Below are 57,671 nucleotides of genomic sequence, written 5' to 3' on the forward strand. Positions count from 1 at the left end.
CTGGGGACGTTCAAAAAAGCGCACCGTGGAGGAACAAAAAGAAGTACCGTGTGAGAAAATAAAACCATTTTTCGGGCAACTAACAACCGATAACCACCAACCAAATAAATTTTTTTTACCTTTGCTGCGGTTCCGCCAATAGGAGCCGCAGCATATTTTTATTTCTTACTAACTTAATTTGTGATAGCATGCAACTGTATAACACATTAAGCGCAGAAGAAAGGGCCGCTCTTATAGAAGATAGCGGCAAGCAGCGCCTAACGCTGTCTTTCTACGCCTACGCGCACATCGAAGACCCTAAACAATTTCGCGATTCATTATTCATGGCCTGGAACCGGCTTGAGGTACTGGGGCGTATCTACGTGGCTAAAGAAGGTATTAACGCCCAGCTTTCGCTCCCGGCAGATAACTTCTATACCTTTAAAGACCACCTTGATACCATACCGTTTCTTAAAGACATTCGCCTGAATGTGGCAGTAGAGCACGACGACCTTTCGTTTCTGAAACTGACCATTAAAGTGCGCGATAAAATTGTGGCCGATGGTCTTGATGATGCGTCTTTTGACGTGACTAATAAGGGCATACACTTAGGCGCGGCAGATTTTAACCAGATGCTGGAAGACCCTAATACCATAGTAGTCGATTTCCGTAACCATTATGAAAGTGAGATAGGGCATTTCCGCGGGGCATTAACACCTGACGTAGAAACATTCCGTGAGTCATTGCCAATTATCGAAGGACAATTATCAGACCATAAAGAAGACAAAAACCTGCTGATGTACTGCACAGGCGGTATTCGATGCGAGAAGGCTTCGGCATTCTTTAAACACAAAGGTTTTAAAAATGTATACCAGCTTGAAGGCGGTATTATTGAATATACCCGTCAGGTAAAAGAAGAAGGTTTAGAAAGTAAATTTATAGGCAAGAACTTTGTATTCGACGGTCGCCTGGGCGAACGAATTACAGATGATATCCTTTCGCAATGCCACCAGTGCGGCAAACCGTGCGACAACCATACAAACTGTGCTAACGAGGCCTGCCACCTGCTGTTCATCCAGTGTGATGAGTGCCAGTCGAGCATGCACAACACCTGTTCGCCAGAATGTCTGGAGATAATACAACTACCGGAAGAAGAACAAAAAGCGCTGCGCCGTGGTGTAAATAAAGGCAATATGATTTTCCGAAAAGGCAAGAGCGACAAACTGGCCTTTAAACAAAGTGGTGCATTAAGCGACACCCCAATTGCTACCGCCACAAAACCAGTACGCGCACGCATTCGCAAAACACTTATTGGCAAAGGCGAGCACTACTACCCTAAAGCAGGTGTAGGCCAGTTTACCATAGAGCAGGGCGAACTGAAAGCCGGCGATAAAATTATCATTTCGGGTCCTACCACAGGCGAGCAGCAGCTTACTGTTGAAGCGCTTCGTGTAAACGGTGCCGAGGGCGATACTGCAACTGCCGGAGATAAGGTTACGTTTAACCTGCCGTTCAGAATCAGATTGTCAGACAAACTGTATAAGGTGATAGGGTAGTAATATCTTAAAAGAAATAACCGGGAGGCACGAAGATGCACAAAGTAACGTTACATAACGGTATATTTGTGTGGCTTTGTGCCTCCTTTGTGTAACTTTGCGATACAACCTACTGCTATGGATATTTACAAATTACTAAAATTCAACCAGTTTATAAAAAGCCACCGTATTAAGTTCCTTGGGCTTTGGGTGCTTTCTGTGCTTAACAAGCGCTACCTGGCTATACAAATGGATCCGGTGCTGGCCTGTAACCTGCGTTGCAAAATGTGTTATTTTACCGATGCTGAGTTTGTAAAGACCCATATGAAAGGGATGTTTAAAGAAGATGACCTTGAGCCACTGGCTAAAGCCGTTTTTAAAAATGCCCTTAAGTTACAAATAGGCTGTGGTGCAGAACCTACGCTGTTTAAGCACAATACCCGACTTATTCAACTGGCCAAAGAAAATAAAGTACCTTACATTAGTATGGTAACCAATGGCAATTTGCTAAGCGCAGCAGATATTTCGGCATTTGCCGAAGCGGGGCTTAATGAGATCATCATGAGTATGCACGGTGTGCATAAAGAGAGTTACGAAAACCTTATGGATAAAGGTAATTACGAAAAGTTCCGTGATGTTTTAAAGGCCATTACCGACCAAAAAAAGAAGACTCCGGGTTTCCGCCTGCGTATAAACTACACGTTCAATACCGATAATTTTTATGAGCTACAGGATTTCTTTACACTCTTTGGCGAGTATGCGATAGACATTATCCAGTTCAGGCCCATTGACAAGATAGGCGAAACCACCTACAGTAACTTTAGCCTGCGCGATATTGAAACCGATTATAACAAAGTACTGGCACCGCTGAGAACCGAAGCTGCCAAACGGGATATAACTATACTGGCGCCACAATCTGTTGTTCGTAACGAAGCCGAATCGCTGGTGGTAAAAACAAGTAATGACAGCTCTTACATACAGCCCTATACCTACTACTATATTTCGCCTCGTTACTCCTGGAAAGATGGTTATGACTGGCGTACAGAAACCTTTGCTTCATGGCAAAAACGCACCGGATGGAACAATATACTGCTTAGAAATGTGCTACGTTCGCGCAAGGCGCTGGAAAGCCCTAACCGAAATATGCTGAACTATTCTGTAGACATCAATTAGTCTATTTTTCCTGAAGTTAATAAAGCACTTTTTATCACATACTTAAACAAAAAACACCTGTCAGGTACTTCTTAAACCTGACAGGTGTTTTTTGTTTAATGCGTTTGTTATACTACTTAACAAGCCATAGCGAAGGGTTTTGCAACTTGTCGTTTTGCGATACTATAAACTTAAGTATCGGCTGGCCTTCATAATCTTCTCCTACATTGCCTATTTTCTGGTTGATAGATACCTTGTCGCCCGGGCTTACATCTACACTACGCAGGTTAGAGTATATGGTAAGAAAATCTCCGTGCTGCACACAGACGGTTTTATTATTACTGCGCAATACCTGTATACTTAATACCTCGCCGCTAAACACTGCCTTTACAGGGGCACTTGGCTTTGTCCTGAAGTCTATACCGTGGTTGTTGATCTCAACACCGTCTATAACCGGGTGCGCCTGCTTGCCATACCCCAATGCTATATAACCTTCTACAGGCCATGGCAACCTGCCCTTATTAGCTTTAAAGTTATCAGATATTACCTTGCCCTCTTTAGTAAGCATGATCTTGGATGAAGAAGCTTTAGCCTCGGCAGGTTTTGAAGCGGTTGCTTTTCTACTTTCTGATGCCGAAGATGATGCGGCGCTCTTAGCTTCCGCAGCCTTTTTTGCCGCAGCAGCCTTTCTGTTGGCTTCGGCTATCGCGGCACGTATCATTGCATCGATCTTGCGGTCTATTTCACGGCTTTCTTTTTGTTTGCTCTTAACTTCGGCAGTATATTTTTTCTTGTCTTTCTGTATTACTTTAGCCAGTTTCTTCTGCTCTTCCCGGTCTCCTTCCAGCTCCTGCTTATCTTTACGGCTTTCAGCCAGTAACTTTTCCTTGTCCTTTTTTTGTACACCCAGTTTTTCCTGTAGCATTTCAAGCTCTTTCATCTTGTCGCGTATCTCTTCTCCCTGCACCTTTCTAAAGCTGGCATACTGCTTCATGTATTGCACCCTTTTATAAGCCTCCAGGAAATTATCTGACGAAAGTATAAACATTATACGGCTTTGGTCAGATCTGCTCTTATACGCGTTTAAAAGCGTTTTGGCATAGTCTTCTTTTAATACTACAAGCTGCTTATTCAGCTTATTTATCTTAAGCTGGTTAAGGTAAATGTCATCGGTAAGCAAACGGGTTTGCTTTTGGGTGGTATTAATAAGCTTTTCACTAAGCTTTATCTTAGCCTCATTATCGGCAATTTTGCTGAGCACCGATTTTTCTTTAGAGCTTTCACCCTTAATAAGGCTATTAAGTGCCTTTATTTCACGCTGTATTTCTGCCTTGCGTACTTCCAGCTTTTTTTGCTGGTCGCCGCCCTGGGCCATTGCCACAGCGCCATAGCCTAAAAGAAAAAGGGTGAGCAATAATTGTTTCATGCCGATTGTTAAGGTTCTGTTTTTCTGGTTATTCTATAAATATCTGTTCGTATCCCTCTGGTACCTCATAAGGAAACGTCAGTTTCTCGTCAAATTTTACCGACGCATATACAATATCTATATTTACGCGGTCTTTTTGTTCTGCCTCTATTTTAATACCCGATGGCAGTATGGCCTGCGGATATTCATGATGCGACGGGTAAGCAATATCAAGGCTGCGTGGCTGCTGGCCACCCTGTTCTATATGTTGCTTTTTAAGCAGGTAGTTAGCACCCTCAAATAAAAACTCTTTAATAATACCGCCACTTGCCTTGCCTGTAAGCTTGTACTGCCCATTATCTATCGCAGATTTATAAGATCCTTTTGTAAGGTCGTCCAGTGCTTCGCCTATAAGCATATTTTGTACTTTGGTAAAATCAAGATCCGTACCCAGCCAGCGGCTCAGCACGGCATAATTACCTTTAAAGTAGGTGCCGTTTATCTTCTCATAATAGGTTACCTCCTGTGGTGTTATAAGCGCTTTAGCCATAGTAATGCCCAGAAAGCGTACACTTACCAGTATGGTTTCATCTTTTTTGATACGTATCTCTGCCGATACGTTTTGCGATTGCTTATGGTCTTTGTACGCTGCATCTGCCTTTATAAGCAGGGTACTAAAATTGTGTGGGTTTTTATAATGCCCTGCAATAATTTCTTTACTGCCTTTATCTTCGCCGGCAGTACCCTCTGCCACTGTAGCGGCAGACTGCTTGCTTTTGCACGACGAAAAAAGCGTTCCCGCAGCGAATAGTACAATTAAAATCTTTTTCATAACAATTTATTTTTTAGACGGATGGTTTTTAGCTTTTACCCAGGGCTTTCCTGGTAACATCAAGCTGTTGTTTAAATTTGGCTAACAGCGCCGCATCCTCCACTACAAAGTCCATACCGCTTTCTAAATAATCTTTTGCTTTTGCATATTGCTGCTGCCTGTTAGCAGCAAGGCCGGCATAATAGTACAATGATGCCTGCGTAGGGTACAGGTCAATATACTTTGTAGCCGTTTTATACAATTTATCGTTTTGCGCGCCTTCAGCATAGGTAAAGAGTAATAGCTCCACCCCTTCCGGGTCATCCTCTTTTTGGGCTATCCCTTTTTCAAAATAGCGTATCGCCTCGGCATAATTTTTTTTATTGAAGAAAAACTTGCCCACCTCTTTCGGAACATTTATCGTACGATCGTTCTCAAAATGACTCACTGCCTTTTCGAGCTGTGGCAAATAAGCCGGATTGTTATTGGCAAAGATCAGGAACTCATTGAGCACCCTGTGCTTTATCTTGCTGTCTATCTTTCGGCTGCCCAAAACCTGCATCATGCTCTGCACTGCCTTCTCCCCATCGTTATTATTAATGTGAAATTTAAACAGGCTTATTTGTGCCCAGTCGCTTGTAGGTATTTCTTTCTCCAGCCTGCGGGCTACCTCTTCGGCCTTTGCCTCCTGGCTGCTTTCGCTGTACAGGTAGATCAGGTCGATATAGTTAGCCTCGTTCTTAGGGTCTTTTTTAATGGCGGCCTCCAGTGTCTCCTTTTTTGGTGCAGACAGTTTACCATCAGATAGTATTTGCAGGCGGTACATTTCGCGTTTTTCGCTCATGCCCACCGTTTGTTCCATCTCGTTAATCACAGCCAGTGCCTTATCATACTGCTGGGTGTACATATACAGCGACACTAGGTCTTCCTGATAATATGCCTTGCGCCACTCCATCAGCTTTTGCACAATGGTTATGGCACGGGTAAAATCTTTCTGCTCATAATACACATCATAAAGCCCCTGCCAGTACCAGCGGTTTGCCGGATCCAGTTCGGTAGCCTTTTTAAAGGCCCTTTCGGCTTCCAGATAGTTTTTGAGCGAAATGTAATTCCTGCCCAGTTCGCTATACACCACAGCATTGTCTGGCTCTTTGCCAAGGCATTTTTGTAGTGCCGCTATGGCCTTATCATAATTCTCGATCCCTTTTTGTTTTAGCGACTCATAAAAGCTGTCTTCAAATTCGTTGCTCTTCAGCGCAATATCTTCGGGTGCTTCCTGTGCATACAGCATTACAGGCCCCAGTAAGGAGCCCGACAGTAGCATGCCGCTAAATAGGATTTTAAATTTCATATCTGTATTATTCTAAAACCGAGTAATCGCCAATGCTTACTGCGGTAAATTTACCATTAAACACCGCATGGTTGCCTATCATGGCATTATCAAGCTGTGCATTAGTGATAACTGCATTAGTTTGCACAAGGCTGTTTTTTATGGTACTATCGGCCACTTTAGTATTATCGCCAAGCGAAACATTAGGCCCCACTGTACTGTTTTTAAGTACTACACCTTCGCCAATATAGCATGGCGGAATAATGGTACTGTTCTCCAAAGTTACGGTATCTGATACCAGGTTTTTGCCATCATTATGCAAAAAGTTAAGCATACGGCTGTTAGTCTCTACCGTAACATCTTTGTTACCGCAGTCCATCCAGTGGTCTACCTTACCGGGTACAAATTTCATACCTTTCAGTTTCATGTTCTCAAGGCCGTCAGTAAGCTGGTATTCGCCACCCTTCATAATGTCATTATCCAGCAAGTACTGCAATTCAGCTCGAAGCGTTTCACCACTTTTAAAGTAATAAATACCTATAATGGCAAGGTCGCTTACAAATTCTTTTGGCTTCTCAACAAAATCAGTAATCTCATTCTTATCGTTAAGCTGCACTACCCCAAAGGCACTTGGGTCATCTACACGTTGCACCCATATAACGCTGTCTGCCGTAGTATCTAACGTAAAATCGGCACGGAATAGTGTATCGGCATACGCCACTACAACCGGGCCTGTCATACTCTCCTTAGCGCTCATAATAGCATGGGCAGTACCCAGCGGTTTCTCCTGATAATAGATGCTGCCCTTAGCACCAAGCTTTTCGGCAATGGCTATAAGGTCTTTCTCTACCTGGGTTCCAAAATCTTTGTGTATAATAAATGCTATCTCTTCGATATCGCGGTTAATAACCGATGCTATATCTTCTACAAGGCGGTGCACTATGGGCTTGCCTGCTATAGGAATTAACGGTTTAGGTACGGTAAGCGTATGTGGGCGCAGGCGCGATCCTCTGCCTGCCATGGGAACTATGATCTTCATTTTCTTATTTGTGTTCTATATTATAAATCAGGAATTACTTTACCCCTGTGCTGCCAAAGCCTCCGGCACCACGAACGGTATCGCTTAGCTCTTCGGCTTCCAGCCATTCGGCACGTTCATGTTTTGCAATGATAAGCTGTGCTATGCGCTCGCCATTCTCTACTACAAAGGCCTGATTTGATAAATTTACTAAAATTACACCAACTTCACCACGATAGTCGGCATCAATCGTACCCGGGCTGTTAAGCACTGTTACGCCATTTTTAGCAGCCAGACCACTACGTGGTCTTACCTGCGCTTCAAAACCAATAGGAAGCTCTATAAAAAGGCCTGTTTTTATTATAGCACGTTCAAGCGGGGCAAGCGTTACCGGAGCATCTAAAACAGCACGCAGGTCCATACCGGCAGATGCTATGGTTTCGTAATTAGGAAGGGCGTGGCCCGATTTATTGATAACTTTTATAGTTACTGACATTACTGTTGTATTTTATTTTTTGATGAATTTTAAAAGAGTGTTTTTTTCGTTGCGATAAATGAGCCATATAAAGCCCAGGAATGCTATAATTCCAAAAGCGTATGTATGGCGTAACACCGGAACGTAAAATGAAATGGCGCTTAGTAAAACTGAAAGCCCCAGGTATAGCCCGATGCGCTTTAGATCGTATGGAATAGGGTAATACTTTGCCCCTACAAAATAACTTACCAGCATCATGGTGCTATAAGCCGCAACGGTGGCAATTGCAGAGCCTGTATATCCCCAAACAGGGATAAGCGCAAAGTTGAATGCCAGTGTTACAACCGCACCAATGGCAGAGATGTAAGCACCCATTTTTGTTTTATCTGACAATTTATACCATACAGAAAGGTTGTTGTATATGCCAAGGCAAAAGTTTGCCAGTATAATTAGCGGCACCACCTTCATACCGTCCCAGTAAGCAGGATCGCGAATGATGAGCACTTTAAGAAGGTCCGCAAAAACAATAACTCCCAAGAGAATTACCGACCCAAGTATTACAAAGTATTTAGTTATTACCGCATAGGTTTCCCTTGCATTTTCTTTGCCCGCCTGGCTAAAGAAAAACGGCTCTATACCCAGCCTGAATGCTGTAGTAAACAGGGTCATAAATACAGCCAGCTTGTAGCAGGCAGAATAAATACCTATCTGGCTTTCGGGAACATTAAGATATCCTAAAAGCGGACGGTCAAAGGTTTCATTTATGGCAAAAGCAATACCCGCAAGCATTACCGGTAATGAATAGCGCATCATCTTTTTCCAGAGCGGGAAATTAAAGTGCCATGAAAGCCTTAAGTAGTGCGGCGCAAGCATTACCAGTGCCGACAGGCTTGAGATAACCCCGGCAAGAAACACATAACCCACCTGAAAATCCCGGATATAAATACTGGCCCAGATACTGTCAGGGTAAGCATTTGCAAGGTCGCGTAGCCAAACAAGGAAAAAGAAATTAAGTAAAAGGTAAAAAACAACGCTGCCCACTTTTACAACCGCATAAAAAATAGGCCGCCCATCTGCCCGAAGTTTAGAGAAAGGCGCTATAGTTAACGCATCTAGAACCAAAACCCAGATTATATAGCTGATGTACTCCCTGTCAATTTTAAGCACATCTGCAAGGTTATTCCGAAATACTAATGCTATGCCTAAAAATGCAAGCGATGACCAGAATAATGAAATGGTAGACGTACTTACTACGTCTTTCTTATTTTCTGTATTATAAAACCTGAAAAAAGATGTTTCCATGCCATAAGCCAGCAATACATTTAAAAATACCAGCCATGAAAAATTGATCGATACCTGCGCATACTTAACCGGATCCATTACCCCGGGAGTGGTATGCAGTGGCGTAATTATAAAGCTGAACATACGGGGCACTACCGTGGCAATACCGTAAATGGCTGTTTGCTGAAACAACTTTTTATAGAGGCTCAAATTGTGCGCGTTTTTTAATGATTAGCAAAAATAGGTATAATTTATTCTATTATAAAAAATGCAACGCCAAACAATAGCGGTATATTTTAATAGTGCGGTATTTATTTAAAGCAAAATGCCCCCACGCTTGTGGCGTGGGGGCATTATTATTTGGAATTACTGTGACGCGGTAAATTACTGCTTCACGATAAGGAATTCACTCCTCCTGTTTTGTGCGTGCTCTTCCTGAGTACACTCTGTGCACTTCACTTTAGGCTCGCTCTCGCCATAGCCTTTGCCTGAGATACGCTCTTTAGCAATGCCTTTTGAGATGATGTACTGTACCGTACTCTTTGCCCTGCGGTTAGACAGGCTCATGTTGTACTGGTCACTGCCACGGCTGTCGGTGTGAGACTTAACCAATACCACAAGGGCCGGGTTGTTTTTCATCGCGGCTACCGCCTTGTCAAGCTCAAAGGCTGCTTCTTTGGTGATGTTACTCTTGTCGTATTCAAAGAATATTTCATTAAGCACGATCTCTGTTGGTTTTACGATCGTTTCGATCGGGTCAAGGTTAGCATTTACCGTTACCTCTCCGCCTGCGGTCTTGGCTACCGGGAAGGTGTTGTTTACATAACCTTCTGCACTGGCCTGTACCGTGTACGGCCTGTCACAGTCGATGTTGTAGTTTACCTGCCCTTTATTGTCTGCCGTGCGGGTTTCGATAACATTGCCTTTTTCATCTACTATAGCCACTTTGGCTGCTGCTATGGCTTTGCCTGTTTTCGAGTCCCTGACCATTACAATCGCTTCTACACCACATACCGGGGTGGCAAGGTAGATCTTGTCAAAACCGTCACGGTTACTTGAGAAGAAACCAATTTTCTTTGTGTCATTAAACGTAAAGGCGAAGTCGTCCTTGCCGGTGTTAATCGGCTGGCCTACGTTCTGTGCCTCGGTGCCTTTTTTAAGGTCGATCACATAAACGTCTAATGCGCCAAAGCCTTTCCTGCCATCGGTCGAGAAGTATAGCTTGTCACTATCGGTGATGTAAGGGAAGCTTTCCCTGCCTTCGGTGTTTACCTTCGGGCCTAGGTTCTGTGGCTCGCCATAACTGTTATTGCCCTTGATCTCTACTTTCCAGATGTCGTTGCTGCCACCCATCGAGCCTTCACGGTCCGAGGCGAAGTACAGCCATTTGCCGTCTTTGCTTACTGATGGGTTGCCTGTACTCCAGGTCTTGCCGTTAAATGGCAGTTCCTCGATGTTGCCCCACTTGCCGTTGACTTTTGTGGCTTTGTACAGGTATACCTGACCTTGCTTGCTGTTGCTTTCCTTGTCTTTTACATATTGTTTCTTTTCTTTAAAGCTCTCGCTTGAAAAGTACAGGGTATTGCCGTCAGGGCTTACCGAAGCAGGGCCGTCATGCCATTTACTGTTCACATCGCTTACCGGGGTGGGTTCGCTGATCGTACCGTTGGCATTATAGGTGGCCTGGTACAAATCAAGGAACGGCTCATCGTTGGCTCCATAGGTTTTCCTTGCCGTGTTCCTTGCGCTGGTAAAGTACAAGGTGTTGTCATTGGTCAGTACCGCACCAAAGCTGCCGTATTTCTTGTCGTTGATGTCCAGTACCTTTTCATCAAAAAGTTTGGCCTGGTTACGGAGCTTAGGCAGGTAGTTTGGGTCTTGTTTAAAGGTTACCGCCCTTTGGTCGTTGGGTGCCAGTTGTGCAAACTTCTGCATCTGCACGTTGCTCTCCTCATACTTGCCTTCTGCTTTAAGCATCTGCGCATATTTGTAGTACGTCTCGGCATCCTGTGGCGTTTTAGTGGCTTCTGCAAACCATTTTACCGCTTCCTTGCTGTTGAACATATTGTAGTAGCTCTCGGCAAGTTGCTTTGCTACGTAGTTGTCTTTCTTTTTTACTTTTAGGTAGGCTTGCGCCGCGTCTACATACTCAAGCCTCGCAAATAGTTTGTCGGCAGCCTTCGTTTCTTCGCTCTGCGCCATCGCCGAACCGGCTACAAGCAGAAAGCCAAGGGTAAGATATAAATTTTTCATGGTCCTGTCTTTTGCTTTTGGTTAGAAATAACGTGGTGAACGTGATACTTTTTTCGGGAAGTTGACATCAAAGAGCAGCATGATCTCGTGTGAGGCAGGTGTGGTTACCTTCAGGTCGGATACGATGTGGTCGTATGCATAGCCAATCCTCAGATTCGGTGTGATGGCATAGTTTACCATACCACCCCATGAATCGTCTAACCTGTAAGTGGCTCCGATCTCAAATTTCTCAAAGAACAGCGCGTTTAGTGAACCGTCGATAGACGGGTCTACACCAAAGGCTGATTTTACCATGAACGAGGGCTTCAGCTTGAAGTTGTCGGTTACCTGGAATACGTAACCTCCTGTTAAAAAGTAGTGCGATACTTCTGAACCAAAACGGTAGTCGGTACCGCTTTGGGTAAGGTCAAGGTGTTTGCTCTTTAGCATGTTGGGTACCGAAAACGCTAAGTAGTAGTTATCGGTGTAGTAGAACACTCCTGTTCCTATGTTAAAGTAGGTGTTGTTTACGTTTTCTGCAAATGCAGGGTCATTAGGGTCCGGTACAAAGCCGTTGCCAATATCGCTGAACAATCCTACTTTATGGAAGGTAGCGCCCGCCTTTAAGCCAAGGGCAAGCCTGTGCGCGCCACCAAGTTTCAGCGTGTAGCTGAAATCGGCATATACATTGGTTTCATTCACCGGACCGATCTTATCGGTGATCGCCGATAAGCCCAATCCTACATTTTTGCCCACAGGGCTGTGGCCTGAAAACGTGCCCGTGCTCGGGGCTCCGTCTACATCTACCCACTGCTTGCGGTATAAAAGCCCAAAGGCTAAGTTCTCCTTGCTGCCAGCGTATGCAGGGTTGATTACGTTCATGTTGTACATGTACTGTGTGTAGTGCGGGTCCTGCTGTGCTACAGCATCCGTAAACCCTACAAAGGCCAGTAATGCCGCCAGGTATAGTTTTTTCATTATTTTTTGGTTTTCTTTTTATTAGTTTATATGGCCGAGATAATTCCCTATTAAAACTATTACGCTGTAAATATCAGCAAAATTGTAATAATATTTAAACAATTAGAAAATTTTAATAATTATTTTCCTAAAAGTTACATTTTGATAAAATTAGGGTAAAAAACCTCTAAAGTAACACACCCTCCCCATATACCGGGGAGGAGCATGTTAATCCATAATTATTATTCAGGTCTGTTGATGTATACCCATCCGGTTTTACTCTCACCTGTACTACGTACAATCATGTAGAAGTAAGCACCCGTAGGAAGTTCATCTCCATTTTTAGCATTTCCGCTAAACTGGTTTGTATAGGCACCTTTGTGGCTAAATACTTCCTGACCATAACGGTTAAAGATTGATATTTTAGTTACACCATATCCGGTAAGGTCAAACGTATCATTCAGTCCGTCATTGTTAGGAGAAATACCCCTTGGTATTTCACAAATAGTATCATCAACAAGGACATCCTCTATTGCAGGACAAATTGCGCCAGCTTTAGGAGTTACCTTTATTTTATATGTTCCTGAACCAACAATTACCTGTGACTCACCACTACCAAGTACTGCACCTGTAGGCGAAGTCCATTCGATAGTTACATCATCGGCATTATAAGAAGGATCACCATCTAATGAAAGGGTAAGTTTATATTCTATACCATCACATCCTTGTGTTACCGCAACAACCGGAAGCGACGCTATGATAACCTCAGTAGAAGCTGACACAGAAGGACACTCAGGCGAACCAGTAATAGTATTTAGTACCTGGTAAGTACCCGGCTGGCTTCTGTCAAGATCAATGATACCTGTAGCAGCATCAATTACAAGACCTGCCGGAGTGCTGGTAAATGTACCAGACGCATCATCAAGTATTGGTGTAGGTATTGCAGTACCCTCTACACAGTATGCCTGGTCAGCATAATCAAATGTAGCTATAGGCGCAGGATCTACAGTAATAGTTTGTGTTACAGGAACCGGAGTACATCCGTTTGCAGCAACAAGTGTATTCGTTACTATATAAGTACCCGGTGTACTTGTTGAAGGCGTTATAACTCCTGTAGCACTGTCTATAGTAAGGCCAGGCTGGTTTACAGTAAATGCTCCGGCAACACCGCCACCTACAAATACAGGGCTAAGTGATGCAGCATTAGTACAGAAAGTACTGTACTGGTACTGGAAGTCTGCCACAGGAAGTTTAGTAACTTCAACCCTGAATGTAGCAGGTACAGCAGGACAACCCGCTGCAGCAGCCACTGTATACACAACATCATAAGCACCCGGTGTGCTTGTAGCAAGGGTTATGTCTCCTGTTAAAGGATCTATAGTAAGTCCTGCTGGTGTTGCAGTAAACGCACCACCTGTAGTTCCGGTAACAATTGCTGTAGCAATACCACCATCTGTACAATATGGGCTGTTAGCATAACTAATGCCAGCCACAGGAAGCTCTGTAATGGTTATTGTGGCAGGGCCAAACTGCTGTCCGGCACATATTGTAGTAGCAGCCACAGTATAATAAACATCATAAGTTCCCGGTGTACTTGCCGCAAGGTCTACATCTCCACCACTTACAAATACAAGTCCCGGTGTTGAGCTATACACTCCACCTGTTGTACCTGTAAAGGTTACTGTAGCTACACCACCATTTGAACAATAAGGTGTATTGTCATAAGCAATTGTAGCCTCTGGCGCAGCCTCAATAGTTATTTGCGCAGTTGTTACAAACTCCTGGCATGATCCGCTTGCTGCTATAGTATAAGTAACCGTATAAGTACCCGCCTCTGATCCGGCAAGTGTAATCTCGCCTGTTGCAGGGTCTATAGTAAGAGAAGGATCTGTAGTGTAAACACCACCCGCATCGCCGGTTCTTATTACGGTTGCAACACCACCACTTGTACAGAATGGTGCAGTACCATAATCTATAGTAGCGGTAAATGCAGCACTAATTACAATAGTAGCAGTAAATGGCACAGCAGCACAAGGGCCGTTAGCCGGAGTAGTATAAGTAACAGTATGTGTACCTATTGTACTTGATGCAAGGGTAACTTCTCCCGTTACAGGATCTATTGTAAGGCCTGCATCTGATGTAAATGTACCACCTGTAGCACCTGTTAAGGTTACTGTAGCTACACCCGAATTATTACAATATGTATTAGGACCGTAAGAAATAGTTGCAACAGCCGGTGCAACAATCTCTACACTTGCCGTTGCAACAAATGCAGGACAAGTAGCTGTAGCTGCTGTAGTATAAGTAACAGTATATGTACCCGCTGTACTAGTAGACGGCGTAATAGTACCTGTTACAGCATCTATAGTAAGGCCTGCAGGCGCAGTATATGCTCCTCCGTTAGTACCTGTTTGTGTAACCGGTGCCGTAGCAGTAGTTGTACAAAGTGGTGTAGGATAGCTAATAGTAGCCGTAGCAGAGTTATTTACAACAATAGATAGTGGTACTGTTTTAGTACATGTTAATGAATTTGCATCTGCAATTACAACATATAGCGTTTGTGTAGTTACGCTAAATGGCACAGATGTATCAATAGCTCCCGTATTACTGTTAGCATTTGCCTGGCTTGTGTAAATGCCTACAAGAACATAATCTGCAGGATCCAGGGTACCAAGAAAATTGATGCCCGCAAGGTTAGCCAACGCTGTACCATTGTCTCCACAAAGTATAAGCGGTGCAGGTACTGGTGGCGTAAACGGATTACTTATAGATATTGTAGCCTGATCTGTAACAGGATCGCTGTTTACAGGAACCGGCATTGTAACAACAACACTGTAAACGTGTGTTCCTTCTGTTGTAACTGTTACTGTTTGAGTTGTACTTGTAGTACTTACAACAGTAGGTGTAATTGGGTTTGCATCTTCAAACCACTGGTATGTATATACCTGAGCAACCCCAGGGTTATTAACAGTAGCAGTAATGTTATGGCTTGTAGTATTACAAAGCACACGATCAGGGCCAACGTTTACTGTAGGAATACAGCTAATGCTTGGGCCTGAAACCTGGCTGATAGTAGTATTACCCGGCTGACCATTAAAGTTAGTTATCAATAGTGCGAATACCTGACCCGGAGCACCGGTAACACGTATCGTTTCTGTAGCTGAAGCAGAATATGAACAGTCTACAATTAAAGATGTATTTAATGGGTTACCTATTCGGCTACATGCCTCTCTAAGCGACGTAAATGGCCCAAATGCGGCAAAGTCAACGTCAATAGGTTGTCCGGCAAGTGTTACCTGCCTAAGGTTAAGTACTACCTGTCCGGTTCCATCAAGGGTAATATAATACCATGTAGGGTTTGGTGTTGTACTAAGACAGCCTACTGTACCATAAACCGACTGAGGGGTATTAGAGCTACTTGGCTGAGGCTGTGCAAGAAGACCCGCACAAAGTGCCTGTGCAGCCGCAGGAGACTGAGCAGAAGGAGCAAAAGCAAACGGAGTCCATGGGCTATAACCCACAGCATTTTGACATACTGCCCTTACATAGAATGTATAGTTACCAGGTGTAAGCCCCTGTACATAATAAGATGGCTCTGTTACTACTGTACCAGATGTAGGCTCCGGTCCTGTAGCAGGCCCTACGGCAACCTCCCATGAAAGTTCGTTTGAACCTGCAACCCATGTAAAAGTACCACTGCTTGCATCAAGACAGTTTACCTGAACGTTTATTGGCCTGTCGCAAATATCAAGTGTCCTGAAGTTTGTAGGACCTGTCCATAAGCTTATATCAGTTGTACTACATACAGACCTTACATATACAGAGTAGTTTCTTGACTCTACTAATCCTGTAATTACATGCGGATTATCTGTAACAACAATTCCTGTAGACGTTGCTGTAGGCGCAGGGCTTCCGGCAGGTATCACAAATATTTCCCATGTTGTAGCAGGAGGGTTACTTGTCCAAGATACTGTAGTACCTGAACTTGTTGTACCGCCAACGGTTACAAGTGATGGTTGCGGACATGTAATTGTAGTAAGACTTAAGTTATCAATAGCACCTGCAGGATCTGTTCCTCCGGCATTATTGTTTCTCCATTCAAACACCAGCCTTACTGTAGTACCAGAGTAGGCAGATACATCTACCGGCAAGTTGAATGTAGTCCAGTTAGCACTATCGCTAAAATTAGCCCCTAGCGGTATACGGCCTACTCCAGGAGTAGTTTGTGTACCTGCAACAGGGTAATAAGATATTGGCACTATCCATGCACGAACATAATCAAGGCCTATTTCTCCTCTGTTTCTCCAGTCAAAGCTTACTAACATATCTGTAGTAGTTGCAGGTATTGTTATATCGCGGTAAGCATGTACTGTTGATGTAGCTGTTTTAGTATAAGCATTGCTTACACCATTATCGTTAGTTACATAAAGTGAGTGCGTAGGGCTGTTACTTACAGCTGTACCATAAAACCATTGGTTTGTCTCGGCACCATTTGTAAAAGTAAAACCATTCTCTGTTTCAAAATTCTGAACATAAGGTATGTTAGTTGGTATCTGTTCTGTAGTAAAGTTGGCAGGGCCAGTCCATTTACTCACACCATCTGTACCACCACAAACAGACCTTACATAAAACTGGTAGTTAACACCAGCTACAAGGCCACTTGCTGTATAAGGATTATTTGTTGTAATAATACCTGTAGACGTATCTGTAGGAGCAGGATCTCCTGCAGGCACTATAAATATTTCCCATGTTGTAGCAGTACCCTGCTCTGTCCAGGCAAGTGTTGCACCGGTACGGGTAGGAACAGTTGCAACAGGGTTTAGAGGCTGCCTGCATCGAACAACGCTTACATTTACATTATCTACAGCTCCCGGAGGGTTAGTTCCGCTTGAAGCATTGTTTCTCCACTCAAATACAAGCCTCATTGTCTGGCCTGCAAATGAAGACGCGTTAAATACTGTTGTATAAGTATCCCAGCCTGCATTACCGGTAAGAGTAGGACTCACAGGAAGACGGGTTGCATTTTGTGTAATGCTGTTTCCGGCAGTAAGTGCATACGCTAACGGAACTGCCCATACACGCACATAATCCTGTCCTGCTTCTCCAACGTTTCTCCAGTCAAAAGATATATTAATATCTGAAGCATCTGCAGGAACTATCAGGTCGCGGTAAGCATGTACTACAGAACTTGAAGTAAGGCTGTAATTGTTAGTTGCTCCCTGTGTGTTAGTAACATATAAGGCATGGGTAGGGCTGTTACTTACAGCTGTACCATAAAACCACTGGTTTGCCTGGTTACCACTTGCCTGGCTACCACTTGTAAAGGTAAAGCCATTAGAGTTTTCAAAATCCTGAGATAACGGTAAGGCTGTAGGCACCTGTAATGTACTAATTATTACCGGGCCACTCCACTTACTTACATTACCGGGACCACAAATAGCTCTAACATAAAATTTATAGTTAGTACCATCTACAAGGTTAGTAGGAGTATAAGAGTTAGTGGTAACCACAACACCTGTAGATGTTGCTGTAGGTGCTGCCTCATGGGCAGGAACTACAAACACTTCCCAAGACGTTGCCGTACCCTGGTTTACCCAAGTAAATGTAGCACCTGTTTGTGTAGGCGTAGTAACCGCAAGGGTAATAGGCTGACGACAGGCAACTACCGCAAGGTTTATGTTATCAATAGCTCCGGGAGGGTTAGTTCCTGCAGAGGCATTGTTTCTCCACTCAAATATAAGGCGCATTGTACCACCCGCAAATTGCGTTGCATTAATTACACCCTGAAAGTTAGTCCATGTGCCATTGTCTGCAAATTCGCCTATCCTTATACGGTTAGCCGCAACAGAACTTTGAGTACCCGCTACAGGTATATATGCGCTTGACGCAGCATATACCCTTATATAATCCTGACCTGTTTCACCCACGTTCCTCCAGTCAAAAGATATATCAACATCTGTTGTACCTGCAGGAATTAAAATGTCGCGGTATGCATGAACGGTAGAACCAGATCCTACGGTATAAGCATTACTTACACCATTATCGTTAGTTACATAAAGTGAGTGTGTAGGGCTATTGCTTACAGCAGTACCATAAAACCATTGGTTGGTTTGTGTAGCATTTACAAGGCTAAAACCACTATTGGTTTCAAAATCCTGCACATAAGGTAATATTGCAGGAATTTGTGTTGTACTAAAGTTTACCGGACCACTCCAAAAACTTTTATCGTTAGTACCACATACGGCCCTTACATAATATTTATAGTTAGTAGCATCAACAAGGCCTGTAACTGTGTAAGGATTTGTTGAAACTATTATTCCTGTAGATGTTTCAGTAGGTGCAGCATCTGCTACGGGAACAACAAAAATTTCCCATGAAGTTGCCGTACCACGGTTTGTCCATGCAAGTGTAGCTCCATCCTGTGTAGGGCTCGTAGCAAGAAGCGTTATAGGCTGAGGACATGTTATAAGGCTAATGTTTATGTTATCAACAGCCGCAGCGGGGTTACCACCATCGCTACCGTCATTTCGCCATTCAAAAACAAACCTCCTTGTAGTACCGGCAAATTCAGCCACATTTATAATCTGGCTGTAAGTAATCCATCCACTATTTGTAGAAAAGTTACCACCTATTTGCCTGCGTATGTTATTTGCAGCAGTACTAGCAGTAGTTCTTGTTCCTGCTGCCGGGCTATATGCGGTAGGCGTATTCCATACACGCATTACGTCTGTATCAATTTCACCATTTGCTTTCCAGTCAAAAGCAACATTTATTTCTGTAGCACCCACCGGAATAACAATATCGCGGTAAGCATGCACTACAGATGCAGATGTAGAAAGGTAGGTGTTAGAAGCACCATTATCATTACTAACATACATTGAGTAAGTAGGGCTGCTGCTTGTAGCACTGCCTACTACCCATTTGTTAGCCTGGGTACCATTTACAAAAGTGAAACCGTTAAATCCGTTTTCAAAATTTGCAACAAAATTAAGGTCTGCCGGAAGTGCCGGCGTATTAAATGTAAACGGTCCTGCCCATGGGCTGTAATTTCCTGCAGGCGCACAAACCGAGCGTACATAAAACTGGTAAGTAGTACCTGCCGCCAGGCTTGTAGCCACATAAGGCAATGCACCACTGTAAGGAGTTCCTGTTGCCGCATTTGGAGTACCAAACGGCACTACCTGTACTTCCCATGAGCCAGATCCGGCAGCATCTGTCCAGGTTAAGTTGGCAGAGTTATTAGTAATAGTTGGTGCCGAAAGCCCGGTAGGCGTAAGACACTGTGTTACAACACTTACATCATCTATTAGCCAGCGATCGCCGTTATTACCTCTAACAACAAAGGCTACATAGCGCTGCAAACCGGTATTAGCTGCCGGTATGTTTACTATCTTTTCTTCATACTGTTGTTGGTTGATTGTTTGTAATGTAAGCTCGGTATAATTTACAAGTTCTGTAAATGAATCCCTGTCTGCAGGGTTTGTACCTATCATTATTTTAAATAATGTATTCTGATCATTAGGAAGCGTTAACCTCGACCAAAAATGCAGTTGAGCATTTGTAGGAACGTTAAACGAAGGTGTTATTAACCAGTCTTCGGTTAACTCGCCGGCTGCCATGGTTTCCCTATCAATATAGGCGGCATGAGCACCGGTGTGGGCAGGCTGTGTAGCCCCCCTGAAGCTTGAACCCAAGTCCTTGTGGGACCCGCAACGTTGATTATCGCCCACCCTGCCGGGCCTGAACCGGTAGTCCAGGTTCCTTCGAAGTCCTCATTGAACTGAGCATAGCTCATTAAAGAGGTAAGGAAAACGAAAACCAAAAGAGTAATTTTCTTCATAGTTTAAAGTTTAGGTAAAATTAATTCCCAAATTTAAAAAAATATAACACATGGTTAACCTAATGCTAAATTTTAACAAAAATTTGCACAAAATAGTTATAACCTCACAACGATAAATTAATTACACCCTAATTTTGTACTTTTGCTAAACCAAGAAAAAAATGCTATGCTCGAAAAAGAAACCATTCCTTTTGAAAAAACTGTAATTGCGGGGGTAATCACCCAGCAACAAAGCGAAGAAAAGCTTACCGAATATCTCGATGAGCTTGAATTTCTTACATTTACGGCCGGAGGACAGGTAGTAAAGCGTTTTTCGCAACGCATGGACAAACCTAATCCTAAAACTTTTTTAGGTACCGGTAAAATTGAAGAAATACACAATTACATAGTTGAACATAATGTTAAAACAGTAATTTTTGATGACGAGCTTACGCCTGCGCAGCAAAAAAACCTTAACAAAATATTAGACTGCAAGGTTTTAGACCGTACAAACCTTATTTTAGACATTTTTGCACAGCGTGCAGAAACTTCTTATGCACGCACCCAGGTAGAGCTGGCACAGTGCCAGTATTTACTACCACGCCTAAGTGGTATGTGGACGCACCTTGAACGCCAGCGTGGTGGTATAGGTATGCGTGGCCCCGGTGAAACAGAAATTGAAACTGACCGCCGTATTGTGCGCGACCGCATTGCATTACTTAAAGAAAAAATCAGGACCATAGACCGCCAAATGGGCGTGCAGCGTGGTAATCGCGGCGCCATGGTGCGCGTAGCACTTGTAGGGTATACCAATGTGGGCAAAAGTACCCTGATGAATGTTATAAGCAAAAGTGAGGTTTTTGTAGAAAATAAGCTTTTTGCAACCCTTGATACTACGGTACGAAAAGTGGTAATTAAAAACCTGCCGTTTTTACTTTCTGATACCGTTGGGTTTATACGCAAGCTTCCTACGCAACTTATTGACTCGTTTAAAAGTACGCTGGATGAAGTGCGCGAAGCTGATCTGCTATTACACGTAGTAGATATTTCTCACCCGGAGTTTGAAGACCACATAGCATCTGTAAACCAGATATTACAGGACATAAAAAGTAACGATAAGCCTACCATAATGGTATTTAATAAAATAGATGCCTACAAACCGCTTATCATTGATGAAGATGACCTGGTTACCGAAAAAACCGCACGCCACTTTAGTCTTAATGAATGGAAAGATACCTGGATGAGTAACGTAGGCGAAAAGAACGCCCTGTTTATTTCTGCCACCAATAAAGAAAACTTTGAAGAGTTCCGCGAAAAGGTATACGAGGCTGTAAGGGAAATACATATTACACGTTTTCCGTACAATAAATTCCTATACCCGGATTATAAAGAAAACCACGAAGTAGAAAAGGAAGACTAACTTTAAAAATCGAAAGCCTTAAAGTTGCCAATCCCACCTAACGTACAGTAGAGAAAATAAAAAAGCCGAAAATCAATTTATATGATTTTCGGCTTTTTTATTTGAGTACTCTATCTATCCTTCAGTCACATCACACGATAGATTACTGAAAAATAATCCTTTAAAAAAATATTTTGATCGATTTTTAAAAATGAATGAACATTCACTTATATTTGCGCTTCCAATATAACTGAATGCGCATACGTAATACAAACAAGCAGGACCTGGTAAAAGCTAAGGCTATCGAACTGCTGGTAAAAGAAGGTTTTGAAGGTTTTAGCATGGGCAAGCTTGCAAGGGCATGCAGCATATCTGTAGCTACACTCTACATTTATTACCATGATAAAGACGACCTTATTAAAAAACTGGGCTGCGAACTGGGCGACCGCTTTTTTGAAGCTGCCCTTACCGATTTTCATCCGGATATGCACTTTGCAGATGGCCTTAAAAAACAATGGGATAACCGGATGGCTTATACATTAGCCAACCAACAGGAAACCAAGTGTTATGAGGTAATACGCCATTCGCCGCATGGCGAGTATGTGTTGCAACAAACCGCTAAGGGTTTTGGCAACATCATGGGACAGTTTTGCCACAACGCCGTGCTTAATAATGAATTGGTACCTGTAACCATGGAAGTTTTCTGGAGCCTGGCTTTTGGCCCGTTGTATAATATGCTGCGCTTTCATGCAGAAGGCAAAAGCCTGGGCAAAAGGCCATTTTCTATGACCGAAGCCATGAGAGACGAGGCTTTCAAGCTTGTTATTAAGGCGCTTACACCGTAGTGGAGTTCAATCATCATCATCAAAAATCAAATTACACACACATCAACAAAAAGAATTTTTATGCAACAACCTCAACCGGCAGCCCCTTTTTCGGGCTACCAGAAATTTGTGATATTTATACTGGCCATCACCCAGTTTACCGTGATCCTCGACTTTATGGTTATGTCGCCACTGGGCGATAAACTCATGAAATCTATCGGTATGGCACCAAATGAATTTGGCATTGCCGTATCTGCCTATGCCTTTAGTGCAGGTATATCAGGCTTATTAACAGCCGGCTTTGCCGATAAATTTGACCGTAAAAAGCTGTTATTGTTTTTTTATACCGGCTTTATCATTGGCACACTGTTTTGTGGCCTTGTAAACAGTTATGAAGCCCTGGTGGCTGCCCGTATATTTACCGGGCTATTTGGCGGTGTTATAGGGTCTATATCTATGGCTATCGTGGCAGATATCTTTGGGCTGCAACAGCGTGGCCGTGTAATGGGCTTTCTGCAAATGGGCTTTGGTGCCAGCCAGATACTGGGTATTCCTATTGGGCTGTACATTGCTAACATCTGGGGATGGCACGCGCCATTTTTATGGATCGTAGGCATGGCAGCTATTATTGCACTGCTTATTCTACTTAAACTGAACCCGGTAAATGCACACCTTAAGCTAAAGCAGGACAAATCTCCGCTACTCCATCTGTGGCATACTATTTCGAAAGGCGATTACCGTATAGGTTTTACCGCTACTGCATTACTCTCAATAGGTGGATTCATGATGATGCCTTTTGGCAGTGCCTTTGCCATTAACAACCTTAAGGTTACAGAGATGCAGCTTCCGCAGATATATATTGTAGCGGGTATTTTTACACTGGTTTGTATGCCGCTTATGGGTAAGCTGAGCGATAAGTTTAACAAGTTCAGGATATTTACCATTGCCTGTTTCTGGACAATGGGTGTAATTATAGCCTACACACATTTAGCCGCTACTCCACTATGGATCATTATTTTGCTAAACGTGCTTATGATGGTAGGCATTACAGGCCGAATGGTTCCCAGTACTGCCTTGGTTACAGGCGTACCCGATGCCAAAGACCGTGGTGCTTTTATGAGTATTAACTCCAGTCTGCAACAAATAGCCGGTGGTATAGGCGCATGGATAGGCGGGCTTATAATCGTTCAGAAATCTACCACAAGCCCGTTAGAACATTATGATATTATAGGGTACATAGTAGCCGCAATAACGCTGTTGAGCATCTTCCTTATGTATCGTGTATACAAGATGGTACAACGCAAGGTAGCAAACCAGAATCCTTTAAAAGTGGACATTGCCGAAGAAATTCATCTTACAGAGATGTAAGATCTAAAGCTTTCCGGTTAAAATATCCTTTCGGATAAATATTCAACAAAAAACACCTGACGGATTTAAAACCTGTCAGGTGTTTTTTTATAACTATAAACCACGAACAATAAACTATAAACTCTTTAGAAACCATAATTAGCTGCTACGCCAAATACCTGCCTGATCTGGAAACCACGGTAGGCATTATCGTCATATATGGTCTGGAAGCTAAGGTTTGTAGTAAGGTAACGGTTTATCTTCATTACGATGTTTAGCTGATAGTCGATATCCACATTTTGAGGATCTTCCAGGTAGTTAGAATACAGGTTAACAATGTTCTCAAACGTTACGTTAGCAATTACATCAAGCTTATAATACATACTGGCATTAAAACCCAGTTCGTAACGCATACTCTTACCTTCTTTCACACCAAAGTAATCTTCGTTAGGCAACGTAAAATTCTTATCTACAAAAGTAAATTTAGAAGTAGCCGGAGAAAGGTTTATCTTAAGGTTCTCGTCACGCACATACTGCATACCGGGACCTACAAGTACATAAGCCGGAGAAAAGAAGTTGGTATAATCTTCACGTATTTCGGCACCATTCTCATCCTTGCCATAATTATATCCCTTTGTAAACTGTGTCCTGAGGTTTACAAAAGCAGTATAGTCCCAACGCTCACTGGCCTTCTTACCTACGACCGAATTAAAGTACAGGCGGTCGTCTGTCTTTTTTGCGAAAGAGCTATTGCGGGTTTTTACTATACCATAAGATGCAATAACCTTATTATCCCAGCTCCAATCGCCCTTTTTGTAATTAAAGTCATAATTAAAGCCCAGCGTACCGGATATGTTATTTTCACCACCCGCTACCCAGTTCTCAAACGTACTCTGGTTAAACAATAAAGACGCATTGCCTTTTTTTGTCCATGGCCCTATGGTGTCGTTATCTGCCTGGGCAGGGTTAGCCGGGGCATCCTGGGCTACGGCAGCAAATGCCGTAAACTGAAGTGCAAGGAGTAAAAATATCTTCTTCATACTATCGGGTTTTCCTACAAATATAAATAATGCTGAGGCTTTACGCCCCAAATATTACGTTAAAAACTACTTCTTTTTATACAAAGGCACTGAAGAACAGGCTTCTCCAAACATCAGGCTTTTAGCCACGGGCTGCAATTTTTGGGTTGCAAGTACGTAAGCCTCCTGCGGAACCGGCTTGCGCGAGCAGCCTTTAATAATTACCGGCCTAGCCTCATATGGCGTATAATCAAGACCGTCTAATATTTCCTGATACAGCAGCACATCGAGCTGGGCGGTAGTACCCTGTACCACTTTTTTTGCTACAGGCAGCAAGTAGGTAGTAACCAGCATATAGGCCCATGCCGGCACTATGGCATCGGTACTGCAATACAGGGCTACAAAAGCGCCGCCGTACTGGCTCCAGTCATGATTTTTAAGGCTTTCGCGAAAATCTTTCTCGCGCAGTACAAACCCTTCTAAAAGCCATCCTGATATATCCAGGGCTACACGCTGCCCTTCTTGGTAATAATCTTCAAGGTCAAAAACCTGCAGGGCACTGTTTGCCACACGGTTTACAATTTCAAACTCTTCGGTATCCATAAAATGTCATCTTCAAAATTACATTTACAAAGTTACTAACTATTTTTATGCGTTACCCTAACTTTATGACTTTGCTAATTTTATAACTTTCGCTAATTTTACCCCATGAGAACATTTGTAGCAACCGCTTTATTACTGGCCACCGGCCTTTATGCACAGCAAACCCCAAATAAGGGCTACTGGCAGCAACACGCAGACTATAAGATGGATGTGAGTATAGACGTAAAGTCTTATAAATATACCGGTAAGCAAGAACTGGTATACACTAACAATTCGCCCGATACCATAAGGCGTGTGTTTTACCATTTGTACCCTAATGCTTTTCAGCCCGGCAGTGAGATGGATGCCCGCCTGCAAACCGTGGCCGACCCTGATAAACGCATGGTAAAAACGGTTATAAATGGCGATAAGACCGTAAAAGAAAGCCGCATTGCTACCCTAAAGCCAAACGAGATTGGCTACCTTAACATAGCTAATTTTAAGCAGGATGGTGCCGATGCCAAAACAAAAACCGAAGGTACAATACTGGAGGTTAACCTTAACCAACCCATACTTCCAGGTAAATCGGCTACATTCAGCCTTGATTTTGCAGGACAGGTACCGTTACAAATTCGCCGCAGCGGACGCAATAGCGACGAGAACGTAGCGCTGAGTATGACGCAGTGGTACCCTAAAATGGCTGAGTATGATTTTGAAGGATGGCATGCAGACCCTTACATAGGCCGTGAATTTCATGGTGTGTGGGGCAATTTTGATGTAAACATTACCATTGATAAAAGCTACACCATAGGCGGAAGTGGTTACCTACAAAATAAAAACGAGATAGGTAAAGGTTATGAAGATGCCGGTACGGTAGTAAAATACCCTAAAAAAGCCAAAACGCTTACCTGGCATTTTATAGCACCAAACGTGCATGATTTTGCATGGGGTGCAGACCCGGAATATATTCACGATAAGCTTGTTGCAGCAAATGGTGTAGAGTTGCACTTCTTTTACAAAAACAATCCTGAATTTTTAGAGGGATGGAAAAAGATGCAGCCTAAAGTGGCTGAGTTATTAGAGTTTTATAATAAAAACGTAGGGCCTTATCCCTACAAGCAATATAGCGTGGTTCAGGGTGGTGATGGCGGTATGGAGTATGCCATGTGTACCCTTATTACCGGAAACCGCACTTACGGCAGCCTTGTGGGCGTTACAGCACATGAGTTTGCGCACTCGTGGTTTCAGCACATACTGGCTACTAACGAAAGTAAGTACCCGTGGATGGACGAAGGTTTTACCAGCTACATAAGCGACCTGGCTATGGATACCGTACTGCCTAAAAAAGTAAAAGAAGGAGAAGAGCCACAAAGCCCTTTTAAACCGGCTTATGATAATTACTTTGGTATGGTAAAAACAGGTAAAGAGCAACCCCTTACCACACACGGCGACCGCTACGATACCAACCGCCTGTACAGCATATCGTCTTACAGCAAAGGCGAACTTTTCCTTGCACAACTGGGCTATCTTATAGGCGAAGACAAACTTGCGGAAACCATTAAGCGTTATTTTGCCGATTTTAAGTTTACACATCCTACGCCAAACGATGTGCAACGCAGCGCTGAGCGCGTTACAGGCGCTCACCTGGACTGGTATGTAACAGAATGGTGCAATACACCAAACACAATAGATTATGCCATTAAAGAGCTTAAAGAAGACGGAAACAATACTAAGATAACACTGGAGCGCAAAGGTCGTATGCCGATGCCTATAGACCTTATTGTGGCATATGACGACAACACACAGGAAAGCTTTTATGTGCCGCTGCAAATGATGCACTACGAAAAAGATAACCCCTACCCTAACCTGAAACGCACGGTTTTAAAAGGATGGGACTGGGCACACCAAACCTATGAGTTTACCCTGCCAAGGACAAAAGATGCTATTCGCATACTGGTAATAGACCCAAGTGAAACTATGGCAGACGTTAACAAAGAAGATAACGTGTATTACAGGAAGTAGTAGACCAAGCAGTTAAAGAAAACAGGCAGCTCCATAACTGGCTGCCTGTTTTTTTGTAAGTATGCGCTAAAAGAACCCCGGAGGGGTGCCATAGCTATAGCATAAAATTAAACCACAAAAAAACAGCTCCGGAGGAGCGGCACATTACCATCTTCCGGAGCTGTTTTCATTTTTTTTGCGAACGCTATTTAAGGCAGGAAATTATAACATTCCCAGTTCAAGCTTGGCTTCTTCACTCATAAGGTCGCGGGTCCATGGCGGGTCGAAGGTAATTTCAACCTCAGCAGCAGCAACGCCTTCTATCCTTTTAATTTTCTCTTCTACCTCTGCCGGAAGGCTTTCTGCTACCGGGCAGTTTGGCGATGTAAGGGTCATTAATATTTTAACCTCATGGTCTGTATTAACCATAACGTCATATATCAGGCCAAGTTCATAAATATCTACGGGTATCTCAGGGTCATAAATGCCTTTAAGCACCTTTACGATCTCTTCGCCCAGTTGTGCGGTGTCTATTTCCATATCTTTAGTTTTTAGCACTGTAAGCCAGTGCATACATTTTAATCTGTTTTATCATGCTCACAAGGCCGTTGGCTCGCGTAGCCGAAAGATGTTCTTTAAGGCCTATTTCATCTACAAAATCGGTATTGGCTTCTAAAATAGCCTCCGGTTTCTGGTTGCTGAATACGCGTATCATTATCGCTATAAGCCCTTTGGTAAGTATGGCATCGCTATCGGCAGTAAACACAATGTTGCCATCCTGCTGGCCGGCGTGCAGCCACACTTTACTCTGGCAGCCTTTAATGATGTTATCATCAGTTTTATACTGTTCCTCAATAAGCGGTAACGATTTACCCAGGTCTATAACATACTGGTAGCGCTCATCCCACTCATCAAACATCGAGAATTCATCAATGATCTCGTCCTGTATTTCTTTAATCTTCATAGTTATTCTTTAGTTTCAAACCCCGCCAGCCTTACAATTTCATCTACCAAAACCTTAATTTCCGCCGGAGGGTTACCGTGGTCAAACGTAGGTGTTGAAACTGAGCCATCGGCCGATTTTATAGTAAGCGTTGCCGAAAGGGCACCGTCATACTGGTGTTTTTTGCTGGGCGCTTCAAGCGCTTCAAGGTTAACGCCTTTTTTTACAATGTTCTTTTCGTAGAAAGCAATCATGGCATTCCAGTCTTTTGCATCAACATCAGTTACAACCGGCCTTGCAGAAGGCGCTGTTGCAAGCATTACCTTAGACGAATTTACGATAACCTTCTTGTAATTGCCACGTGTAATAGCGGTATATTCAAACTCAAGCGATTTGTCGGCCTTGGCAGCCACGGTTTCGCTGGTCTTTTTAGACGATGAGCAGCCCACGGCTACCGCAATGGTTAGTATAAGTACTGATAGTATCTTTTTCATAATATTTTTTAGTGTTGTTACACAGAGTTGCACAGAGAAAATTGATTTTTATAACGTTCAAACAAAACGCTATGAATCTCTATGCCTGCTCGATATACCTCTGAGAAATAATCAATGTAAAAATAGCAAAAATTTTGCCATTGCCTATCCCAGCATCATCTGGGCTTTTTTGACTGCTGTTATAAAGCTGTCTATTTCTTCTTTGGTATTATAAAAAGCAAAGGATGCCCTTACTGTACCGGGAATACAAAACGCATTCATAACCGGTTGTGCACAGTGGTGCCCGGTGCGCACGGCAATGCCCATTTTGTCTACAATAGCGCCCACATCATACGGGTGGATGCCCTGCAGGTTGAATGATATTACCGACGCTTTTTCTGCGGCAGTGCCTATAAGCTGCATGCCGTCTATTTCTAAAAGGCGCTGCGTGCCATATTCTAAAAGCGTGTGTTCGTAAGCTCCTATGGCATCAAAGCCAATGCCGTTAAGGTAATCTATGGCTGTACCCAGTACAATACCACCCTCTATGTGCGGCGTACCTGCTTCAAACTTGTGCGGAAGCCCTGCATAGGTAGTTTTTTCAAAGGTAACTTCCTTTATCATTTCGCCACCGCCCTGGTAAGGGGGTAATTTTTCGAGCCACGCCTCTTTTCCGTATAAAATACCACTACCGGTAGGCCCGCAGGTTTTATGCCCGCTAAAGGCGTAAAAATCGGCATCCAGCGCCTGTACATCGGGTTTAAGGTGCGGGGCTGCCTGTGCACCGTCTATAAATACTGCTGCACCTGCCGCATGGGCTTTGTCTATAATGTATTTTATGGGATTTATGGTTCCCAGAGCATTACTGATATGGTTTACCGCAACGATCTTAGTCTTTTCGGTAAGCAGGCGGTCAAAGTCTGCCATGATCAGTTCGCCCTTTTCATTCATAGGGATAACCGTAAGGATAGCGCCTGTGCGTTCGCACAGCATTTGCCATGGCACTATGTTACTGTGGTGCTCCATAGCAGATACCATTACCTCATCACCCGCTTTTACAAACTGGGTAAAACCACTTGCCACCAGGTTAATACCGTGTGTAGTACCACTGGTAAAAAGCACCTCGTGCGCGTGGGCAGCATTAATGTGCTTGCGTATGGTTTCGCGCGAAGCCTCATAGGCATCGGTAGCCAGTTGGCTAAGGGTATGCACCCCGCGGTGAATGTTTGCGTTTATTGTACTGTAGTATTTTGTAATGGCATCTATAACCACCTGCGGCTTTTGAGATGTGGCGCCGTTATCAAAATATACAAGGGGCTTGCCGTTTACTTTTTCGTTAAGTATCGGAAAATCTGCCCTTATGGCATTTATATCTAACATTTGTAGTATTCCTTCTTTAGCTGCATCCATAATGCAAAATTTAAGGCAAAGTTACGTCATGTTTTTTTAAAAAGCGGAAATGGCAATGCTAAAAAGAGATTCCGGATTTTGGCAAGGATGATACTACTGCTTTAAAAGTTTATTTGCTACGACGGGCAGGAAGATTGTATCAGAAGCGGAAGATTTTAGCCTTATCGTAATCACTCTGTCTTTAATTGTTCCGTAATCATACGTCTCAGATTCAAAAAAAATGGTATCGTTCCTTACCTCATAACTACCTGATTTATCACTTATACCAAAACATACTTCCTTCAAAGTATAGGTGTTATTTTTTCTAAGCTTGAGGTTTATGGTACAGTTTGCCACCCCTTCTCTTTGTGCCATTAGTAGTATTTCGCTTTCAAAAAGATCATATCTTATAATTCCTCTTGGGAAGATAGCTACGAGCGCAACAACAACTAACAATGTAGCGAAAACAATATTTCTTGGCCTGTTTTTAAATCTTTCTTTAATAACAAGAACGACCTGGACAACTGCGATAATAACCAAAACCACATAAGTAATGGCTAAAATCAGAAAAACTAAAAGGCTCAGTCCAAATAATTTTCCCTCCCAAAAGTAAGAGGTGTTTACCAGCAAAAAGAAAATAAGGGCAAAAACAAGAAGGCGTTGAAGGGTTTTCATGGCTACTAAAATAAAAAAATCCGGGCTAACCCGGATTGATATCTTAAATTTTAGTGATTACCAGCTCTACACGGCGGTCATACTCCGCACCTTTGCCCAATGGCTTGGTATTGCCGTAGCCCTTATATGTCATTCGGGCAAGCGGTATTTTTCTTGCAATAAAGTATTTATATACACTTTTTGCACGGTTTTCAGAAAGTTCACGTTTGCGTGTACCCATATCTATGGCTTCCTTTTGAAAGGTAGGCGTACAGCAAATGTGACCCTGTATTTCGAATTGCAGGTTCTTGTATTTTTGCAACAGTTTTGTAAGCCTGTCCAGTTCTTTTTTACTGCTCAGGGTTAGCTGGCTGCTTCCTTTTTCAAACAAAATGTTTTCAAGGTAAATACGGTCGCCCACTATAAGGCCATCCTTAAGATTGTTGTACATACCGGGCTCCAGTTTAGGAGGCGGCAGCGGTTTAAAGTTTACCACAACGTCTACACGGCGGTTTTTAGAACGCGCCTCGCTTACATTGTCTATATCTTCTTCGAGCAATATGCGCCCTTTACCCTCTATGGTAATGATGATCTTGTTTTTTACGCCCTGGGTTACCATTTTATCTTTAATGGTATTTGCCCTGTTTGTACTCAGCTTATAGTTATAAGCATCCTTACCCCTGTCGTCTGTATAGCCAAATATCTGTATGGTTTCAATACGCGTGGTATCAATACCCTTAATAAATGCAACAACATTATTACCCTGCTTATCGTCGAGGTTAAACTTGTCAAATTCAAAATATACTGAGTAAACTGTTTCCTCCTGTGCCATCAGCACTTTAGGAAACATAAGCAGTAACAGTAAGGCGAGGGCTCTTAGCATATATTTTAAGCTGTTTCTAATGAATTGTTTTGTCAGTCTTATCGGTTATCCTGCACAGGCTGATATCTTCTGGCGGATGTATAACAATAGGGAATTTTTCAACCTTTACAGAGCTGCTGTCAAGCCCAAAGGCACGCCCTTCTGAAAGGCTGACTTTTTTAAGCACGAAGTAAATATCAAGTATGATACGCTCAAACCACGGCAACTCATTATCGTAGCTAAGGAATTTCTCGATGATTACAAACTTAAAGTCGCCAATAACGTTGTTCCTGTTAAGCGATTCGTATCGGCTGGTAATATCTACCTCGCCTTTTTTAACCAGGTCTTTAACTACCTGCTTAAACATAAGGTTAATGCGCGGCTGTACCCTGAAGCCCAGGTAGAAGTCTACCCTTATAACGTCATCTTTTATAATTTCGCGCACTTTATAATCCATACGGTAAGGCTCATCTACCACATTAACGTGAACAAACCAATAGATATCGGCACGTTTTGGCCTTTTTTGCAGTATCGAGTAAATGATCTTCGACTCTATTTCATCGCCCATACCTGCGTTAGTCATGTACACAAGGTGCGTGGCATATTTAGGTATAGACTCATCATTACTAAGTTCTGCAAGTACATTTTTATAATTGTCTATCTTGGTAAACTCAGTGTACTCGCTGCGGATTTTCTTAGCGGTATACCATACAAACATTACAAAGGCAAGTAAGCCCGCGATACCTAGTGATATATAACCCCCTTCGTGGAATTTGCTGATGTTTGCTGCCAAAAACGAAAACTCTATGCTGAAATATACCAGCATGGTGGCAATGATAAATATTTTATTATAACGCCGCATTACCATAAAGTATCCCAAGAGCGTAGTAGTCATGATCATACAGAGCACAATGGCGAGGCCGTATGCCGCCTCCATAGCGCCCGATTCTTTAAAGTGGAGTACTACAAATACACACCCCCAGAATAATAACCAGTTGATTGACGGAATATAGATTTGCCCTTTAAGCTCTGTAGGGAATTTTACCGAAACCTTTGGCCAGAAGTTAAGGCGCATGGCCTCACTAATTAGTGTAAACGATCCGCTTATCAATGCCTGCGATGCTATAACCGCAGCGGCTGTAGCAATGGCAATACCAAACGGCAGGAACCATTGTGGCATAAGCAGGTAGAACGGGTTACCCGGCACATCGGGGTTTCCGCTAAGGGTTGTAAGGGTTTTACCGCTATGTTCCATAAGGTAAACGCCCTGCCCAAAGTAGTTAAGTACCAGCATGGCTTTTACAAAACCCCAGCTCATGCGTATGTTACCACGCCCGCAGTGACCCATGTCGCTATATAGCGCTTCTGCCCCTGTGGTACATAGAAATACAAAGCCTAGCACATAGAAACCGTCATGGTGAATGCTTAGTAAGTGAATGGCATAGTAAGGGTTTAGCGCCTTAAGCACCTCTATGTTATGAAACATAGGGATGATGCCCAGCACACCCAGCATACCAAACCATATAAGCATCATGGGGCCAAAGAATTTACCCACCAGGCTGGTGCCAAAACGCTGTATGGCAAACAGTACAAACAGGATACCTATAACAATAGGCACCGTGTTAAGCCCCGGTTCGTAAATTTTTAAACCTTCGATTGCGGATGATACCGATACGGGAGGTGTAATAATACCGTCTGCAAGGAGGGCACTACCCCCAATGATGGCCGGTACAATAAGGCCTTTCTTTTTTAAACGTTTTACAAGTGTGTACAATGAAAAGATACCTCCCTCGCCCTTATTGTCTGCCTGTAGTGTAAGGATAACATACTTTAGGGTGGTTTGAAGGGTAAGCGTCCAGAAAATGCACGATAGTGCACCCAGTACCACATCTTTGTCAATAGGGACTTCTCCTATTATGGCTTTCATTGTATATAATGGAGAAGTTCCTATGTCTCCGTAGATGATCCCCAATGTAACCAACAGCCCTCCGACGGTAACCTGGTTAATGTTCTTGTGACTTGAGCTCACGGTAATTGTTTGAGTTAAAGCTACAAATTTACGTGATTTTCTATAACTGCTGTATTTTGAGCACCATTATTTATAATCACAGGCTTCTTATTACATAGAATGCAACGCTACAGCGTATTTGTTTATTAAAAAGTTATAAACAAAAAAAATAAAGCCCAAAAACTAACGGAAATTAGCAAATGGGCTTAATTTTATAAATTATGTAAGAACCTTTAAGAAATAATTTGTAAGTATTTTTCTTACTCCTCTGCTACATAGCGTTTATCAGCGGGTAGTACAGTACCACATTTATCGCAGGTGCGCAGGGCTTCGCTACTGTAAAAATGCCTGTAATGCGGCAAAAAGTCCTTTTCTATATTGTGCAGCTCAAAGAACACTTCATAGAGCTTGTGGTTGCAGTTTTCGCAGTGCCATAGCAAGCCATCTGTAAAGCCACGCCCGGCACGCACACGTTCTATAACCAGGCCTATAGAGCCTTCGCTACGCACAGGGCTATGTGGTACACGCGCAGGATGCAGGTACATATCGCCGGCGTGCAGTTCCATTTCCTTACGTTCGCCCTCATCCTGCACAATAACCTTTATACTGCCTTCCAGCTGGTAAAAAAGCTCTTCGGTTTCGTTATAATGGTAATCTTTACGGGCGTTAGGACCGGCAACAACCATTACAATATAGTCATCTGCAGCGGGGTATATATTTTTATTGCCTACGGGTGGTTTAAGCAAATGGCGGTTTTCGTCTATCCATTTGTTCAGGTTAAAAGGCTTCATTAATGCCATAACAGAGATATTAAATTTATGCACAATAAAAGTAAGGCTTTACTGCCTATGCTTACATAAATTTATCAGTTTTTTAAGGGCCTTATAGGGGGTCGTTATCTATGACGGGGAATAAGCAAATTCCTGATGTATTTAATCATTAATCAACTGTTCTCATTAGCAATGCTATAAGAAAGCACTGCCGAGTTTATTTAAAATAAACTTTGCTGCACAGGCGGGCACTCATGCTCCAGCAGCCATTTTTTGCGCCACAGGCCGCCTGCATAGCCCGTAAGCGAACCATCTGAGCCTATAACGCGGTGGCAGGGCACAACAATCCATAATGGGTTTTTACCATTAGCAGAGGCTACAGCACGTATGGCTTTAACATCGCCCAGCTTTACCGAAAGGGCATGGTAAGAAGTGGTGGTGCCAAACGGAATTTCCAGCAGTGCTGTCCATACCTTTTTCTGAAAATCAGTACCCGCAGGATTAAGCTTAAAGCTGAATGTATTGCGCTGCCCTTCAAAATATTCTGCAAGCTCCTTAGCCGCATGCGCAAGCGTGCCCGGAATATCCTGACTTAAAGCCATATCATTATCTAAAACCGATATTTTTGAAATACCGTTTTCATCGCCTTCTATTAATACTGCTCCCAGCGGAGATTTTATATATGCCTGCTGCATAAAGTAAAAATTTTTATAAAGGTAAAAAAAATAACCCCGGATGTGTAAGCCTGAAACTTAGCAACAACCGGGGTTTTATTATTTAGGATAACTTTCTTTTAATAAGAAAGTACCGTTTGCAGTATATAACTACAGTTTTTCTCCTCTTGAAACTTTATCCGCAAGAATGATAGCGTTGTAAGCATTTACAATTTTACCAGAGCGTGAAAGGTCTGTGAATGGAAGTGTTACAGCTTCTTCGCCAGCTTTAACATCTATAGTAATGGCAACACCAGATTTCATGATGATCTGCTTTACTTCAGATGCACTAAGCTTAGGGTAGTATGCACGTACAAGTGCTGCTACACCCGCCGCGTTAGGCGATGCCATAGATGTACCCTGAAGGAACTCATAGCCATTGTTTGGTACGGTAGCATAAATTCTCATACCCGGAGAGAACACGTCTACTTTAGTTTTACCAAAGTTAGAGAACGGAGCAACAAGCGCATCGCTGTATACTTCGTTAAGTGCACCTATGGTAAGTACATTGTTTGTATATTCTTCAAGAGTATTTTTGTCGTCATTAGGGTAACGCTCACTCTTATCGGCATCAAGGTTTATACCTTCGTTACCTGCAGCAAATACTACAAGAACATCTTTCTCTCCTGCATATTTAAGTGCATCATACACCCACTGGCTGTGCGGAGAGTAGTATTTACCAAAACTGCCGTTAATAACTTTAGCACCGTTATCTACCGCATAGCGAATAGCAAGGGCAACGTCTTTATCGTACTCATCGCCATCCGGCACGGCACGTACCGCCATAATTTCTACTACAGGAGTAGCAACACCGTCGCCACCCACATTGTTATTACGCGCCTGGGCAATAATACCCGCTACGTGGGTACCGTGCTTAGCACCGTCTTTTACCGGGCCTATAACATTGTTATTACCATATGTTTTGCTGTTCCAGTCGTCTGCATTATCGCCAAGAATCTTGCGCGCATCATACTCTTTGTTAAGATTGTATTTTAGCTGGTTGTCGTAGTGCTCTACACCACCGGCTATTCTTTTCATAAAATCTTCGCGAGAGGTTCTTGCAAATATCTGCTCAAAGCGTGCTTTTATCTGGCCAAGCTGTGCGTCGTCAAACGTTACTTTTTTAAGATCATCTGCGGTATAGTTTTGCTTACCTGTTTTATCCTGGAATGCCTTATCTGCTTTCAGGATAAAATCCATCTGCTGCTTACCAGCCTGCGCCTGCTGAATTTCGTTATCATACTCAGCTTTAGCTCTTTTATAAGTTTCGCTGCCGTCATCTCCTTTTTTAAGGATACGCACATACTCAAGGTTTTCGTGCTCTATATCGCCAAGGAAATTCCATCCGTGCACATCATCAATATAGCCGTTCTTATCGTCGTCTATACCGTTTCCGGCAATTTCTTTAGTGTTTGTCCAAACAACGTCTTTAAGCTCAGGGTGCTCAATATCTACACCGCTGTCTACAACAGCAACAATAACTTTAGTGCTTTTGCGGTCTTTAAGCAGGTCATATACGCGGTCTACACTCATGCCCGGCACAGTATCTTTAAAAAGATCCAGGTGGCTCCAGCGTTTTTCGGCAGCGTCAGTAAGGTCAGCTTTCTTTTCAGTAAGCGGGGCAGTAATGGCAAGAGGTGTTGCCGTGATTTTCTTCGCGCCACAGCTCGCAAGGAAAAGCGCCAGGGCCGAAGTAAGTAAAATCGATTTGAATTTCATTTTTCGTAGTTAAGTTACAGTTCTAAAAAATTTGTCGAAGGTATTGCCAGTTTGTTACACAAAGTTAACAATTAACATTACATTAGTATATCGGCAGCCCTAAATACTTCCTTAAGGCGCACACCCTTTTCGGTATGCTGCACGGTAATAATTTCGTTGTGCGCGTCGTGCCCCAGTACCAGATAATAGTTATTATCTGCGGCAGCGTTTAAAAACCTTGCCTTCTCGTCTACCGTAAGCAGCGGGCGGGTATCATAACCCATAACATAGGGTAAAGGCAGGTGCCCCACGGTAGGCAATAGGTCTGCTACAAAAACAAACGTTTTTCCGTTAAGGGTAATGTGCGGCAACATCTGCTTTTCGGTATGGCCATCGGCAAACAGCACTCCAAAACCCGCTTCGGTTTCGGGTGAAAAGTCGCCGTTTTCAGGACGTGTGATAAATTTAAGTTGTCCGCTTTCCTGCATTGGCAAAATATTTTCGGTCAGGAACGATGCCTTTTCACGCACATTAGGCTTGGTTGCCCACTGCCAGTGGTTATCATTTGTCCAGAAATGTGCATTTTTAAAGGCAGGCTCATAACCGGTGCGGTCTTTGTTCCACTGTATGGCTCCGCCCACATGGTCAAAATGCAGGTGGGTTAAAAACACATCGGTAATATCGTCGCGGTTAAAACCGTGCTGCTTTAAGGAAGAATCGATATTAAAATCGCCCCAAAGTGAGTAATATCCAAAGAATTTGTCATTCTGCTTATTGCCCATACCGGTGTCTATAAGGGTAAGGCGGTTGCCGTCTTCTACCAAAAGGCAGCGGGCGGCCATATCAATGAGGTTGTTTTCGTCGGCAGGGTTAGTTTTATTCCAGATGGTTTTTGGTACCACGCCAAACATAGCGCCACCATCTAGCTTAAAGTTGCCGCTTTCTACGGTATAAAGTTTCATTTTGTTTGCAGTTTGTTTTAAAGATGCTGCAAATTAGCATTTTTATTAGGAAGAAAGGGTATAACTATTGCATATAATGCTATTTGTACAAAATAGGTGCGCTACATTGCATTACACAAATTTGGCGTATCTTTGCACTAAATTTATATTAATATTACGTTTTTAGGATATGATAAAAGTTTCTGATTCAGCAAAGAAAAGGGCTATCATGCTTATGGAGGATGACGGCTTTAACGCAACTACAGATTATATAAGAGTAGGCGTAAAGAGTGGAGGATGTTCAGGATTGTCATACGAATTGAAATTTGACAATACACTGAGCGAAACCGACAAAGTGTTTGAAGATAATGGTGTTAAGATAGCTGTAGATAAAAAAAGTGTGCTGTACCTTGCAGGTACCATATTAGAGTTTAGCGGCGGCCTTAACGGCAAAGGCTTTGTTTTTAATAACCCTAATGCCAGCAGGACATGCGGCTGTGGGGAGAGTTTTTCTTTATAAGTTGTAAAGTTGTAATGTTACGGTATGGCGAAACTGCATTCTTTTGAAGAAATTATTGCATGGCAAAAAGCCAGGGAATTGAATGCCGAAATATACCGAATTACTAATAATAACGAGATCTTTACACGGGATTATGGTTTGAGAGATCAGATGAGGAGATCAAGTATCTCAATATCTTCTAACATTGCCGAAGGCTTTGAAAGAGAAACGACCAAGGAATTCATACGTTTCCTTTACATTGCTAAAGCTTCCGCAGGAGAATTCAGGTCCCAGCTTTATTTAGCTTCAGATTTGAAATATATTTCTGATTATGAATTTCAAGGTTTAAGCCTGAAGATAAATGACATATCAAAGTTGTTAAGTGGCTTTATAAAGTACCTCGCAGGAACTTTATAGCATTTAAACTTTAAACATTTAAACAAAAAATGAGTAAGTATACCGAAGAAGAATTAAAGATCGAACTCGAAAATAAAGAATACGAGTACGGTTTTTATACCGATATAGAGAGTGAGACCTTTCCTGTAGGGCTTAACGAGGGCATTGTACGTGCGCTTTCTGCTAAGAAGGAAGAGCCGGAATGGATGACCGAGTGGCGCCTGGAGGCTTTTCGTGCCTGGGAGTTAATGAAAGAGCCTACATGGGCAAACGTGCATTATGAGAAACCTGATTTTCAGGCTATATCATATTACTCTGCGCCGCTTAAAAAAGCCAAGTATGAAAGCCTTGACGAAGTAGATCCTGAATTGCTTGAAACATTCAAGAAACTTGGTATCTCTATCGACGAGCAAAAAATGCTTAGCGGTGTGGCGGTAGACATTGTTATGGACTCTGTATCTGTGGCAACTACGTTTAAAAAAACACTGGCTGAAAAAGGCATTATTTTTTGCTCTATCAGCGAGGCGATAAAAGAACACCCTGAACTGGTTAAAAAATACATAGGCTCTGTGGTACCGCAAAAAGACAACTTTTATGCTGCACTAAACTCGGCTGTATTTAGCGACGGTTCATTTTGTTACATTCCTAAAGGAGTGCGTTGCCCTATGGAACTAAGTACATACTTCCGTATTAACCAGGCCGGTACTGGCCAGTTTGAGCGTACGCTTGTAATTGCCGATGAAGGCAGTTATGTAAGCTACCTTGAAGGCTGTACCGCACCAAGCCGCGACGAGAACCAGCTGCACGCTGCCGTTGTAGAGCTTGTAGCTATGGATAATGCCGAGATAAAATATAGTACGGTACAAAACTGGTTCCCGGGGAATAAAGAGGGTAAAGGTGGTGTGTTTAACTTTGTTACAAAACGCGGCCTTTGCGAAACCAATGCAAAAATTAGCTGGACACAGGTAGAAACCGGCTCTGCCGTTACCTGGAAATACCCAAGCTGTGTGCTTAAGGGAGATAATTCGGTTGGAGAGTTTTACTCTATTGCCGTAACCAATAACTACCAGCAGGCAGATACGGGCACCAAAATGATTCACCTGGGCAAGAACACTAAGAGTACCATTATATCTAAAGGTATATCAGCCGGTAAGTCGCAAAACAGCTACCGTGGCCTTGTACAGATAGGAAGCCGTGCCGAAAACGCACGTAACTTCTCTCAGTGCGACTCGCTGCTTATGGGCAATAATTGCGGTGCACACACGTTCCCTTATATCGAATCTAAAAACACAACGGCCAAGATAGAGCACGAGGCAACCACCAGCAAAATTGGTGAAGATCAGGTGTTTTACTGCAACCAGCGTGGTATTCCTACAGAAAAAGCTATTGCCCTTATTGTAAACGGCTTTAGTAAAGAGGTGCTTAACAAGCTGCCTATGGAGTTTGCCGTAGAGGCTCAGAAGTTGCTGGAAATAAGCTTAGAGGGATCGGTGGGGTAAACTTTAATTAGTGAGATCATGAAAACACAGGAAAAAAAGAAAAGGACAACTGATGAGGTTATAGCCTACCTATTGCAAAGCAAGAGGGAAATGCAGGAAGAGTCGAAAAGGTTTGCAAATACACCAGAGTTTCAGGATGTTTTAGCTAAGCTAAGGGCGCTTAATGCGGGTAAAAAGTAATGCCTTATTATTATATATTTGGTGGCGGGCATAATAACAGCTATTTTTTTGAAACGGTAAATAAAATTGTTTACGAAATCAAGTTTAAGCCGTCTCCTTACTTATTTGCCGAAAATGAATTTTCTGAACTGATTTATGAATTTGTAATTACTGTTATACTAAATAATTCGGGGAAGAATCCTCCTCTGGATAATCAGGTAAGCGATACAATAGCTGAAATATTTAGGGAGTTTTTTATCGCGAACACTAAGAATGTCTGTATCTATATTTGTGACTCGTCAGATAACAGGCAAGACATAAGAAGAAAAAAGTTCGACCAGTGGTTTTATAAATATCAGAATGATTCTTTCATAAAATTAGATGAAATATTGGTAGATACGAACCAAAACCGTTATCCGGTTTCGATGATTGTCCTGAAAAGGAACCCATACATAAAAGAAATAATTGCCGCCTTTATAGAATTATCAGAAGGCGAATCAGATAAATAAAACAAGTATAATGTTAAGTATAAAAAACTTACACGCACGCGTAGAAGACAAAGACATATTAAGAGGTATTAACCTTGAGGTTAAGGCCGGAGAAGTACACGCCATAATGGGGCCTAACGGCTCCGGTAAAAGTACGCTATCGTCGGTTATTGCCGGTAATGAAAACTATGAGGTAACCGATGGCGAGATCATTCTTGAGGGTGAAGACATTGGCGAACTGGCTCCTGAGGAGCGTGCGCACAAAGGTGTGTTCCTTTCGTTCCAGTATCCGGTAGAGATTCCAGGTGTATCGGTAACTAACTTTATGAAGACTGCTATTAACGAGAGCCGCAAAGCTAATGGTAAGGAAGAAATGCCTGCCAATGAAATGCTCAAGCTAATTCGTGAAAAGAGTGAACTCCTGGAAATCGACCGTAAGTTCTTATCACGTTCGTTAAACGAAGGTTTTTCGGGTGGGGAAAAGAAACGTAACGAGATCTTTCAGATGGCCATGCTGGAACCTAAACTGGCAATACTTGATGAAACCGATTCAGGCCTTGATATTGATGCGCTTCGCATTGTGGCAAACGGTGTAAACAAGCTGCGCAGTGAAGATAATGCAGTAATTGTTATTACGCACTACCAGCGCCTGCTGGATTATATCGTGCCAGATTTTGTACACGTATTGTACAACGGTAAGATCGTAAAATCGGGCGGTAAAGAACTGGCCTACGAACTTGAAGAAAAAGGCTACGACTGGATTAAAGCGGAAAACTAATTTTAGTTTAAAGTTTCAGGTTTCAGGTTATTTTTAAAGTTGATTTTAGCATGGCGACAATTAAACGGTTTGAAGACCTTGAAATTTGGAAAGAAGCGAGACGACTTGCAAAAGAAGTGCACTTTATTTCTATTGAGACAGAATTAAGAAATGATTTCAGGCTTAAAAGCCAGATTAAGAGTGCTTCCGGTTCTGTAATGGATAATATTGCTGAAGGTTTTGAAAGAGATGGTAACCTTGAATTCAGGCAATTTCTATCAATTGCCAAAGGTTCTTCCGGAGAAACGCGCTCGCAACTTTACAGACTATATGACTGTAACCATATTTCGTCTGAAAAGTTGGAATTGTTAGTTGCAGATTATGAAAAGCTGAGTGGCAAGATTAGTAACTTTATAAGTTACCTAAATAAAAAAGATTTTGAAGGAATTAAATTCCAATAATGTAGTAAGGTATAACTTTAGGCTAAGAGTGAGCAACTTTAAACCTAAAAACCTGAAACTAAATAATAAGGATGAGTCGGGTTTGAGTAAGCAACTTGAAACCTGAAACCTGAAACAAAAATATGGACCTTAGAGAAAAACTATTATCGTCTTTTATGGCTTTTGAGGAAGGGGTAGATGTTACCGCCGGACTGCACGACATTCGTACAGAAGCTATTAAGAACTTTGAAAATAAAGGATTCCCAACTAAAAAAGAGGAGGCCTGGAAATATACATCGCTAAACGCGGTGCTTAAAAATGACTTTAGCGTATTCCCAAAGCATGAAAATGCCCTGAACTATGCCGATGTTAAAAAATATTTCCTGCACGAAATTGACACATACAAACTGGTGTTTATAGATGGCGTATTCAGCTCATTTTTAAGCAGCACCACGCACGATGGCCTTGATGTGTGTCTTATGAGCAGCGCGCTTACTAAACCTAAGTATAAGGAAGTTATTGATACTTACTTTAACAAAATAGCCAATACCGATGAGAGCCTTACATCTCTTAATACGGCATTTGCCAGTGAGGGTGCTTTTATCAATATTCCAAAAGGCAAAGTGGCCGATAAGCCTATCGAGATCATGTGCCTGTCTACAGGTAACGAAGCTGCCCTTATGGTACAGCCGCGCAACCTCATCATAGTAGGCGAAAATGCCCAGGTACAAATCATAGAGCGCCACCAGAGCCTTAACAGCAACCCGGTGCTTACAAACAGCGTTACCGAGATTTTTGCACAGCCATATTCTAACGTAGATTACTACAAGATCCAGAATGACGTGCAAACTGCCACGCTGGTAGACAACACTTATATAGCCCAAAAACGCAATAGCAACGCTTCTGTGCATACTTTTTCGTTTGGGGGTAACATTACACGCAACAATCTGAATTTTTACCAGCAGGGCGAGCATGTAGAAAGTACGCTTAAGGGTATTACCATTATTGGCGATAAGCAGCTGGTAGACCACTATACACTAGTACGCCACATAGAACCTAACTGCGAGAGCCACCAAAACTATAAAGGTATTTTTGACGGCAACGCTACAGGCGTTTTTAACGGTAAGATATTTGTTGAAAAAGAAGCTCAGAAAACCGATGCCTTTCAGCAGAATAACAACATACTGATAAGCGAAAAAGCAACAATAAATGCCAAACCTCAGCTTGAGATTTTTGCAGACGATGTAAAATGTTCGCATGGCTGTACCATTGGTCAGCTTGACGAAAGCGCTATGTTTTACCTGCAAAGCCGTGGTATCCCGAAAAAAGAAGCCAAGGCGCTGCTTATGTATGCTTTTAGTAATGAGGTTATAGACAGCATTCGCATACCAGAGCTTAAGCAACGCATTACAAAACTCATAGCCAGCAAACTGGGCGTAAACATGGGTTTTGACCTTTAAGAATTATCCGTTTTTTAAATAGTGAAGAACTGCCTTTCGGGGCAGTTTTTTATTTTAATGAAAGTAGTGCATTTATTTTACCACAAGGCTCACAAAGGTTTTCACAGGGAACACAAAGCTGTATAGATATATTTGTTTCCTAAGAGAACACAGAGCTTTACTTCGTCAGTTCGGACTTCGCCCTCGTGTGTGTCCTTCCGCCAGAGGCGGTTTGCTTGCTGACCTTTGTGAAAACCTTTGTGTACCTTGTGGTAAAAATTTAGCCATTGAGTTATATCTCACATAAATTCGGAGAGTTTAGGTATGTAATGTGAAAATTTGCTGATTTGTTTCAAAACAAAAGAACATTACCTTTGCGCCGCATGGAAACCAAACGCTTTACATACCCGAGGGCAGAAAAACTCAAAAGCCGCAATCTTATAGGCGACCTGTTTACGCAGGGCAAGTCGGTATCAAAATACCCGCTACGGCTCGTTTATATGCCGTTAGAGACGCTAGAGAGCGTTCCCCTGCAAATGGGTGTGTCGGTTTCTAAAAAGTACTTTAAACGCGCCCACGACCGCAATTACTTTAAACGCCTGCTGCGCGAAGCTTACCGCCACAATAAGCACCTGCTTTCAGATGCTATTGATAAGCCGTATGCCATCATGTTTTTTTACCAGACAAAAGACCGCCTGCCGCATACTGAGGTAATGGCAAAAACAACCCAATTGTTTGAAAAATTCCTGGTACAGGAAGGTTTTGCAAATCAGGAGTAAACAGTTATACTAACGCCATATACTTTAGCGTTTTACTGCTAAAATACACCAACCAACATGAAAAGAATAGTATGCATGCTGCTTATTGCCTTAGCGGTAATGGGCTGCAAAAAATCTGAAGAAACAGAAAGCGCTGATGTAAGTTATGCGGCGGCATCTGAAACTGCCGAAAGTAAGCCCGCTGTGGCAGATAAGGCTGTAACCGCGACTCCTGCACCGCAGCAGGAGCAGAAAATAATAAAAAACGCCGATCTGCGCTTTGAGACCAAAAGCCTGGACAGCACTGCAATGATAATAAACGCGGCTATAAAAAAGTACAATGCACTGCTTCAAAACGATTCGCAGGCTAAAGAATACAATTCGCTTACCCGCACCATGACCGTGCGCTTGCCATCGGGTAATTTTGAAGGATTTGTGGCCGCAGTAAGCAAAGGCGTATCTTACTTTGAAAAGCGCGACATTAGTGCTGATGATGTTACCGAGGAATACATTGATGTTGAGGCGCGCATGAAAGCCAAGAAAGTGCTGGAAGAGCGTTATTATGATATGCTGAGGAAGGCAAATAAGGTAGATGATATGCTGCAGATTGAAAAGGAAATATCTGCCATACGCCAGGAAATTGATGCCGCCGAGGGAAAGCTAAGGTACATTCGAAGCAGGGTATCTATGAGTACGGTTACCATAGCGTTTTATACCGTTACAGAAACCAATGAAGGTGTAACAGAATCATATTCGGTTAAGATATGGGCGGCTGTAAAATCCGGATTTAACGGATTGTCAAGTTTCTTCCTGGTGCTGCTAAATATATGGCCGATAATCGTTATTTTCGTGATAGCGTATATAATATATCGGAAACGGATAAGAAAAAGGAAACAAAATGTTTAAAACACTTAAAAAGAAATATGTAGTACCGGCATTGGCTGTGGGCATATTATTTACGGGAGCCGGGTTTACCTACAGAGATGATTTCTTTGAAATTGCCAAGCAGATAGAAATTTTTACAACGCTATATAAAACGGTTAATACCAATTATGTAGACGAAACAAATCCGGGTGAGCTGATGGATAAAGCTATCAAGAGCATGCTGGCTGACCTTGACCCGTATACCAACTACTTTAACGAGGCCGATGTGGCGCGTTTCAAGATAAACAACACCGGCGAATATACCGGCATCGGTGCGCTTATAACCCGCAAAGAGGGTAAACTGATTATAAAAGAACCGTATAAAGACTACCCGGCAGATAAGGCAGGCCTTAAAGCCGGCGATGAAATAATACAAATAGGTGATGTATCGCTAGCTGATTTTAAAGAAGATGCCAGCGAATTACTTAAGGGCTCTAAGAACACCAAATTCACCATTAAGTACCTACGTCAGGGCAAAACCCTTACGACAGATCTTATTCTGAGTGAGGTAGATGTTAAGGCTGTACCGTATTACAGCATGGTGGGTAAAGAAACCGGGTACATTGTACTTTCACAGTTTAATGGCAAGGCCAGCAGCGAGACTAAGGCGGCGCTTATCGACCTTAAAGGGCAGGGTGCAAAGAGCATTGTGCTGGATCTTAGGGGCAACCCGGGCGGATTACTAAACGAAGCGGTAAACATCTGCGGGTTGTTTGTAAACCAGGGCGAAATTATCGTTACTACCAAGAGCAAGAACGACAAGTATAATAATACCTATAAAACCCACACTGCACCGGTAGACTTAGACATTCCGTTAGCAATACTGGTAGATGGCAAGAGTGCTTCGGCATCAGAAATTGTTTCGGGCGCATTGCAGGATCTTGACCGTGCCGTTATCATTGGCAGCCGCAGCTTTGGTAAAGGGCTTGTACAACGCCCGCTGGACCTGACGTATGGAACACAGGTAAAAGTTACCATATCGCGCTATTATACCCCTTCGGGCCGCGGTATACAGGCGCTTGACTATACGCATAAGGATGCCGATGGTAAAGCCATACGCATTGATGCTAAAAACTACAACGCCTTTAAAACCCGCAGCGGGCGTACCGTGTATGATGGTGGCGGTATTTTACCCGATGTAGAACTGGAAGAAAGTAAGCAAAGCGCCATAGCCGATGCACTGGTGCGCAAAGACGGCGTTTTTAACTATGCTACCCAGTATTACTACAAAAACCCTAACCTGGGCACAACGGTTCCGAACATTAGCGATGCCGATTTTGAATCGTTTAAAGGCTACCTTAAAAAAGAGAACTTTGAATTTGATACCGAAACCGAAAGGGCTGTTAAAGACCTGATGGTAGTAGCCCAGAAAGAAAAGGTAGACAGCAGCATTAAGGCAGAATATCAGGCACTGCTGGCAGCAGTACAGAAAAGCGAAGATAAAGAGCTTGCTGCCCATAAAGCTGAAATTAAGCAACTGATAACTGATGAACTTATAAAGCGTTATCAGTATAAAGAAGGGCTGTATAAATACTACACCACCAGCAATGCCGAGATTAAAAAGGCAGTTGCATTACTGGCAAACAATGCTGAATATAAAAAGATATTGAAGAAGTAAAAAATTGATCCCTTTGTATATACAAAGGGATTTTTTATGTCTTTTTAATATTCTCCTTAAAGAGCAATACTGTTGCCCAGATTTGTGTTACATTCTGCAAAATTGAAATTATCGCATTCAGAGGGTTTTCTACTAATTCTTTCATTATCCAGGCAAACGCATCTCTAAACCCTAAAATAATAATAGCTGCCAGTACATATTTTATCCATGACAAACCATAATAGATGCCTAATCCAATTGCCATAAGGAAGAGCAACGTAAATATAACTATGATGACCTGTTCCGGATTTCTAAAAATTCCGGGGGCTAACAATACATTTACAAAACCTAAACCGGCTGAGATAAAAACTAATTTAGAAGATTTAATGTAATCAGGATTATTTGAAATGTCCATAAAATATTTTCAGCTAAAATAGTAAAACCATATATCCTATAATCAACGCGACCCCAACTTTCTGCAATTTTAAAAGCTGTAATTACTGTAGAAGCCGAGTTTGGTCTACAACCTTTAAACGTATGACCAACAGTATCTTGATAGTGTACAGTATATTGACCTGTAATAGTGACACCTTTGACACAGCCTACAAGATTGAAAAAGATATTGAAGAAGTAAAAAAACGGGCTGTATCAAAATTTGATACAGCCCGTTTTAAATTTATACCATTTATTTCAAGTCCACTGGTTTAAATGTCTCGAAGGCGCAAAGCTTTGCGCCTCTGCGAGAAAAAATATTTGAATTATATTTTCATTTGAGATTAAACACTTTTGTCGGAAAACAGCTAAGTTCAGGTTAAACCCTGTTAAGCTCTTTTTTTAATACAATAAGTGCCGCCCATACGGTAAGCCCTGTGGCAATAAGCCCAAGAATTACAACTACAGGAAATTCTATAATGCTAAAAAGCGATATTATAGCTGATATAACGCTTAAGCCGGCAAGTACCGCTAATACATATCTTGACCAGTCTATCCTGTTGCGGAGAATAAAAGCAAGGCCGCCCCATATGCCCAGGGTTATAGCCACGCTAACAACGCTGATTATAGATGCGAATATGCCTATGGGTTGTGTAATGGCATTAAAAACATAAGTAAGCAGCTTAACGCCAACCACCGCAAAAACAATGTTAGATGCCTTAAGGTATTCAGGTTCGTTGTTGGTAATTTTATAGTTCATAAAAATTATTTTTAGCTAAAATAGTAAAACCATGCATCGCATAATCAACGCGACCGAATTTTCTGCATCCGGAATTATTAAAACCTTATGCTCTATTATATCCTTTTCGTAAAAAACGCCACTCAAGCAGCTCCAAAAATGCAGGAAGTGAACCTACTGGCATTATAATTGATTACCTTTGCAAAAAATTTGTTGTACACCGATGGACGACTATCGACATAGAAGATTAGTAACCCTTCAGGGATAGCCAAACGCGCTTTTCCCTGATACTTAATTTAGGGAAATTGCATTATGGTAACCTTTTACACCAAAGACAACTGCGGCCTTACTACAGCCCACAGCCAAAACAACGCAATATGGATAAGCGCTGTTAACCCCACCGAAAAAGAAACCCGTTATCTGCTTTACGAACTCAACGTTCCTGAGGCATTTTATAACGATATTGAAGATATAGACGAACGCCCCCGCATAGAGTTTGAAGACGGTTGGTGCCTTATCATTATGCGTATGCCGCTAAAGACGAATGATGAGCGCCTGCCTTACAGCACGGCTCCGCTGGGTGTAATGTTTAAAGATGATGTTTTTGTATCGCTTTGCTTTACAGATAACGACCTGATTGAAGATTTTGTACAGTACTCTCAAAAGAAACGCATTTTGCCCGATGGGCATTTTGACCTTGTGCTGCGCCTGTTGATATCTACAAGCATCTGGTTCCAGAAATACCTGAAACAAATTAACCAGTTGATAAAAAGCGCAGAAGACAACCTCGAAAAATCAATCCGCAACGAAGACTTACAGGCGCTGCTGCAAATAGAAAAATGCCTCGTGTTTTTTATAACATCCATTAAAGGTAATGAGATGTTGTTTTACCGCATCCGCAACCTTAAGGGCTACCGCGAAACATTTGACCCTGAGCTTATTGAAGACGTTGAAATCGAGCTGCGCCAGGCACAGGATACCACTAACATTTACAGCGACATTCTTACCGGTACTATGGATGCTTATGCCAGTGTAATATCTAACAACCTCAACGTAATCATGAAACGGCTTACATCGATATCCATTATCTTGATGATTCCTACACTTATAGCCAGTTTTTATGGTATGAACGTGCCAAACGGGTTGCAGGAAAACAACCACGGATTATGGATAATAGCTCTGGTTTCGTTCTTTATATCGGTAGTGGGTGTACTGTTGTTTAAAAAGAAAAATCTGTTTTAAAGGTTTTACCATGCTTTTTACCACGGGGGAGCACAAAGATTTTCACTAAGATCACAAAGTTGTACAGCTATTAAGCATGCACAGCTTTGTGACCTTCCGTCGAAGACGGTTAGCGTTGTGCACATTGTGAAAATCTTTGTGTTCGCCGTGGCAAAACAGTACTCATAAACTTCGAGTGTAGTAGAATATAAAACTTCGCCAGTGCTTTGTAAGGTATTATTTTCTTACATTTGTAAAAAAATCTCATTTATGGTATCCAGAAGAGTAGGTGATTTTATTGAGGCATCGGGCATTAGCTACTATGCGTTTGAAAATTCTATAGGTGCCAGCCGTGGTGCCATAAGCAAAGCTGTAAAAGAAGAAAAAAGTATAGGCAGTAATGTGCTGGAAAAAATTATGGGGCAATACCCACAAATTAATCCGGAGTGGCTGCTTACCGGCAAAGGCACCATGCTTGCTGAAGGCGCCGAAATACCCCAGGCCGTGCGCCAGTACCGACTGCGTACTGATGTGCCTGTAGAGAGCCAGAAAATACCCTTATTTAACCTTGAGGCTGTTGCCGGGCTATTGCCACTCTTTGGCAGTGCTACTGCACAGCAACCCATAGACCATATAAGCATACCACAATTGCCAAAATGTGATGGCGCTATTTATGTTACCGGAAACAGCATGCAGCCCATACTAAACAGCGGTGATATTGTAATGTACAAGATTATGCAGGATATAAGGAGCAGCATTTTTTATGGCGAAATGTACCTGCTGGGCCTTGATATGGCCGGTGATGAGTATGTTACCGTTAAATACATTCATAAAAGCGAACAGCCCGGCCACATAAAACTGGTTAGCGAAAACCCCGCACACCAGCCTATGGACGTAGAAATGGAAAAAATACGTGCCCTTGCGCTTATAAAAGCCAGCATCCGTATCAGTGCCATGAAGTAGTCTTATGCTAATAATTTGTAGATATGGTAATTCCATTATGGCGATAGAAAGGATATCAAATCTCCTATTGGATTAGTGTAAACTACTATGAATTACTTACTGAACTGTTGAAAATAAAAAAACCTCTGATTTTAGGATCAGAGGTTTTATAAACAGGCAAAATAGATAGAAAACCTGTTTAGTAATAAATATATAAATAGGCGCTAAAAAGTCAGTGCATTACTTTGATTTTTTAGCAGGGTTAGCTTTTTTAGCCTCCGCTTTGTCATCTTTAGATACCGCCTCTACTTTAGCATTATCACTTGTTGTTGCCGGTTGTGTAGCCGCAGGCTGTGCTGTAGCAGTAGCTGCCGGTGCAGGCTGTGCCGTTGTTACCGGGGTAGCTGCACTTGTTGTTGTAGCCGTGGCAGTAGTTGTTTCTTTTGTAGTTTGCGTTGTTTTAGCCGGTTCTTGTGCAGTTGCTAAAAGTCCTGTTAGCATTAGTGCACTTACAAATAATTTTTTCATGTGTATTGTAGGTTTTTAATATTGTCGTTATACCATTACATAAGACAAGATTAATGCCTGAACAGCCGAGGCAGAAGATATAGCTAACAAACAACAACCTAAACAAACTGTTTATCAACAGTTTATAAAACAAAATTCCTTTATCCTATAAAATTTTATTGATTACAATATATGCGCTGCGCTGTAGAAAATTGTGGAAACAAATGTAGAAATGTGTGGGTAATCAGCATGTTATGGTTATTATTCGCCCACATATAAAATCAAAAAAAACTTTCCAGCATAATGGATGTGCAACATTTTCTAGTATTGAGATTCTTCGACTCCGCTGCGCTTCGCTCAGAATGACAATAACCATACAGAACATTAGAGTACGTATCATTTAATGCGTAAAGAATGAATGCAGAAAAAACCTAATAAACTAAGGCGCTACCAGTTTAAAGCCTACACGGGGTATGTTCTCTATCCTGATATTTTCGTCTTCGCGGAAAATTTTTCGCAGGCGCGAAATAAAAACATCCATGCTGCGGCCCATAAAGTAATCGTCTGTACCCCAAAGCGCGGTAAGTATCTTTTCGCGTTTCAATACGTTATTTTTATGGTCTATAAAAAGCTTAAGCAGTGCACTTTCGCGTTCGGTAAGCTGGGTGGTTTCGCCTTCTTTATCAAGTAGGTAATTTACGGGGTCAAAGGTAAAAGCACCCACGGTATATGTAGTGTTTTTTACAACGGTAAGCTTTTGGCTGCGTTGTAAAAACACTTCTATTTTTAAGATAAGCTCCTCTATGCTATAGGGTTTTACAAGGTAATCGTCGGCACCCAGCTTAAGGCCCTTAATACGGTCTTCTTTAAGTGTTTTTGCCGAAAGGAAGATTATAGGTACCTCAACGTCCAGGTTGCGTATGGCGGCAGCAAGCTCAAAACCGTCCATTTCGGGCAGCATCACATCAAGTATGCACAAGTCAAATCCACCTTTTTTAAAGGCTTCAAAAGCATCCTTCCCGTTTACAAAATGCACTACATCATAGTGTTGCTCAAGGTTATCGGCCGTAAGAAACGCAAGCGTACTGTCGTCTTCTACATATAGTATTCTTTTTTTCATGTAATGCTGTTTTTAGGGATAACAATGCTCACAGTTAGTCCACTGCCGGCAGGTTTGTTATGCAGTGATATTTTCCACCCGTGAAGTTCACAAATCTTTTTTACATAAAAAAGCCCGATACCAAAACCCTCTACATCTTTTTTATTTTCGCGCGGCACGCGGTAAAAACGGTCAAACACAAAATCAATATGCTCCTGTGCTATACCGGGGCCATTATCGCTTATTTCTATCACCAGGCCTTTACCGTGCGGAGCCAGGCGTATTTGTATATCAGTGTCAGCAGGACCATACTTAATAGCGTTTTCTACTATGTTATACAGTATGTTATATACATGAAACTCATCTGCGGCCACCTCATGTGTACTACCTGCAATGGCAAGGTTTATATGCGCCTTTTCAAACTTAAGCCCTGCATTATCTTTAACAAGTTCCAGTGTTTCGGCAATGTTGAATGGCTTTTTTTCGAGCCTGCCTATACCGCTGTCGTTTTTAGCTACAGAGAGTACACGTTCTATATGCTGGTTAAGCTTATTGCTTTGTTCTATAATTATCTTAAGGTACTTGTTTAACTTGGGGTTATCTTCTATTTCGTGCTGTTTAGCGGCATAATTAGATGCAATGAGTATAGACGATAGCGGTGTTTTAAACTCGTGCGTCATGTTATTAATAAAATCTTTTTGCAGCTCAGTATACCTTTTTTGCTTGAGCAGCAAAAATACAGAGTACACATAAATAACCAATACTAGAAAAAGCACCGCAGTATATATCCAGTACTGCCCCAGGGTGTTAATGTAGCTATGCGTCATTTCGGGGAAGCGTACCGCAAAGTAATATACCAGTCCCGGGCGTTTAGTAAAGCAGTTTACACATTTCATGTTTTCATTGCTTACTACTTGTCCGGCCATGTTTACATACTCGCCATATACCATTTCATCGCCAGAGCAGTCATAAATGGCATATTCATAATCCATATCGAGCTTTACTTTTAAAAACTCATTTTTCAGGTAATAGTCTAATACACTGGCTTCAAAAACATCGTTTACATTTACTACATAGTAGTCTTCAGATACTTTTTTAATAGGGCTGGCTGTAGGCAGTTCGCTATTATTATCCCGGTAAATTTTATCGGTAACGTCCTGAAGTGCAAAGTGTATCTTCTCACCAAGGTCTTTCTTGGCAAACGTGTAGGCCTCATTAAGCATTACAAGCTGCATGGTAATAACCCCAACTATGGCTACCAGGCCTATAAATACGATTATGTTTAGTTTATTTAACTTCACTTTACTTTGGTATGCGTTTTGCTTTTGTGTTGCCGTAACGCTCTTTTTTGCATCAAATATTATTACAAATCAGCCTGTAATACAAACCGTTAACAAGTTATTAACAACGATTTAAAAACGGTTAACAAATGTATGGCGTTAAGGTAATATATTTGTGATATTAAAAAGTGACCGAACAAAATATTAATAACTAATATAATTACTTGCAAGTATGAAAACATTGAAACTAACATTATTCGCTGCTGCTTTATTTCTTTCAGTAGGTGTAAATGCTCAGGAAGTTGCTAAAAAGAAAGATCTTAAAGCTGCGCCTGCTGCTGCAACTCCTGCTAAAGTAGAAGTTAAAGACCAGAAGCCAACAGGCCTTTCTTTTAAAGAAGAGGTTCATAACTTTGGCGATATTGAAAAAGGTAAGCCTGTAACGCATGAGTTTACTTTTAAAAACACATCTAAGCAAACTATACTTATTACAGGTGTAAAAGCTTCTTGCGGATGTACTACGCCTACATGGACTAAAACACCTATACAGCCGGGTGAGTCTGGAAACGTTACAGCTACTTACAATGCTGCTAACCCTGGCCCTTTTACAAAAACGATTACCGTTACTGCTAACGATACTGACCAGAACAAGATACTTACCATTAAAGGTAAAGTAGATTCTCCTGAGGTTGCTGCTCCTGCTGCTGCACCTACTCAGCAATAATCTGGCAGAATAAATAAATTTCAAAAAAGCCTCCACATTGCTGTGGAGGCTTTTTTTATTGGGCTGAATTTCAAAATTAATTAGAAAGACACTCTGAAACGGCTATACGATGAATTAGGTACTCCTCGATTATTCAACGGAATATACTATTCCCTGTTCATTTTAATATGCGGAATATCATCTTCAAGGTAGCCCTCCCCTTCCTGAATGAAACCGTGGGTTTCATAGAATTTTTTAAGGTATTCCTGTGCTGATATAGTAATTACACCGGTACCAAAATTCTCAACTATACCATCGATTGAAGTCTTGATAAGGCTGTGGCCAAACTTGTGGGCGCGGTATTCCGGGCTAACCACTACCCTGCCTATAGAGGCATTGTCAAAATAATAGCCGGGGCCAAAAAGGCGTGTATAGGCAACAATTTTGTCGTTAAACGTACCAATAACGTGTAATGCCTTTGGGTCTTTACCATCTATATCCTGATAAACGCAGTTTTGCTCTACTACAAACACTTCACTACGAAGTTTCAACACTTCATACACCTCAGCAACAGAAAGTGCCGCAAAAGGCTTTATTTCAAATTTTATACTCATAAAAATTTTGTAGACCGTATTATCGACTCCAGTTCCAGTATCAAATCGCGCTTAGGAGATGACGGGCTGTATATAAACCCTTCTATAACCATGTAGCAGTTGTGTTTATAATCGCGAATGCTGTAGCTAATAAAAGGCCCGTTCATAAAATCGTTCTTCATTTCCCAGTTGCCCCTTGTTTCAAAAGCGCTCCTGTCGTTAAAGCTCGTCATAAATACCGATGGCGAATATGCTGTTTCTGTCACCATGTATGTATCAGGTTCCTGCCCGTGTATGTACAAATTACCAATAGAGTCGCGCATCCTGATGATGTTGTTAACCATTTCCTTATCCTTTTCAAGGGTAATATAAGGCACGCGGTACAGCAGCAAATTAGTATTACCTCCGGAAATTTCTTTTTTTAGCCAGAGAAAATTATCGTTCTTAAGGGCATAGCGGTAAGTAACCGGCACTTTTATAGATATGCCATAGGTCTTTTCAAAATACACAGTATCACGAAGGCCGAGCTTATCGTTTCGCCTTTGGGTTACGGTCATTTCTCCCAGCCTTATGGTTTTAATAATCTCATCGCTGTACATCCGTATGGTTTCCAGCAATTGAGATGTATTTTTGCCGCTAAGGGTAAAAACATTTTGTGGTGTGCAGTAATCGTTCTGGTGGTACACAAAACGGTCTTCGGGCTCATCATCTTCTTTTTCAACAAAAATGATGTTGCGCCCCTTTTTAATTTCGCCGTCAAAAGCCTGCGGATGGTATTGTTTCAGCGTAAATACGGGTTCTTCCTGGGTAAGGCCCTCTACGGGAGCAGCAAATTTTTTGCGAAGGCTATCGCCCACAACACCGTTCCACAACACATCGCTAATGATAATGTTTACCTCATTAACCTCCCCTTCTGATATGGCCTTGGCCACCTTATCCTCCTGACACGAAAAAGTGCAGCAAACCAGTAAACACAAGGCTACTATTTGCTGCACTTTTTTCATAAAATATATGTTTTGGGCCATTGCTAGTTGACCGATACTACCTTCAGTTTCATTCCGGGCTGAATGCTTTCGCCCTTAATGTCATTCCATTTTTTGATGTTTTCTACGGTAACACCAGGATGTTTTCTTGCAATGCTAAAAAGCGAATCGCCTTTTTGTACAATATACATGGCCGCCTCTTCATAGCTCGACTCACGCACTTTTCTAACAGAAGCTGCAATCGTGTTTGGCTTGGCATCTGCAATTGCAGGTGTATCGCATTCTGCAACAGCAGGCGCAGCATCATCAGCAATTGGCTCTTTTGCAGGAGCAACCGTTTTAAGCGCAGGCTTAGCAGGTTTTGTAGCAGCAATAGCCGTATCTGCAGGTGCTATAATTACAGGCTCTTTTACAATAGTTGTCTTTTGTATCTTAAGCTTTTGGCCCGCCATAATGTTATTGCCCTTAATCCTGTTCCATTGCTTAAGTTCAGCCACAGATACATCATAACGGCTCGCAATTTCGCCCAGGTTATCACCGCGTTTTACAACATACGACTTTGTGGTAACATTGCTTTTCTTAGTGTACTTACTTCTTGACGGCGCAGCTGCATAAGCCTGCTCTTTCTCAGGAGAGCCTACAAAGTATGGCCTTTCGCGTTTACTATCTTCATGGTCAATATAAGCATAAATGGCTTTTTCGTTAGAAGCAAATAAACCTATTTTATCTTTTGGTAACCTCAGGTAGTGAGCCTTAGCAGCATTGTGAGGTATTACATCAAGCTTATAGATAGGGTTAAGAAACTGTAGCTGGCTAACCGGTACATCTACCAGGCTTGCAATTTGCTTAAACGACATTTGGCGTTTTACCATAACGGTATCGGTCTCAAAATACGTCAGCGGAGCTTTTTTACCGTTAATACCATGCTCTTTAGCATATTCATAGATATACATTGTAGCCAGGAACGTAGGGTTATATGCCTGTGTCTCTTTTGGCAGGTTACGGCGAATGTTCCAGTAGTTCTTATAATCTCCACTACGGCGAATGGCTTTGGTTACATTACCAGGGCCGGCGTTGTATGATGCAAGTACCAAATCCCAGTCGCCAAAGATGTTGTAAAGGCTTGTAAGATACTGGCACGCAGCCTCTGTAGCTTTTAACGGATCTAGGCGTTCGTCTACATAACTATCTACCTCAAGGCTGTATTGCTTGCCGGTAGGGTACATAAACTGCCATAATCCAGATGCGCCCACGTGGCTTTTAGCCCTTGGGTTTAGCGCACTTTCTATAACCGCCAGGTATTTAATTTCGATAGGAACGTTGTACTTGGCAAGGTACTCTTCAAACATCGGGAAATAGTACTCACTAATCGCCATCAGCCTTTCATAGCTGCGCGGGCGGTTTTTAAGGTACGATTTTATAATGTTTTCAAGGCCTTTGCTGTATTCGATATTAAACGGCGACCTGGCATCCAGCTTGGCAAGCCTTTGCTTAAGCAGTTCGGTATTAAGGCTGTAATCTACCTCAACATCAGGGTTAACATTCTTAAGGTCTTCCTGCATGTTTTCAAACAGGTCGTTGTTAGAAAGTTCGCCCATCCATAAACTGTCTACACAAGCCATTTCGTGATTGCGCACAAAAGTGGATTTAATAGAGTCTAGGAACGACATTTTTACTACCGGCTGCGGATTGATCTCCACCAGCACTGATTCCTGGGCAAAAGCACCCACCGAAAGCAGCGCGAATGCGAATGACAATGTTCTTTTTTTATTCATAATTTACTCCTCCTGGTCAATTATAACGTATTGCAAAGCAACAAAGTATAAACTTTTAATTTAAAATTGTATTGTAAACTTTAACAACTATCCCTGTATGGCAGCAATGCCGGGAAGTGTTTTTCCTTCAAGCATCTCCAGCATGGCACCGCCACCTGTAGATACATAGCTCATTTTTGGCTCAAGGCCAAATTGTTTCACCGCTGCTACAGAGTCGCCACCACCCACAAGAGAGAAAGCGCCGTTTTTAGTAGCCTCAGCTATAAACTCACCAAGGGTAATGGTACCGTTGGCAAATTTTTCCATCTCGAACACGCCAATAGGGCCGTTCCAAAGTATTGTTTTACTTTCCAGTATTACTTTCTTAAAGTTCTCAAGGGTTTTAGGCCCTGCATCAAGACCCTGCCATCCGTCAGGAATCTCATTAACGTCTACTACCTGAGTATTAGCATTGTTGCTAAAATCATCGGCCGCAACCACATCTACAGGTATGTGTACCTGTACATTGTTAGCTTTAGCTTTTTCAAGTATTTCAAGGGCAAGGTCCAGCTTATCAAGCTCGCAGATAGAGTCGCCTACATTTCCGCCAAGGGCTTTAATGAAGGTATAGGTCATACCGCCGCCCACAATAAGGTGGTCTATTTTGCTCAGGATGTTTTCTATAACCGTAATTTTTGTAGACACTTTACTACCGCCAAGAATAGCCGTAACCGGTTTTTCGCTGTTTTTAAGTACCTTGTCTAAACTGTCGATCTCTTTAGCAAGAAGCGCACCAAAAACCTTAGCCTCAGGAAAATAATTTGCAATTATTGTGGTAGAAGCGT

52 protein-coding genes (2 of these 52 cut by a window edge) are annotated in these 57,671 nt (G+C 42.3%); 21 read left to right on the forward strand and 31 right to left on the reverse strand.

Annotation, left to right across the window (positions count from 1 at the left end):
* The 3 genes from DYH63_RS17695 to DYH63_RS17705 all read left to right on the forward strand — a co-directional run.
* On the forward strand, window positions 1–62 hold the 3' end of the coding sequence (locus tag DYH63_RS17695) for an RtcB family protein (RefSeq protein ID WP_116790064.1). 1,327 nt of this gene lie to the left of the window's left edge; only the last 62 of its 1,389 coding nucleotides appear in the window; its start codon lies beyond the left edge, outside the window; its stop codon occupies window positions 60–62.
* Between the two features lie 126 nt (window positions 63–188).
* Window positions 189–1,535 (forward strand): oxygen-dependent tRNA uridine(34) hydroxylase TrhO, encoded by a 1,347-nt coding sequence (gene trhO, locus DYH63_RS17700; RefSeq protein WP_116790065.1) that lies wholly within the window; start codon window positions 189–191, stop codon window positions 1,533–1,535.
* 117 nt (window positions 1,536–1,652) lie between these two features.
* Entirely contained in the window at window positions 1,653–2,687 is a 1,035-nt protein-coding gene (locus DYH63_RS17705) for a radical SAM protein (RefSeq protein ID WP_116790066.1), read from the forward strand.
* A gap of 112 nt (window positions 2,688–2,799) precedes the next feature.
* Here DYH63_RS17705 and DYH63_RS17710 read toward each other — a convergent pair whose 3' ends face one another.
* From DYH63_RS17710 to DYH63_RS17750, 9 genes are all read right to left on the reverse strand, one after another.
* Window positions 2,800–4,092: a murein hydrolase activator EnvC family protein gene (locus DYH63_RS17710; protein WP_116790067.1), complete on the reverse strand. Its 1,293-nt coding sequence runs from the start codon at window positions 4,090–4,092 to the stop codon at window positions 2,800–2,802.
* A gap of 28 nt (window positions 4,093–4,120) precedes the next feature.
* On the reverse strand, window positions 4,121–4,903 hold the full coding sequence (gene lolB1, locus DYH63_RS17715) for a lipoprotein insertase outer membrane protein LolB1 (RefSeq protein WP_116790068.1): 783 nt from the start codon (window positions 4,901–4,903) through the stop codon (window positions 4,121–4,123).
* 28 nt (window positions 4,904–4,931) lie between these two features.
* The gene (locus DYH63_RS17720; protein ID WP_116790069.1) at window positions 4,932–6,233 is read right to left on the reverse strand and encodes a tetratricopeptide repeat protein; all 1,302 of its coding nucleotides are present in this window, start codon (window positions 6,231–6,233) and stop codon (window positions 4,932–4,934) included.
* A gap of 7 nt (window positions 6,234–6,240) precedes the next feature.
* Window positions 6,241–7,251 (reverse strand): sugar nucleotidyltransferase, encoded by a 1,011-nt coding sequence (locus DYH63_RS17725; protein WP_116790070.1) that lies wholly within the window; start codon window positions 7,249–7,251, stop codon window positions 6,241–6,243.
* Between the two features lie 34 nt (window positions 7,252–7,285).
* Window positions 7,286–7,726, reverse strand: coding sequence for a dUTP diphosphatase (gene dut, locus DYH63_RS17730; RefSeq protein ID WP_116790071.1), 441 nt, complete (start codon window positions 7,724–7,726; stop codon window positions 7,286–7,288).
* Window positions 7,727–7,738: 12 nt separating this feature from the next.
* Window positions 7,739–9,196, reverse strand: a complete 1,458-nt coding sequence (locus DYH63_RS17735; RefSeq protein WP_116790072.1) for a lipopolysaccharide biosynthesis protein — start codon at window positions 9,194–9,196, stop codon at window positions 7,739–7,741.
* A 174-nt stretch (window positions 9,197–9,370) separates the two neighbouring features.
* Window positions 9,371–11,239 (reverse strand): OmpA family protein, encoded by a 1,869-nt coding sequence (locus DYH63_RS17740; RefSeq protein WP_116790073.1) that lies wholly within the window; start codon window positions 11,237–11,239, stop codon window positions 9,371–9,373.
* A 21-nt stretch (window positions 11,240–11,260) separates the two neighbouring features.
* A complete protein-coding gene (locus tag DYH63_RS17745) occupies window positions 11,261–12,196 on the reverse strand; it encodes a PorP/SprF family type IX secretion system membrane protein (protein WP_116790074.1) in 936 nt (311 codons plus the stop codon).
* A gap of 221 nt (window positions 12,197–12,417) precedes the next feature.
* A complete protein-coding gene (locus tag DYH63_RS17750; protein WP_116790075.1) occupies window positions 12,418–19,869 on the reverse strand; it encodes a fibronectin type III domain-containing protein in 7,452 nt (2,483 codons plus the stop codon).
* 312 nt (window positions 19,870–20,181) lie between these two features.
* Here DYH63_RS17750 and hflX point away from each other — a divergent pair, with 312 nt between their 5' ends.
* The 3 genes from hflX (at window position 20,182) to DYH63_RS17765 (ending at window position 23,585) form a co-directional block, all read left to right on the forward strand.
* Entirely contained in the window at window positions 20,182–21,414 is a 1,233-nt protein-coding gene (gene hflX / locus DYH63_RS17755; protein WP_116790877.1) for a GTPase HflX, read from the forward strand.
* Between the two features lie 233 nt (window positions 21,415–21,647).
* Window positions 21,648–22,238, forward strand: coding sequence for a TetR/AcrR family transcriptional regulator (locus DYH63_RS17760; RefSeq protein WP_116790076.1), 591 nt, complete (start codon window positions 21,648–21,650; stop codon window positions 22,236–22,238).
* Between the two features lie 60 nt (window positions 22,239–22,298).
* A complete protein-coding gene (locus DYH63_RS17765; protein WP_116790077.1) occupies window positions 22,299–23,585 on the forward strand; it encodes an MFS transporter in 1,287 nt (428 codons plus the stop codon).
* A 125-nt stretch (window positions 23,586–23,710) separates the two neighbouring features.
* Here the strand turns inward: DYH63_RS17765 and DYH63_RS17770 are convergent, their stop codons facing one another.
* Together DYH63_RS17770 and DYH63_RS17775 are read right to left on the reverse strand one after the other, a co-directional pair.
* Entirely contained in the window at window positions 23,711–24,604 is an 894-nt protein-coding gene (locus DYH63_RS17770) for a DUF3078 domain-containing protein (RefSeq protein ID WP_116790878.1), read from the reverse strand.
* A 66-nt stretch (window positions 24,605–24,670) separates the two neighbouring features.
* Window positions 24,671–25,186, reverse strand: coding sequence for a DUF2480 family protein (locus DYH63_RS17775; protein ID WP_116790078.1), 516 nt, complete (start codon window positions 25,184–25,186; stop codon window positions 24,671–24,673).
* 105 nt (window positions 25,187–25,291) lie between these two features.
* Between DYH63_RS17775 and DYH63_RS17780 the strand changes: the two genes are divergently transcribed.
* Window positions 25,292–27,187, forward strand: coding sequence for a M1 family metallopeptidase (locus DYH63_RS17780; RefSeq protein WP_116790079.1), 1,896 nt, complete (start codon window positions 25,292–25,294; stop codon window positions 27,185–27,187).
* Between the two features lie 201 nt (window positions 27,188–27,388).
* Here DYH63_RS17780 and DYH63_RS17785 read toward each other — a convergent pair whose 3' ends face one another.
* The 11 genes from DYH63_RS17785 to DYH63_RS17835 form a co-directional block, all read right to left on the reverse strand.
* Window positions 27,389–27,706, reverse strand: coding sequence for an SUF system Fe-S cluster assembly protein (locus DYH63_RS17785; RefSeq protein WP_116790879.1), 318 nt, complete (start codon window positions 27,704–27,706; stop codon window positions 27,389–27,391).
* Window positions 27,707–27,710: 4 nt separating this feature from the next.
* Window positions 27,711–28,130: a SufE family protein gene (locus DYH63_RS17790; protein ID WP_116790080.1), complete on the reverse strand. Its 420-nt coding sequence runs from the start codon at window positions 28,128–28,130 to the stop codon at window positions 27,711–27,713.
* Between the two features lie 2 nt (window positions 28,131–28,132).
* On the reverse strand, window positions 28,133–28,603 hold the full coding sequence (locus tag DYH63_RS17795) for a hypothetical protein (RefSeq protein WP_116790081.1): 471 nt from the start codon (window positions 28,601–28,603) through the stop codon (window positions 28,133–28,135).
* Window positions 28,604–28,747: 144 nt separating this feature from the next.
* Complete coding sequence (locus DYH63_RS17800; RefSeq protein ID WP_116790880.1) at window positions 28,748–29,962, reverse strand: aminotransferase class V-fold PLP-dependent enzyme; 1,215 nt, start codon at window positions 29,960–29,962, stop codon at window positions 28,748–28,750.
* 123 nt (window positions 29,963–30,085) lie between these two features.
* Window positions 30,086–30,646 (reverse strand): hypothetical protein, encoded by a 561-nt coding sequence (locus DYH63_RS17805; protein WP_116790082.1) that lies wholly within the window; start codon window positions 30,644–30,646, stop codon window positions 30,086–30,088.
* Between the two features lie 43 nt (window positions 30,647–30,689).
* Entirely contained in the window at window positions 30,690–31,508 is an 819-nt protein-coding gene (locus DYH63_RS17810) for an OmpA family protein (RefSeq protein ID WP_116790083.1), read from the reverse strand.
* Between the two features lie 16 nt (window positions 31,509–31,524).
* Window positions 31,525–33,522 (reverse strand): KUP/HAK/KT family potassium transporter, encoded by a 1,998-nt coding sequence (locus tag DYH63_RS17815; RefSeq protein ID WP_439952043.1) that lies wholly within the window; start codon window positions 33,520–33,522, stop codon window positions 31,525–31,527.
* Window positions 33,523–33,755: 233 nt separating this feature from the next.
* Window positions 33,756–34,295, reverse strand: coding sequence for a 3-hydroxyanthranilate 3,4-dioxygenase (locus DYH63_RS17820; RefSeq protein ID WP_116790085.1), 540 nt, complete (start codon window positions 34,293–34,295; stop codon window positions 33,756–33,758).
* A gap of 191 nt (window positions 34,296–34,486) precedes the next feature.
* Window positions 34,487–34,960 carry a methylated-DNA--[protein]-cysteine S-methyltransferase gene (locus DYH63_RS17825; RefSeq protein WP_116790086.1) on the reverse strand — a complete coding sequence of 158 codons (474 nt, stop codon included), beginning with the start codon at window positions 34,958–34,960 and terminating at the stop codon, window positions 34,487–34,489.
* 129 nt (window positions 34,961–35,089) lie between these two features.
* Window positions 35,090–36,697, reverse strand: a complete 1,608-nt coding sequence (locus DYH63_RS17830) for a S8 family peptidase (protein WP_116790087.1) — start codon at window positions 36,695–36,697, stop codon at window positions 35,090–35,092.
* A gap of 77 nt (window positions 36,698–36,774) precedes the next feature.
* Complete coding sequence (locus DYH63_RS17835; protein ID WP_116790088.1) at window positions 36,775–37,638, reverse strand: MBL fold metallo-hydrolase; 864 nt, start codon at window positions 37,636–37,638, stop codon at window positions 36,775–36,777.
* Between the two features lie 169 nt (window positions 37,639–37,807).
* On the opposite strand from DYH63_RS17835, the gene DYH63_RS17840 reads away from it, so the two are divergent.
* The 11 genes from DYH63_RS17840 to DYH63_RS17885 all read left to right on the forward strand — a co-directional run bounded on the left by DYH63_RS17840 (window position 37,808) and on the right by DYH63_RS17885 (window position 46,594).
* Entirely contained in the window at window positions 37,808–38,137 is a 330-nt protein-coding gene (locus DYH63_RS17840) for a HesB/IscA family protein (RefSeq protein ID WP_116790089.1), read from the forward strand.
* Between the two features lie 24 nt (window positions 38,138–38,161).
* On the forward strand, window positions 38,162–38,533 hold the full coding sequence (locus tag DYH63_RS17845; protein WP_116790090.1) for a four helix bundle protein: 372 nt from the start codon (window positions 38,162–38,164) through the stop codon (window positions 38,531–38,533).
* 29 nt (window positions 38,534–38,562) lie between these two features.
* On the forward strand, window positions 38,563–40,011 hold the full coding sequence (gene sufB, locus DYH63_RS17850; protein ID WP_116790091.1) for a Fe-S cluster assembly protein SufB: 1,449 nt from the start codon (window positions 38,563–38,565) through the stop codon (window positions 40,009–40,011).
* Between the two features lie 18 nt (window positions 40,012–40,029).
* The gene (locus tag DYH63_RS21380) at window positions 40,030–40,191 is read left to right on the forward strand and encodes a hypothetical protein (RefSeq protein ID WP_162927083.1); all 162 of its coding nucleotides are present in this window, start codon (window positions 40,030–40,032) and stop codon (window positions 40,189–40,191) included.
* Entirely contained in the window at window positions 40,191–40,679 is a 489-nt protein-coding gene (locus DYH63_RS17855) for a DUF6169 family protein (RefSeq protein WP_116790092.1), read from the forward strand. Before DYH63_RS21380 ends, DYH63_RS17855 begins: the two co-directional genes overlap by 1 nt.
* Before the next feature lie 10 nt (window positions 40,680–40,689).
* Complete coding sequence (gene sufC / locus DYH63_RS17860) at window positions 40,690–41,436, forward strand: Fe-S cluster assembly ATPase SufC (protein ID WP_116790093.1); 747 nt, start codon at window positions 40,690–40,692, stop codon at window positions 41,434–41,436.
* Between the two features lie 50 nt (window positions 41,437–41,486).
* Entirely contained in the window at window positions 41,487–41,876 is a 390-nt protein-coding gene (locus DYH63_RS17865) for a four helix bundle protein (RefSeq protein ID WP_116790094.1), read from the forward strand.
* A 122-nt stretch (window positions 41,877–41,998) separates the two neighbouring features.
* On the forward strand, window positions 41,999–43,315 hold the full coding sequence (gene sufD, locus DYH63_RS17870) for a Fe-S cluster assembly protein SufD (RefSeq protein WP_116790095.1): 1,317 nt from the start codon (window positions 41,999–42,001) through the stop codon (window positions 43,313–43,315).
* A 362-nt stretch (window positions 43,316–43,677) separates the two neighbouring features.
* Window positions 43,678–44,073: a ribonuclease P protein component gene (gene rnpA, locus DYH63_RS17875; protein ID WP_116790096.1), complete on the forward strand. Its 396-nt coding sequence runs from the start codon at window positions 43,678–43,680 to the stop codon at window positions 44,071–44,073.
* A gap of 57 nt (window positions 44,074–44,130) precedes the next feature.
* Window positions 44,131–44,958, forward strand: coding sequence for a DUF4349 domain-containing protein (locus DYH63_RS17880; RefSeq protein WP_116790097.1), 828 nt, complete (start codon window positions 44,131–44,133; stop codon window positions 44,956–44,958).
* Complete coding sequence (locus DYH63_RS17885) at window positions 44,951–46,594, forward strand: S41 family peptidase (protein WP_116790098.1); 1,644 nt, start codon at window positions 44,951–44,953, stop codon at window positions 46,592–46,594. The genes DYH63_RS17880 and DYH63_RS17885 overlap by 8 nt, the downstream gene beginning before the upstream one ends.
* A gap of 34 nt (window positions 46,595–46,628) precedes the next feature.
* On the opposite strand, the gene DYH63_RS17890 is transcribed toward DYH63_RS17885, so the two are convergent.
* A complete protein-coding gene (locus tag DYH63_RS17890; protein WP_116790099.1) occupies window positions 46,629–46,988 on the reverse strand; it encodes a hypothetical protein in 360 nt (119 codons plus the stop codon).
* 396 nt (window positions 46,989–47,384) lie between these two features.
* Window positions 47,385–47,765, reverse strand: a complete 381-nt coding sequence (locus DYH63_RS17895; RefSeq protein WP_116790100.1) for a hypothetical protein — start codon at window positions 47,763–47,765, stop codon at window positions 47,385–47,387.
* Between the two features lie 291 nt (window positions 47,766–48,056).
* On the opposite strand from DYH63_RS17895, the gene DYH63_RS17900 reads away from it, so the two are divergent.
* Together DYH63_RS17900 and DYH63_RS17905 are read left to right on the forward strand one after the other, a co-directional pair.
* The gene (locus DYH63_RS17900; RefSeq protein ID WP_116790101.1) at window positions 48,057–48,986 is read left to right on the forward strand and encodes a magnesium transporter CorA family protein; all 930 of its coding nucleotides are present in this window, start codon (window positions 48,057–48,059) and stop codon (window positions 48,984–48,986) included.
* Between the two features lie 249 nt (window positions 48,987–49,235).
* The gene (locus DYH63_RS17905) at window positions 49,236–49,928 is read left to right on the forward strand and encodes a S24 family peptidase (RefSeq protein ID WP_116790102.1); all 693 of its coding nucleotides are present in this window, start codon (window positions 49,236–49,238) and stop codon (window positions 49,926–49,928) included.
* A gap of 219 nt (window positions 49,929–50,147) precedes the next feature.
* Here the strand turns inward: DYH63_RS17905 and DYH63_RS17910 are convergent, their stop codons facing one another.
* From DYH63_RS17910 to DYH63_RS17920, 3 genes are all read right to left on the reverse strand, one after another.
* Window positions 50,148–50,435 (reverse strand): hypothetical protein, encoded by a 288-nt coding sequence (locus tag DYH63_RS17910; RefSeq protein ID WP_162927084.1) that lies wholly within the window; start codon window positions 50,433–50,435, stop codon window positions 50,148–50,150.
* A gap of 418 nt (window positions 50,436–50,853) precedes the next feature.
* A complete protein-coding gene (locus tag DYH63_RS17915) occupies window positions 50,854–51,534 on the reverse strand; it encodes a response regulator transcription factor (RefSeq protein ID WP_116790104.1) in 681 nt (226 codons plus the stop codon).
* Window positions 51,531–52,814, reverse strand: coding sequence for a sensor histidine kinase (locus DYH63_RS17920; protein ID WP_116790105.1), 1,284 nt, complete (start codon window positions 52,812–52,814; stop codon window positions 51,531–51,533). The genes DYH63_RS17915 and DYH63_RS17920 overlap by 4 nt, the downstream gene beginning before the upstream one ends.
* A 211-nt stretch (window positions 52,815–53,025) precedes the next feature.
* On the opposite strand from DYH63_RS17920, the gene DYH63_RS17925 reads away from it, so the two are divergent.
* Window positions 53,026–53,517 (forward strand): DUF1573 domain-containing protein, encoded by a 492-nt coding sequence (locus DYH63_RS17925; RefSeq protein WP_116790106.1) that lies wholly within the window; start codon window positions 53,026–53,028, stop codon window positions 53,515–53,517.
* A 146-nt stretch (window positions 53,518–53,663) separates the two neighbouring features.
* Here DYH63_RS17925 and DYH63_RS17930 read toward each other — a convergent pair whose 3' ends face one another.
* From DYH63_RS17930 to DYH63_RS17945, 4 genes are all read right to left on the reverse strand, one after another.
* A complete protein-coding gene (locus DYH63_RS17930; RefSeq protein ID WP_205528263.1) occupies window positions 53,664–54,110 on the reverse strand; it encodes a GNAT family N-acetyltransferase in 447 nt (148 codons plus the stop codon).
* Window positions 54,107–55,093, reverse strand: coding sequence for a DUF4837 family protein (locus tag DYH63_RS17935; RefSeq protein WP_240409030.1), 987 nt, complete (start codon window positions 55,091–55,093; stop codon window positions 54,107–54,109). Before DYH63_RS17935 ends, DYH63_RS17930 begins: the two co-directional genes overlap by 4 nt.
* A gap of 23 nt (window positions 55,094–55,116) precedes the next feature.
* Window positions 55,117–56,847, reverse strand: a complete 1,731-nt coding sequence (locus DYH63_RS17940; RefSeq protein ID WP_116790108.1) for a LysM peptidoglycan-binding domain-containing protein — start codon at window positions 56,845–56,847, stop codon at window positions 55,117–55,119.
* A gap of 87 nt (window positions 56,848–56,934) precedes the next feature.
* Window positions 56,935–57,671, reverse strand: the 3' portion of a protein-coding gene (locus tag DYH63_RS17945) for a phosphoglycerate kinase (RefSeq protein ID WP_116790109.1). It continues 451 nt past the right edge of the window; 737 of the gene's 1,188 nt are visible here — the last part of the coding sequence; its start codon lies beyond the right edge, outside the window — the gene reads right to left on this strand; it ends in the stop codon at window positions 56,935–56,937.

This window comes from Flavobacterium psychrotrophum, from assembly GCF_003403075.1.
In the GTDB taxonomy this organism is placed as follows: domain Bacteria; phylum Bacteroidota; class Bacteroidia; order Flavobacteriales; family Flavobacteriaceae; genus Flavobacterium; species Flavobacterium psychrotrophum.

Coding starts and splice junctions, on each gene's coding strand:
- trhO (WP_116790065.1), top strand. CDS start 189: ATGCAACTGTATAACACATTAAGCGCAGAAGAAAGGGCCGCTCTTATA.
- DYH63_RS17705 (WP_116790066.1), top strand. CDS start 1,653: ATGGATATTTACAAATTACTAAAATTCAACCAGTTTATAAAAAGCCAC.
- DYH63_RS17710 (WP_116790067.1), bottom strand. CDS start 4,092: ATGAAACAATTATTGCTCACCCTTTTTCTTTTAGGCTATGGCGCTGTG.
- lolB1 (WP_116790068.1), bottom strand. CDS start 4,903: ATGAAAAAGATTTTAATTGTACTATTCGCTGCGGGAACGCTTTTTTCG.
- DYH63_RS17720 (WP_116790069.1), bottom strand. CDS start 6,233: ATGAAATTTAAAATCCTATTTAGCGGCATGCTACTGTCGGGCTCCTTA.
- DYH63_RS17725 (WP_116790070.1), bottom strand. CDS start 7,251: ATGAAGATCATAGTTCCCATGGCAGGCAGAGGATCGCGCCTGCGCCCA.
- dut (WP_116790071.1), bottom strand. CDS start 7,726: ATGTCAGTAACTATAAAAGTTATCAATAAATCGGGCCACGCCCTTCCT.
- DYH63_RS17740 (WP_116790073.1), bottom strand. CDS start 11,239: ATGAAAAATTTATATCTTACCCTTGGCTTTCTGCTTGTAGCCGGTTCG.
- DYH63_RS17745 (WP_116790074.1), bottom strand. CDS start 12,196: ATGAAAAAACTATACCTGGCGGCATTACTGGCCTTTGTAGGGTTTACG.
- hflX (WP_116790877.1), top strand. CDS start 20,182: ATGCTCGAAAAAGAAACCATTCCTTTTGAAAAAACTGTAATTGCGGGG.
- DYH63_RS17760 (WP_116790076.1), top strand. CDS start 21,648: ATGCGCATACGTAATACAAACAAGCAGGACCTGGTAAAAGCTAAGGCT.
- DYH63_RS17765 (WP_116790077.1), top strand. CDS start 22,299: ATGCAACAACCTCAACCGGCAGCCCCTTTTTCGGGCTACCAGAAATTT.
- DYH63_RS17770 (WP_116790878.1), bottom strand. CDS start 24,604: ATGAAGAAGATATTTTTACTCCTTGCACTTCAGTTTACGGCATTTGCT.
- DYH63_RS17775 (WP_116790078.1), bottom strand. CDS start 25,186: ATGGATACCGAAGAGTTTGAAATTGTAAACCGTGTGGCAAACAGTGCC.
- DYH63_RS17780 (WP_116790079.1), top strand. CDS start 25,292: ATGAGAACATTTGTAGCAACCGCTTTATTACTGGCCACCGGCCTTTAT.
- DYH63_RS17785 (WP_116790879.1), bottom strand. CDS start 27,706: ATGGAAATAGACACCGCACAACTGGGCGAAGAGATCGTAAAGGTGCTT.
- DYH63_RS17790 (WP_116790080.1), bottom strand. CDS start 28,130: ATGAAGATTAAAGAAATACAGGACGAGATCATTGATGAATTCTCGATG.
- DYH63_RS17795 (WP_116790081.1), bottom strand. CDS start 28,603: ATGAAAAAGATACTATCAGTACTTATACTAACCATTGCGGTAGCCGTG.
- DYH63_RS17800 (WP_116790880.1), bottom strand. CDS start 29,962: ATGTTAGATATAAATGCCATAAGGGCAGATTTTCCGATACTTAACGAA.
- DYH63_RS17805 (WP_116790082.1), bottom strand. CDS start 30,646: ATGAAAACCCTTCAACGCCTTCTTGTTTTTGCCCTTATTTTCTTTTTG.
- DYH63_RS17810 (WP_116790083.1), bottom strand. CDS start 31,508: ATGCTAAGAGCCCTCGCCTTACTGTTACTGCTTATGTTTCCTAAAGTG.
- DYH63_RS17820 (WP_116790085.1), bottom strand. CDS start 34,295: ATGGCATTAATGAAGCCTTTTAACCTGAACAAATGGATAGACGAAAAC.
- DYH63_RS17825 (WP_116790086.1), bottom strand. CDS start 34,960: ATGCAGCAGGCATATATAAAATCTCCGCTGGGAGCAGTATTAATAGAA.
- DYH63_RS17830 (WP_116790087.1), bottom strand. CDS start 36,697: ATGAAATTCAAATCGATTTTACTTACTTCGGCCCTGGCGCTTTTCCTT.
- DYH63_RS17835 (WP_116790088.1), bottom strand. CDS start 37,638: ATGAAACTTTATACCGTAGAAAGCGGCAACTTTAAGCTAGATGGTGGC.
- DYH63_RS17840 (WP_116790089.1), top strand. CDS start 37,808: ATGATAAAAGTTTCTGATTCAGCAAAGAAAAGGGCTATCATGCTTATG.
- DYH63_RS17845 (WP_116790090.1), top strand. CDS start 38,162: ATGGCGAAACTGCATTCTTTTGAAGAAATTATTGCATGGCAAAAAGCC.
- sufB (WP_116790091.1), top strand. CDS start 38,563: ATGAGTAAGTATACCGAAGAAGAATTAAAGATCGAACTCGAAAATAAA.
- DYH63_RS21380 (WP_162927083.1), top strand. CDS start 40,030: ATGAAAACACAGGAAAAAAAGAAAAGGACAACTGATGAGGTTATAGCC.
- DYH63_RS17855 (WP_116790092.1), top strand. CDS start 40,191: ATGCCTTATTATTATATATTTGGTGGCGGGCATAATAACAGCTATTTT.
- sufC (WP_116790093.1), top strand. CDS start 40,690: ATGTTAAGTATAAAAAACTTACACGCACGCGTAGAAGACAAAGACATA.
- DYH63_RS17865 (WP_116790094.1), top strand. CDS start 41,487: ATGGCGACAATTAAACGGTTTGAAGACCTTGAAATTTGGAAAGAAGCG.
- sufD (WP_116790095.1), top strand. CDS start 41,999: ATGGACCTTAGAGAAAAACTATTATCGTCTTTTATGGCTTTTGAGGAA.
- rnpA (WP_116790096.1), top strand. CDS start 43,678: ATGGAAACCAAACGCTTTACATACCCGAGGGCAGAAAAACTCAAAAGC.
- DYH63_RS17880 (WP_116790097.1), top strand. CDS start 44,131: ATGAAAAGAATAGTATGCATGCTGCTTATTGCCTTAGCGGTAATGGGC.
- DYH63_RS17885 (WP_116790098.1), top strand. CDS start 44,951: ATGTTTAAAACACTTAAAAAGAAATATGTAGTACCGGCATTGGCTGTG.
- DYH63_RS17890 (WP_116790099.1), bottom strand. CDS start 46,988: ATGGACATTTCAAATAATCCTGATTACATTAAATCTTCTAAATTAGTT.
- DYH63_RS17895 (WP_116790100.1), bottom strand. CDS start 47,765: ATGAACTATAAAATTACCAACAACGAACCTGAATACCTTAAGGCATCT.
- DYH63_RS17900 (WP_116790101.1), top strand. CDS start 48,057: ATGGTAACCTTTTACACCAAAGACAACTGCGGCCTTACTACAGCCCAC.
- DYH63_RS17905 (WP_116790102.1), top strand. CDS start 49,236: ATGGTATCCAGAAGAGTAGGTGATTTTATTGAGGCATCGGGCATTAGC.
- DYH63_RS17910 (WP_162927084.1), bottom strand. CDS start 50,435: ATGAAAAAATTATTTGTAAGTGCACTAATGCTAACAGGACTTTTAGCA.
- DYH63_RS17915 (WP_116790104.1), bottom strand. CDS start 51,534: ATGAAAAAAAGAATACTATATGTAGAAGACGACAGTACGCTTGCGTTT.
- DYH63_RS17925 (WP_116790106.1), top strand. CDS start 53,026: ATGAAAACATTGAAACTAACATTATTCGCTGCTGCTTTATTTCTTTCA.
- DYH63_RS17930 (WP_205528263.1), bottom strand. CDS start 54,110: ATGAGTATAAAATTTGAAATAAAGCCTTTTGCGGCACTTTCTGTTGCT.
- DYH63_RS17935 (WP_240409030.1), bottom strand. CDS start 55,093: ATGAAAAAAGTGCAGCAAATAGTAGCCTTGTGTTTACTGGTTTGCTGC.
- DYH63_RS17940 (WP_116790108.1), bottom strand. CDS start 56,847: ATGAATAAAAAAAGAACATTGTCATTCGCATTCGCGCTGCTTTCGGTG.